Source organism: Prosthecobacter sp., assembly GCF_044222565.1.
Taxonomy (GTDB): domain Bacteria; phylum Verrucomicrobiota; class Verrucomicrobiia; order Verrucomicrobiales; family Verrucomicrobiaceae; genus Prosthecobacter.
Window position 1 is genome coordinate 56,974 of record NZ_JBGANA010000018.1, and the last position, 57,131, is coordinate 114,104.

The 57,131-nt window shown below is 60.8% G+C and carries 47 protein-coding genes and 1 tRNA gene (2 of these 48 only partly in view); 18 read left to right on the top strand and 30 right to left on the bottom strand.

All coding sequences use genetic code 11. The features are described 5' to 3' along the window. A protein-coding gene (locus ACILSR_RS23150) for a glycerate kinase (RefSeq protein WP_395752179.1) crosses the window boundary here: on the bottom strand, window positions 1-183 show its start. It extends 939 nt beyond the left edge of the window; only the first 183 of its 1,122 coding nucleotides appear in the window; its start codon is at window positions 181-183; the stop codon falls past the left edge of the window. 301 nt (window positions 184-484) lie between these two features. On the opposite strand from ACILSR_RS23150, the gene ACILSR_RS23155 reads away from it, so the two are divergent. Beyond that, window positions 485-1,930: a sensor histidine kinase gene (locus ACILSR_RS23155; protein ID WP_395752180.1), complete on the top strand. Its 1,446-nt coding sequence runs from the start codon at window positions 485-487 to the stop codon at window positions 1,928-1,930. A gap of 4 nt (window positions 1,931-1,934) precedes the next feature. Next, on the top strand, window positions 1,935-3,191 hold the full coding sequence (locus ACILSR_RS23160) for a response regulator (protein ID WP_395752181.1): 1,257 nt from the start codon (window positions 1,935-1,937) through the stop codon (window positions 3,189-3,191). A gap of 318 nt (window positions 3,192-3,509) precedes the next feature. Here ACILSR_RS23160 and ACILSR_RS23165 read toward each other — a convergent pair whose 3' ends face one another. From ACILSR_RS23165 to ACILSR_RS23180, 4 genes are all read right to left on the bottom strand, one after another. Next, complete coding sequence (locus ACILSR_RS23165; RefSeq protein ID WP_395752182.1) at window positions 3,510-4,952, bottom strand: Gfo/Idh/MocA family protein; 1,443 nt, start codon at window positions 4,950-4,952, stop codon at window positions 3,510-3,512. Between the two features lie 192 nt (window positions 4,953-5,144). After that, window positions 5,145-6,767, bottom strand: a complete 1,623-nt coding sequence (locus ACILSR_RS23170) for a sulfatase (protein ID WP_395752183.1) — start codon at window positions 6,765-6,767, stop codon at window positions 5,145-5,147. Between the two features lie 297 nt (window positions 6,768-7,064). Continuing rightward, window positions 7,065-7,292: a DUF433 domain-containing protein gene (locus ACILSR_RS23175; RefSeq protein ID WP_395752184.1), complete on the bottom strand. Its 228-nt coding sequence runs from the start codon at window positions 7,290-7,292 to the stop codon at window positions 7,065-7,067. Window positions 7,293-7,717: 425 nt separating this feature from the next. Beyond that, window positions 7,718-9,196, bottom strand: coding sequence for a sulfatase (locus tag ACILSR_RS23180; protein ID WP_395752185.1), 1,479 nt, complete (start codon window positions 9,194-9,196; stop codon window positions 7,718-7,720). 82 nt (window positions 9,197-9,278) lie between these two features. Here ACILSR_RS23180 and ACILSR_RS23185 point away from each other — a divergent pair, with 82 nt between their 5' ends. After that, a complete protein-coding gene (locus ACILSR_RS23185; protein ID WP_395752186.1) occupies window positions 9,279-10,793 on the top strand; it encodes a Gfo/Idh/MocA family protein in 1,515 nt (504 codons plus the stop codon). A 254-nt stretch (window positions 10,794-11,047) separates the two neighbouring features. On the opposite strand, the gene ACILSR_RS23190 is transcribed toward ACILSR_RS23185, so the two are convergent. From ACILSR_RS23190 to thiD, 3 genes are read right to left on the bottom strand one after another with little or no spacing between them, the layout of a single operon-like run. After that, complete coding sequence (locus tag ACILSR_RS23190) at window positions 11,048-11,260, bottom strand: hypothetical protein (protein WP_395752187.1); 213 nt, start codon at window positions 11,258-11,260, stop codon at window positions 11,048-11,050. After that, on the bottom strand, window positions 11,257-12,351 hold the full coding sequence (locus tag ACILSR_RS23195) for a S41 family peptidase (protein WP_395752188.1): 1,095 nt from the start codon (window positions 12,349-12,351) through the stop codon (window positions 11,257-11,259). The genes ACILSR_RS23190 and ACILSR_RS23195 overlap by 4 nt, the downstream gene beginning before the upstream one ends. Beyond that, window positions 12,348-13,160, bottom strand: coding sequence for a bifunctional hydroxymethylpyrimidine kinase/phosphomethylpyrimidine kinase (gene thiD, locus ACILSR_RS23200; RefSeq protein ID WP_395752189.1), 813 nt, complete (start codon window positions 13,158-13,160; stop codon window positions 12,348-12,350). Before thiD ends, ACILSR_RS23195 begins: the two co-directional genes overlap by 4 nt. 82 nt (window positions 13,161-13,242) lie before the next feature. Here thiD and ACILSR_RS23205 point away from each other — a divergent pair, with 82 nt between their 5' ends. Continuing rightward, window positions 13,243-13,623: an ApaG domain gene (locus tag ACILSR_RS23205; RefSeq protein ID WP_395752190.1), complete on the top strand. Its 381-nt coding sequence runs from the start codon at window positions 13,243-13,245 to the stop codon at window positions 13,621-13,623. Between the two features lie 139 nt (window positions 13,624-13,762). On the opposite strand, the gene ACILSR_RS23210 is transcribed toward ACILSR_RS23205, so the two are convergent. Genes ACILSR_RS23210 through ACILSR_RS23220 form a run of 3 tightly spaced genes read right to left on the bottom strand, consistent with a single transcriptional unit; the run spans window position 13,763 to window position 17,195 of the window. After that, entirely contained in the window at window positions 13,763-14,533 is a 771-nt protein-coding gene (locus tag ACILSR_RS23210) for a formylglycine-generating enzyme family protein (protein ID WP_395752191.1), read from the bottom strand. 11 nt (window positions 14,534-14,544) lie between these two features. Beyond that, window positions 14,545-16,566, bottom strand: a complete 2,022-nt coding sequence (locus tag ACILSR_RS23215; protein ID WP_395752192.1) for a prolyl oligopeptidase family serine peptidase — start codon at window positions 16,564-16,566, stop codon at window positions 14,545-14,547. 26 nt (window positions 16,567-16,592) lie between these two features. Next, a complete protein-coding gene (locus ACILSR_RS23220) occupies window positions 16,593-17,195 on the bottom strand; it encodes an MFS transporter (RefSeq protein ID WP_395752193.1) in 603 nt (200 codons plus the stop codon). Between the two features lie 305 nt (window positions 17,196-17,500). On the opposite strand from ACILSR_RS23220, the gene ACILSR_RS23225 reads away from it, so the two are divergent. Then, window positions 17,501-20,473 carry a beta strand repeat-containing protein gene (locus tag ACILSR_RS23225; RefSeq protein WP_395752194.1) on the top strand — a complete coding sequence of 991 codons (2,973 nt, stop codon included), beginning with the start codon at window positions 17,501-17,503 and terminating at the stop codon, window positions 20,471-20,473. Window positions 20,474-20,497: 24 nt separating this feature from the next. Here the strand turns inward: ACILSR_RS23225 and ACILSR_RS23230 are convergent, their stop codons facing one another. From ACILSR_RS23230 to ACILSR_RS23240, 3 genes are all read right to left on the bottom strand, one after another. Then, window positions 20,498-21,718, bottom strand: a complete 1,221-nt coding sequence (locus ACILSR_RS23230) for a nucleoside monophosphate kinase (RefSeq protein ID WP_395752195.1) — start codon at window positions 21,716-21,718, stop codon at window positions 20,498-20,500. Window positions 21,719-22,008: 290 nt separating this feature from the next. After that, window positions 22,009-22,635 (bottom strand): transposase, encoded by a 627-nt coding sequence (locus ACILSR_RS23235; RefSeq protein WP_395752196.1) that lies wholly within the window; start codon window positions 22,633-22,635, stop codon window positions 22,009-22,011. A 159-nt stretch (window positions 22,636-22,794) separates the two neighbouring features. Continuing rightward, on the bottom strand, window positions 22,795-26,883 hold the full coding sequence (locus ACILSR_RS23240) for a PVC-type heme-binding CxxCH protein (RefSeq protein WP_395752197.1): 4,089 nt from the start codon (window positions 26,881-26,883) through the stop codon (window positions 22,795-22,797). A gap of 189 nt (window positions 26,884-27,072) precedes the next feature. On the opposite strand from ACILSR_RS23240, the gene ACILSR_RS23245 reads away from it, so the two are divergent. Then, window positions 27,073-27,906: an AraC family transcriptional regulator gene (locus tag ACILSR_RS23245; RefSeq protein ID WP_395752198.1), complete on the top strand. Its 834-nt coding sequence runs from the start codon at window positions 27,073-27,075 to the stop codon at window positions 27,904-27,906. Window positions 27,907-27,968: 62 nt separating this feature from the next. On the opposite strand, the gene ACILSR_RS23250 is transcribed toward ACILSR_RS23245, so the two are convergent. Continuing rightward, complete coding sequence (locus tag ACILSR_RS23250; protein ID WP_395752199.1) at window positions 27,969-28,574, bottom strand: hypothetical protein; 606 nt, start codon at window positions 28,572-28,574, stop codon at window positions 27,969-27,971. Window positions 28,575-28,756: 182 nt separating this feature from the next. Here ACILSR_RS23250 and ACILSR_RS23255 point away from each other — a divergent pair, with 182 nt between their 5' ends. Further along, on the top strand, window positions 28,757-29,860 hold the full coding sequence (locus tag ACILSR_RS23255; RefSeq protein WP_395752200.1) for a hypothetical protein: 1,104 nt from the start codon (window positions 28,757-28,759) through the stop codon (window positions 29,858-29,860). Between the two features lie 365 nt (window positions 29,861-30,225). Next, complete coding sequence (locus ACILSR_RS23260; RefSeq protein ID WP_395752201.1) at window positions 30,226-31,623, top strand: hypothetical protein; 1,398 nt, start codon at window positions 30,226-30,228, stop codon at window positions 31,621-31,623. 277 nt (window positions 31,624-31,900) lie between these two features. Here ACILSR_RS23260 and ACILSR_RS23265 read toward each other — a convergent pair whose 3' ends face one another. After that, window positions 31,901-32,401: a hypothetical protein gene (locus tag ACILSR_RS23265; RefSeq protein WP_395752202.1), complete on the bottom strand. Its 501-nt coding sequence runs from the start codon at window positions 32,399-32,401 to the stop codon at window positions 31,901-31,903. A 133-nt stretch (window positions 32,402-32,534) separates the two neighbouring features. Here ACILSR_RS23265 and ACILSR_RS23270 point away from each other — a divergent pair, with 133 nt between their 5' ends. After that, on the top strand, window positions 32,535-33,518 hold the full coding sequence (locus ACILSR_RS23270) for an endonuclease/exonuclease/phosphatase family protein (protein WP_395752203.1): 984 nt from the start codon (window positions 32,535-32,537) through the stop codon (window positions 33,516-33,518). Between the two features lie 6 nt (window positions 33,519-33,524). Here the strand turns inward: ACILSR_RS23270 and ACILSR_RS23275 are convergent, their stop codons facing one another. Together ACILSR_RS23275 and ACILSR_RS23280 are read right to left on the bottom strand one after the other, a co-directional pair. After that, on the bottom strand, window positions 33,525-34,925 hold the full coding sequence (locus ACILSR_RS23275) for an MBL fold metallo-hydrolase RNA specificity domain-containing protein (RefSeq protein ID WP_395752204.1): 1,401 nt from the start codon (window positions 34,923-34,925) through the stop codon (window positions 33,525-33,527). A 57-nt stretch (window positions 34,926-34,982) separates the two neighbouring features. Then, window positions 34,983-36,941, bottom strand: coding sequence for a sialate O-acetylesterase (locus tag ACILSR_RS23280; protein ID WP_395752205.1), 1,959 nt, complete (start codon window positions 36,939-36,941; stop codon window positions 34,983-34,985). Window positions 36,942-37,067: 126 nt separating this feature from the next. Between ACILSR_RS23280 and ACILSR_RS23285 the strand changes: the two genes are divergently transcribed. Further along, a complete protein-coding gene (locus ACILSR_RS23285) occupies window positions 37,068-38,141 on the top strand; it encodes a beta-propeller fold lactonase family protein (protein ID WP_395752206.1) in 1,074 nt (357 codons plus the stop codon). 5 nt (window positions 38,142-38,146) lie between these two features. On the opposite strand, the gene glsA is transcribed toward ACILSR_RS23285, so the two are convergent. Further along, on the bottom strand, window positions 38,147-39,967 hold the full coding sequence (gene glsA, locus ACILSR_RS23290; protein ID WP_395752207.1) for a glutaminase A: 1,821 nt from the start codon (window positions 39,965-39,967) through the stop codon (window positions 38,147-38,149). 116 nt (window positions 39,968-40,083) lie between these two features. On the opposite strand from glsA, the gene ACILSR_RS23295 reads away from it, so the two are divergent. Then, window positions 40,084-41,136: a hypothetical protein gene (locus ACILSR_RS23295; protein ID WP_395752208.1), complete on the top strand. Its 1,053-nt coding sequence runs from the start codon at window positions 40,084-40,086 to the stop codon at window positions 41,134-41,136. Between the two features lie 715 nt (window positions 41,137-41,851). Here ACILSR_RS23295 and ACILSR_RS23300 read toward each other — a convergent pair. Then, window positions 41,852-42,442, bottom strand: coding sequence for a TIGR00730 family Rossman fold protein (locus tag ACILSR_RS23300; protein ID WP_395752209.1), 591 nt, complete (start codon window positions 42,440-42,442; stop codon window positions 41,852-41,854). Between the two features lie 90 nt (window positions 42,443-42,532). On the opposite strand from ACILSR_RS23300, the gene ACILSR_RS23305 reads away from it, so the two are divergent. Together ACILSR_RS23305 and ACILSR_RS23310 are read left to right on the top strand one after the other, a co-directional pair. Then, window positions 42,533-43,462 carry an amidohydrolase family protein gene (locus tag ACILSR_RS23305; protein WP_395752210.1) on the top strand — a complete coding sequence of 310 codons (930 nt, stop codon included), beginning with the start codon at window positions 42,533-42,535 and terminating at the stop codon, window positions 43,460-43,462. A gap of 84 nt (window positions 43,463-43,546) precedes the next feature. After that, window positions 43,547-44,266 carry a metallophosphoesterase family protein gene (locus tag ACILSR_RS23310; protein ID WP_395752211.1) on the top strand — a complete coding sequence of 240 codons (720 nt, stop codon included), beginning with the start codon at window positions 43,547-43,549 and terminating at the stop codon, window positions 44,264-44,266. 16 nt (window positions 44,267-44,282) lie between these two features. On the opposite strand, the gene ACILSR_RS23315 is transcribed toward ACILSR_RS23310, so the two are convergent. The 3 genes from ACILSR_RS23315 to ACILSR_RS23325 all read right to left on the bottom strand — a co-directional run bounded on the left by ACILSR_RS23315 (window position 44,283) and on the right by ACILSR_RS23325 (window position 46,883). Beyond that, on the bottom strand, window positions 44,283-46,250 hold the full coding sequence (locus ACILSR_RS23315) for a serine hydrolase (protein ID WP_395752212.1): 1,968 nt from the start codon (window positions 46,248-46,250) through the stop codon (window positions 44,283-44,285). Between the two features lie 133 nt (window positions 46,251-46,383). Further along, window positions 46,384-46,474 (bottom strand) — tRNA-Ser (locus ACILSR_RS23320). Window positions 46,475-46,559: 85 nt separating this feature from the next. Next, window positions 46,560-46,883, bottom strand: a complete 324-nt coding sequence (locus ACILSR_RS23325) for a cation transporter (protein ID WP_395752213.1) — start codon at window positions 46,881-46,883, stop codon at window positions 46,560-46,562. 142 nt (window positions 46,884-47,025) lie between these two features. On the opposite strand from ACILSR_RS23325, the gene ACILSR_RS23330 reads away from it, so the two are divergent. From ACILSR_RS23330 to sucD, 3 genes are all read left to right on the top strand, one after another. Beyond that, the gene (locus tag ACILSR_RS23330) at window positions 47,026-48,057 is read left to right on the top strand and encodes a hypothetical protein (protein WP_395752214.1); all 1,032 of its coding nucleotides are present in this window, start codon (window positions 47,026-47,028) and stop codon (window positions 48,055-48,057) included. Between the two features lie 14 nt (window positions 48,058-48,071). Further along, the gene (locus ACILSR_RS23335) at window positions 48,072-48,440 is read left to right on the top strand and encodes a diacylglycerol kinase family protein (RefSeq protein ID WP_395752215.1); all 369 of its coding nucleotides are present in this window, start codon (window positions 48,072-48,074) and stop codon (window positions 48,438-48,440) included. A gap of 91 nt (window positions 48,441-48,531) precedes the next feature. Next, window positions 48,532-49,437, top strand: coding sequence for a succinate--CoA ligase subunit alpha (sucD, locus tag ACILSR_RS23340; RefSeq protein ID WP_395752216.1), 906 nt, complete (start codon window positions 48,532-48,534; stop codon window positions 49,435-49,437). 63 nt (window positions 49,438-49,500) lie between these two features. Here the strand turns inward: sucD and ACILSR_RS23345 are convergent, their stop codons facing one another. The 7 genes from ACILSR_RS23345 to ACILSR_RS23375 form a co-directional block, all read right to left on the bottom strand. Then, window positions 49,501-49,827: a cupin domain-containing protein gene (locus ACILSR_RS23345; protein ID WP_395752217.1), complete on the bottom strand. Its 327-nt coding sequence runs from the start codon at window positions 49,825-49,827 to the stop codon at window positions 49,501-49,503. Between the two features lie 217 nt (window positions 49,828-50,044). Next, window positions 50,045-50,335, bottom strand: coding sequence for a DUF2442 domain-containing protein (locus ACILSR_RS23350; protein ID WP_395752218.1), 291 nt, complete (start codon window positions 50,333-50,335; stop codon window positions 50,045-50,047). 3 nt (window positions 50,336-50,338) lie between these two features. Beyond that, window positions 50,339-50,593, bottom strand: coding sequence for a DUF4160 domain-containing protein (locus ACILSR_RS23355; RefSeq protein ID WP_395752219.1), 255 nt, complete (start codon window positions 50,591-50,593; stop codon window positions 50,339-50,341). 94 nt (window positions 50,594-50,687) lie between these two features. Further along, the gene (locus tag ACILSR_RS23360; protein WP_395752220.1) at window positions 50,688-51,065 is read right to left on the bottom strand and encodes a hypothetical protein; all 378 of its coding nucleotides are present in this window, start codon (window positions 51,063-51,065) and stop codon (window positions 50,688-50,690) included. A 67-nt stretch (window positions 51,066-51,132) separates the two neighbouring features. Further along, window positions 51,133-51,816, bottom strand: coding sequence for a hypothetical protein (locus ACILSR_RS23365; protein WP_395752221.1), 684 nt, complete (start codon window positions 51,814-51,816; stop codon window positions 51,133-51,135). Between the two features lie 34 nt (window positions 51,817-51,850). Further along, the gene (locus ACILSR_RS23370) at window positions 51,851-53,572 is read right to left on the bottom strand and encodes a putative ABC transporter permease subunit (protein WP_395752222.1); all 1,722 of its coding nucleotides are present in this window, start codon (window positions 53,570-53,572) and stop codon (window positions 51,851-51,853) included. A gap of 15 nt (window positions 53,573-53,587) precedes the next feature. After that, window positions 53,588-54,949: a right-handed parallel beta-helix repeat-containing protein gene (locus ACILSR_RS23375; RefSeq protein ID WP_395752223.1), complete on the bottom strand. Its 1,362-nt coding sequence runs from the start codon at window positions 54,947-54,949 to the stop codon at window positions 53,588-53,590. Between the two features lie 156 nt (window positions 54,950-55,105). Between ACILSR_RS23375 and ACILSR_RS23380 the strand changes: the two genes are divergently transcribed. Both ACILSR_RS23380 and ACILSR_RS23385 read left to right on the top strand, forming a co-directional pair. Continuing rightward, on the top strand, window positions 55,106-56,128 hold the full coding sequence (locus ACILSR_RS23380; protein WP_395752224.1) for a cytochrome-c peroxidase: 1,023 nt from the start codon (window positions 55,106-55,108) through the stop codon (window positions 56,126-56,128). A 261-nt stretch (window positions 56,129-56,389) separates the two neighbouring features. Next, a protein-coding gene (locus ACILSR_RS23385; protein WP_395752225.1) for a hypothetical protein crosses the window boundary here: on the top strand, window positions 56,390-57,131 show its 5' portion. Its footprint extends 1,451 nt past the window's final position; 742 of the gene's 2,193 nt are visible here — the first part of the coding sequence; the start codon lies at window positions 56,390-56,392; its stop codon lies off the right edge, out of view.

The window sequence follows — 57,131 nt, forward strand, 5'->3', positions numbered from 1 at the left end:
GCACCAGCTTCCATTCAGCGCGGCCACCACCGCCTCCGCGGTGCCTTCCCCCCCATCCGCGATCGGGCAGGCATCGCTCTCGGCCTGCGGCACCGCCTTACTGAGAGCTGTCGCGATGGCCTGGGCAGCTACCGTGGCCGGAATGGACCCTTTGAATTTGTCGATGGCGATGAGGATGCGCATGGTTGGAATGGTGTGGCAAGGGGTCAAGGCCGTGTGCGGCGTCAAGCAAAGTCGAGCTGTCTGGCCCCCGGCCATCTTTCTGGCGGGATCTGCTCTCGGGCAGAATCTTGAATGGCCCCGTCTTCGCCCCCTGAAAATCACAACTCAAGGAGACCAACCTCCTCGTTTGCCCCCTCTTGAATCCGCGTCAGGGCTTGAATCCGAGCCCTTTGGGCCTTCGCCCCCTCCTGTCAGAGAATTGTAAAAAACCTTGATTTGACCTTGCTATATCCACGTAATTATTATTAATTTTATAGTAATTATGTCAATCGCAGCCTTGGCAGAGATCAGCTCACCCCTGATCGAATCCACCTCTGACCTCCCTCGCAAGGCGGAGAGCGTTGAATCCGTGCCCGCTCCCAGTCGATTCGAGCAGGAGCAGATGGAGCTCAATCTGCGCAATGCTCGCATGGGGGCTTGGTTTGTCATGGTGCTTGTGCCTCTTTGCAGCTTTCTTGATTGGATGGCCTATCCTGATAGTTACTGGCAGTTTCTGGTTCTGCGTCTTGCCTGTGCGGCCAGCTGTGTGCCGCTGCTGCTGGCGTTGAACGGCTCCCTCGGGCGCAAGTACTGCCGCGCCTACCCCATCATCCTGCCGCTGCTCCCGGCGCTCATGATCTGCTTCATGATCTACCTCAGCGGAGATCCCGGCTCCGGCTATTATGCGGGGCTCACGCTTTGCGTCGTCTCCACGGCGTTCGTCTTTCACTGGACCTTTCGCGAGATCGGCATCACGCTCGGCCTGGTGATTCTGGCCTACTTTGCCGCCACAATTCCCAATCTGGACTTTTCGGGATACTCGCACGAGCTGGGCATTTTCGTCAACAACACCGGCTTCATCCTGCTGAACTGCGTGGTGCTCTATTTTGGCAGCCGTCAGCATCATGCCATCCGCCTGCGTGAATTCGCCAATCGCTGCAAGGTGGAAGATCAGCGCGAGGAACTGGCCGCGCGCAATGAAGAGCTCACCGCCACGCTCAAGCGCCTGCGTGAAACGGAAGCCCAGCTCGACCAAAGCGAAAAGCTCGCCTCCATCGGCCGCCTCAGCGCGGGCATCGTGCATGAGATCAACAATCCGCTGAACTACGTGAAGTCGGCGATCTACCTGCTCAAAAAGAAGGGCAGGGCGCTCCCGCCGGACATCGCCGAGACCTTCACCAGCATCGCCGAGGACATCGGCGAGGGCATTGACCGCGTGGCCGCCATCGTTTCAGACCTGCGCACCTTTGCGCACCCGGAAAACCGCGGCTCCCGTCCGGTGGATCTGCAGGAAACCTCCCGCAAAGCCCTCCGTCTTCTCGCCAAGGAGATCGGGGATCGCGGCGTGCTCATGGTGGACGAGATCCCCGAAGGCATCGTCGCCCAGGGAGATGAAAACTACATCATCCAGATCCTTCTGAATCTCGTGCAGAACAGCCTGGATGCTCTGGCTGGACGCCCCTCCCCGACCATCTGGCTCCGCGCCCGCGCCACCGCAGGCGGCGTCGATCTCGTCGTCATGGACAACGGCTCTGGCATTCCCAAGGAAAACATTTCGAAGATCTTTGACCCCTTTTTCACCACCAAACAGGTGGGGCAGGGCATGGGCCTCGGCCTGAGCATCTGCTTCCGCATGATTCAGAACATGGGCGGCGAGGTCAAGATCGACTCCGTGGAAGGTAGTCACACCCAGTTTACACTGAGCCTCAAAAAACCGGTGAACGCCTGAAGCCATGCCCAGTCCGCTGCTATCTCCCTATCACATCCTTTACGTCGATGACGAGGAGAAGGCGCTGCACTACTTCAAAGAGATCTTCGGGGACGAATACACCATCCACATCGCCAACAACGCGATGGACGGCTACCGCATTCTTCAAAACTACGGCCCCCAGATCGGCCTGCTGCTCACGGACCAGCGCATGCCCGGCCCGAGCGGTGTCGAGCTGATGGAGCACGCCCGCAAGCTCAATCCCAATCTAGTCCGCATCCTCGTCACAGCTTACACGGATTATCAGGCCGCGGTGGATGCGGTGAACTCCGGACGCTGCTTCCGCTACCTGCACAAGCCCTGGGACCCGGACGAGCTCGCCGTGGTCATCCGGCACGCGATGGACTACTACCACGCGCTCATCGAGCGCGAGCGCCTCCTCGTGGAAAAGGCTGAAAGCGTGCGCAACATGCTCTCCGCAGACAAAGTCTCCGGCCTCGGAATCCTGGCGGAAGGCCTGAACCATCATCTGCGCAATGCCCTCACCGTCGTTCGCGCCTTCATTGATCTGGCTCCCATGAAGCTCATGGAGGAAATCGGCGGCGCACACCCGCGTGACCCTTCTTTCTGGATCGATGTGCAAAACCAGGCGCAGTCCCAGCTCGAGCGCATCCAGTCCATGCTCGCACGCCTGGCTGAAGCCTCCCACTCCAAGCGCCTTGAACGCACGGACCCCTGCCATCTCAGCAGCATCCTCGGCGATATGATCGAGCTTTTCTCCCTGCAGATGAAGGAGAAAAAACTGCACATCGAAGTGGATGTGGATCCCGCCCTGCCGCCGGTCATGGTCCACGGCGCACGCTTCCGCCAGATGTGGCGCCTCATTTTCATGGAGGAGCTCACCCACCTGTCTCCCGGAGACAGCATCCAGATCACCGCCCGGCTGCGGCAGGATGCCAAAGGCCAGTCCCACGTGGTCATGATCGTTCGGGACACCGGCATGTGGGAAGGCGCGGACAAGCCCGTGAACCTGTTTGATCCCTTCTACACCCGCAGCCGCAAGCCGGATGATTTCGGCGTGAACATGATGGCCTGCTACGTCACCATGCACCTCCACGGCGGCACCGCCGAAGCCCGCCATCTGGAGCCCCGCGGTCTCGAGCTGGAATTCACCCTCCCGGTGGAAACCAACGTCGAGCCCAAAAAAGAAGAAGACTTCTTCCGCAGCCTGACCACTCACGAACAGCGCTGGAAGCTCCGCGAGGAAATGGTGGCCGCGTAGTCCCTCCAAGGAGCGGCAATAGCCAAGTTCCCCCTCGGGCGTCAAGGAGCGGCACTTGCCAAGTGCCGGCTTGGGCACACAAAGCAGCCTTTCCCAGCGTCAAGGAGCGGCACTTGCCAAGTGCCGGCTCGGGCGCACAAAGCAGCCTTTCCCAGCGCCAAGGAGAGGCACTTGCCAAGTGCCGGCTCGGGCGCACAAACCATCCTTCCCCATCGGAACTTGGCAAGTCCCTCCTCCCTGTTTCAAACCCGCGAATACACCGCCCAGCCCAAGGATGGTTCGTCTTGACCCCTTGACCGCGCAGCGCTTGACCTCACATCACCCCAGCTTCCACCCTTCCCGCGGCACACGGCTCAGAAAGCGATTCGCCGCCTCGTTGTTCGTGATGCGCATGGCCTTCGCATCCCACAGAATCTTGCCTCCGGCCCGATGCGCCACATTGCCCAGGTGATTGGCTTCGGTTAGCGGGCCCGCGTAGCTGAAGGGGCTGCCGGTGGCGGTGCCATTGCGGATGGCCGCCAGGAATTCCGCATGCTGACCGGGAGAGTCCGCGATGAATGGCTTCGGTGCCTGGAAGTCTTTAAACGTGGCTTCGGGAAGCAGGATGTGCTTGCCGTAGTCGGAGAGCAGCATGCCCTTGTCTCCCACGAAAAGCACCCCGCTGCTCCATTTGCTGATCAGCGGATCATTCTTCCACACGTCCGGTTTGTCCGCACCCTGGTGCCAGTGGATCTTGCAGGCCGGCATGTCGCCGCGCGGACCGTATTCATACACCGCATGCATGGAAGCCGGCGCGATCTCCGGATGCGCTGGCGGGCCGAAGGCTTCGATGCTCAGCGGCGCGTCCAGTTTCAGCGCCCAGAAAGGCAGGTCATTCCAGTGGCTGCCCAGGTCGGACATCGTGCCATTGCCAAAGTCCCACCAGCGATACCACTTGGGTCCTGGGAAATACACGCTGTTGTAGGGGCGCATCGGCGCGGGTCCGATCCACAAATCCCAGTCAAGATACGGCGGCGGTGTTTCCGCTACTGTCGGACGCTCCGTCACGTGGACGATGTCTCCGTTCTTCTCCGCGTCCTCCTTGCTCTGCAGACCCCAGGCGCGCGATACGCACACATGGGCCTCGGTCACTTTTCCAATCGCACCGCTTTGAATCAGCTCCACCACGCGGCGGTAGTTGGGCATGCCGTGGATCTGCGTGCCCATCTGCGTCACCACACCCGCCTTCGCCGCCGCTTCGGTGATGAGCCGTGCTTCAGCGACGTTGTGGGAGAGCGGCTTCTCACAATACACCGGCTTTTTCATCAGCAGCGCGGGCAGCGTGGCATAGGCGTGCGTGTGCTCGGTCGTGCTGACCACCACCGCATCGATCTCGTTCGCGCTGAGCGCATCGTACAACTTGCGGAAATCCCGGAACTTCTGCGCCTTTGGAAACGCGGCGCCCGCGCGGTCGAGGTTCTCCCCATTCACATCGCAAAGCGCCACCACGTTTTCGCGTGGCTCCATCGGCGGCGGCGGCACCGCGCCCGCATCCGGCTTGGCATTCGCATTCTTCCCACGCGGAGGTGTGTACACGGCCACTCCCGTAAGTTCCTTGATGTTCGCCGCTCCACGTCCTCCCACCCCGATGAATACCAGGTTCAGTTTTTCATTCGGCGACTTGGAGCTGACGATGGCAGGAAATCCAAAAGCCGCAGCCGCCGTGGCGCTGCGTGCGAGGAACTGACGACGTGACGAGACCGGTGTGTGGCTTGTGCTCATGGTTGTGCCACTAGAACGTACCTCACCGCCCGAGTTTCAGAAGAAATCGTCAGGGGGGAAGGTCAAGAGCTGGTCAAGGAATGGTCAAGGCGTCAAGACCGCCCACCACCCCATCTCCCTCCTCCTTGACCCTTTGACCCCTTGACCCCTTGACCCCTTGACCCCTTGACCCCTTGACCCCTTGACCTCCACCTACTCCCCCTTCTTGTTCTTCTTCGCCGCCCCCGGCTTCCTCGGCTCATTCAGCGGCTTGTCAGGATCATACTTCGGATTGCGCTCCGGGATCTGCGCACCGGTGTCCTTGAGCCAGGCCATCAGCTTGTCCCGCAGTTGCAAAGCACGCACCACGTCAAACGGCGCACGGTTGTCTTCCTCACCGGCGTCGAGTTTCAAATTGTACAACTCCATGTGGTTGTCCTCATGGAAGAGAATGAGCTTGTAGTCACCCTCGCGGATGGCGCTGTAAGGGCGCGCGCTGCCGGGGTGGTAGTGCGGGTAGTGCCAGTAGATGGCCTCGCGCGCCAGCGTGTCCGTCTGCCCCAGCAGCGGCAGCAGGGACTCACCATCAAAGACCTGATCCTTCTTCGGCTGCGTCTGCGTGGCAGCCAGCAGCGTCGGCACGTGGTCATAAGTGATCACCGGCACATCGCAGGTGGTTCCAGGCTTCACCATTCCGGGCCAGGAGACGATGAGTGGGATGTGCACACCGCCTTCATACGCACTGCCTTTGCCCAGTCGTGCCGGGCTGTTGTCCGTTGGGCCGCGGGACCAGCCTTCGGGCCTCACCTGTCCGCTCAGGCCGCCGTTGTCGCTCGTGAAGATGAAAATCGTGTTCTCAGCCAGTTTCAGTTCCTCCAGCTTCGCGCGCAGCTTGCCCACGCTGTCGTCAATGCTTTCCACCAGCGCCGCATACACCGGATTGCTGTGTCCGCCCACTGCCTTCTTGGCCTGATACTTCGCGATCACCTCGGGCTTGCCCATGATCGGCGTGTGCACTCCGTAGTGCGGCAGATACACATAGAACGGCTTGGTCTTGTTCTTCTCGATAAACTTCACCGCTTCATCCGCGAGGCGGTCGCTCAGAAACTCATCCTTCGGCCCATCCGGCAGCGTGGCAATCTTATACGGAGAGAAGTAGCTCGGCGGCGAGCCGATGTGCATGCCGCCGATGTTCACATCAAAGCCCTGCTTGGTCGGGTAAAACTCTTCTTCGCCCAGATGCCATTTGCCGATGCTCGCGGTCGCATAGCCGCGCGTCTTCAGCCGTTCCGCCAAGGTCTCTTCCTCCAGCGGCAGGTGCATCGTCCAGTTGGGAATCAGCAGACGCCCGTTGTCTGGCACATGCCCCGCGATCCAGTCTGTGATGTGCAAACGCGCCGGCGACTTGCCCGTCATCATCGCCGCACGCGTGGGCGAGCAAACCGTGCACGCCGAATACGCCTGCGTAAACCGCATGCCATCCTGCGCCAGTTTGTCGATGTGCGGCGTCTCATAATACTTGGACCCATAGCAGCCCAGATCCGTCCACCCCATGTCGTCAATCAGCATCACGATGATGTTCGGCGGCGCTCCCGCCGGAAGCTGCGGCACCACCGGCACTTTCACCGGCGGCGGAGCGATGACTGGAGCCTGAGCAGGCTCTTTCTCTGCGGTCGGCGCGGCGGAGGCCGCATTCGGAGCTGCTGGGGCTGCCGGCGCGCCCGCAGGAGAAGTCGGATCAGCCGCCGGAGCCGTCGCAGGCACCGGGGCAGGTGCTGAACTCTGCGCAGTCACAAGACCCACGCTGCAAAGGAAGAAGGCAAGAATACGACGCATGAAAAAGATGGTTGAGGTGAAATGAGACGCTGTCTCAGTTTGATCTTTTGACAAGAGCTTATGTGAAACACCCGCGGATTATTACACAAAATGAGGTGGCTGAATCGCAAGAGTCGCAAGAGCAGGAGCAAGCCACCGTCCCTCAAAACGACGCCCCGTCACCCCACCACCACACGCGCTGCACCAAGACGGAAAAGCCCACAATCAGGCGCTCCGCTCATCGCACTTCAACGATCCTTTGGCCTGAGGACAGCCAGCGTGCAAGCGCCGCAGGCAGTTGATTGTCCACCAGGAATTTCACGCCGCTATGGCTAGAATCGTGTGGTCCGTCTGACGTGCTGCATAGGTGAGGGCAGCCTTGATATCCTCAGCCTCCAGAAAATCATAGTCCTGAAGAATTTCTTCGTGGCTGGCTCCCGCAGCGATCAGTTCGAGAATGTCGCTCACGCGAATTCGGTAGCCGCGGATGCAGGGACGTCCGCCACATTTTCCAGATTCGATCGTGATGCGATCCAGCAGGTTCATACCGGAAGTTGGTTCAATTGAACTTCAGAGTCAAGGCCACCATCCGCAAGGACCCGCCTGTCCTACAGAACATAAAACTGCAGGCAGAGAGAATAAACAAAGCTGCACAGAAACGCGAGCATCGAGACCACTTTGAGCGGATGACTAAAGCGCAGCAGCCGCACGCTCGATCCCCAGAAAAAGTGTGAATGGAGAAAGGCGCCGAATGAGATATAGGCCACAGCCATCCAGAATGCGGCCCCATGGTGCAGCTCCACGGAAGAACTGCGCCCCAAGACCGTGGTGCTGCACGCCAGATGCAAACCAGTCCATAGACGACGATGCAGACCGAAATCAAGACGCCCCCGAGCCAGCGGCCCACGCGCCCAACTGAGGGAGCGTGCGCCAGGTCTTCAATGATATCAGAATCAAATGGCATCAGATGTTCACCGAATCTTCGCATCCGGCAGCGCACTCTTCACCCCTTCATCGATGGGCATCTTGTCTGTCTGCGCATCCAGACCGGTCGCTTTGAGGAGCTTCGCCAGCTCTGCCTGCAGCTCTTCGATCTTGCCCACCAGCTCCGGTTTGCCGATGAGATTCTTCGTCTCGCCGGGATCGTTTTTCAGATCGTAAAGCTCCGCCATGTGCTTGTCGGCAGAGCCGTCTCCGTGCGGGTAGTGGATGAACTTCCACTCATCCGTGCGCACGGCGCGCACATTCGGCGTGTAGGGAAACTGTTTCTCATAGTTGTAGTGGTAGAACCAGCTCTTGCGCCATGCGGCGTCTCCGTTCTGCACGAGCTTCACAAACGATTTCCCGTGGATCTCCGGCAGCGCGGGCGCTCCGCACAGCTCCAGCAGGCTCGGGGCCACATCCACCGTCAGCACCTGCTGCGGGATCACCTTCGGCCCCTTGGTAAGCTGGGGCGCACGCACCACCAGCGGGATGCGCAGGCTCGGCTCATGTGCGGTGCGTTTGTCCACCATGCCGTCCTCGCCTTCCAGCAGGCCGTTGTCTCCCATGAAAACGATGATCGTGTTGTCCAGCTGCTTTGTCTCCTCCAGCCAGGCGCGCACGCGGGCCACGCTGTCGTCCACGCTCAGCACCGTGCCCCAGTAGCCGTGCACCATGTTTTCAAAATCCTTCACCGCGGCAGGGCTGTCGTCCGGGAATTTTTTCCGCCACTCAAACAGCGGGCCATAGATGCCGTGCCAGGTGTAGAGGCGCTGTTTGATCCACGCGGGCTTGTCATCCAGCATGAAGGCCGTGGCAGGGTAGGGGACGCGCACATCATCAAACGCATGCTCATACTTCGCCTCCGGCGTGTAGAAACTGTGCGGCGCCTTGTGGCCGATGCACGCGCACCAGGGCTTGTCCCCGCTCTGCTGCTTCAGCCAGTCCATGGCGAGATCCGTCACCACCGTGGTGTAGTAGCCCTTGATCACCTCGCGCTTCTTGCCGTTGAGGTTCCACTCCGTGTCAAAATATTTGCCCTGGCCTTTGTGCGTCACAAAGGTGTCGTAGCCCGCGCGCGGCTCGTCGTTTTCCTCGCCCATGTGGTACTTGCCAAAGTAGGCCGTGGCATAGCCCGCATCATGCAGCACGGAGGGAAAGCTGCGCAGCGTGGACGGGTATTCGGTGAAGTTGTTCGTCACGCCGTGCGCATGCGCATACAGCCCGCTGAGGATGGAAGCTCGGCTCGGCGAGCACAGGGAGGTGGTGCAGAAGGTGTTCGCAAACCGCACGCCCTCGCTGGCCAGGCGGTCGATGTTCGGCGTCTTCACATGCTTGGAGCCGTAGCACCCCAGCGCATCCGGACGCAGGTCGTCGCACAGAATGAAGAGCACATTGGGCCGCTGGGCGGCGAAGGCTGAATGCCAGAGGACAAAGGACGAAAACAGTAGGGCGAAGAGGCGGCTCATGGTTGTGTCCGCTAACGAAGACCCGCGCGCTGCTTTATCAATCACGAAAGGCGGCAGCTTGTGTGGCGTTTTCCTTCACCTCATGACCAACCGCCGCTCTTTCATCAAACAGTCCGCCGCAGCCTCTGCCGGCGTTTTCTACATCGCCAAAACCTCCTGGGCGCAGAAGAGCCCCGGCGACACCATCAACATGGCCGTCATCGGTTTCGGCGGCCGCGGCGGCTCTCACATCAGCGGCTACAACAAGCTCAACAAAGACGGCGATGGCGTGCGCGTCGCCGCCCTCTGCGATGTGGACAGCGCCACCCTCAGCAAAGGCCTGCAGGGTTACGACAAGGAGAAGATCAAAGTCCAGGGTTACTCGGACCTGCGCAAGCTGCTTGAGAACAAGGACATCGACGCCGTGAGCATCGCCACCCCAAACCACTGGCACGCGCTCGCCACCATCTGGGCCGTGCAGGCAGGCAAGGATGTCTATGTGGAAAAACCCGTGTCCCATTGCGTCTGGGAGGGCCGCCAGATGGTCAAGGCCGCGCGCAAATACGGCAAGATGGTGCAGACCGGCACGCAGTCCCGCTCCAGCCGCAAAGGCATCGCCGAAGCGGTCAAATACGTGCAGGAAGGAAATCTCGGCAAGATCCTCGTCTCCCGCGGCCTCTGCTACAAGAGCCGCCCCAGCATCGGCAAAAGCGAAGGCGAGCAGCCCATCCCCGAAACCATCGACTACGATCTCTGGTGCGGCCCCGGCCCCAAAGGCCCCCTCATGCGCAAGAGGCTCAAGTACGACTGGCACTGGACCTGGGCCTACGGCAACGGCGACCTCGGCAACCAGGGCATCCATCAGATGGACATCGCCCGCTGGTTCCTCGGCGAGATGGAGCTTTCCCCCAGCGTGTGGAGCGTCGGCGGCCGCCTCGGCTATGAAGACGATGGCGAAACCGCCAACACCCAGATCATCTACCACGGCTACGAAAAGGCCCCGCTCATCTTTGAAGTCCGCGGCCTGCCCGGTGGCAAAGGCGAGAAGAACATGGACAAGCTCATGCAGACCAGCAAGGGCGTGAAGTTCCAGCCCCTCTCCGGCAAAGACGGCAAGGAAGGCGTGAACGGCGCAGGCGTGGGCGTCATCGTTGAATGTGAAGGCGGCACCGTCGTCGTCCCCAGCTACTCCGCCGCCATTGTCTTCGACAAGGAAGGCAAGGAGATCAAAAAGTTCGAAGGCAGCGAGGATCATTTCAAAAACTTCATCAATGCCTGCCGCAGCCGCCGTGTGGACGATCTCCACGCCGACATCCTCGAAGGCCACCTCTCCAGCGCTCTCTGCCACACCGGCAACATCAGCTACCGCCTCGGCAAAAAACAAAAGCCCGAGGAGATCTTCGAAGAGATCAAGGGCAGCACCCTCGGCACCGAAAGCTTCGGGCGCATGAAGGAGCACCTCGGCAAAAACGAAGTCGATCTCACCAAGGACATGCTCACCCTCGGCCCCGTCCTCAAAATGGATGGCAAAACCGAGCGCTTCATCGACCAGGACGACGCCAACGCGATGCTCAAAGACAAGTACCGCGCCCCCTTCATCGTGCCGGACGAAGTTTGAAGTACGATGGACACTCCTGTCCGTCGATCAGCGCTCTCGCGAGCAGTCCCGTTCTCACCTCACCACAAACCAAGTCGTGGCAGCACCATCCCGCTGCCGCGTTTCGATGTGCGTGTCTGGAAGTACGATGGACACTCCTGTCCGTCGATCAGCGCTCCCGCTAGCAGCCCCGTTCTCACTTCACTCCAAAACCGACCGCAGAAACCTTGAGGTTTCGCCAAGTGTCTTCGATCGACTTCAATCGCTCTTGGCGCTCACACCCCGCCCAGCATCTCCCCATACGAAAAATCACACACGTGCATCCGCACACGCACGCTTGCGCCTTCCTGCAGCGGAAAGTCCGGCAGATGTTTCTGGATGGTGCCGAAAATCTCTTTTCCATTCGGCAGCACCGCATGGCAGGTGCGGGCGCTGAGCACCCGGCGGATCGTGGCCACGGTTTCGATTCGGTCGGCTATTTCCATCACGGTATGGGTATGGCACGGCGTGCCGGAGGTTCTTGGCTGCCGGAGACTTTGCGGTTCCAGTCAATCTTGGCGGCTTGAAACAAAGTGCGTGTGGTGACGAGGTCCACCGCGCGTTGCAGCACCTTGTCCGAAGGCTTGGGAGAATCCTCGGGCAGGGACTGGCCGGCGGATCGCTTGATGTAGGCGTCGAGCTCCGGGTGCTTGTTTGCCACCAGCGCCGCTTCGTTAAAGCGCTGCCGCGGCTTGTCGGTGATCGTGCTTTTCACGTCCTTCTCATCGCTCGCTTCAAAGGCCTGACGCTTGGAGGAGGTCGGCATGGAGATGGCCAGATCCGGCTGCAGGCCTTTTTTAAACACGGAGCTGTCATCCGCCAGCAGCACCTCCGCACGGGCAAACCGCAGCGACCACTCGGCATCCACCGGCACCGTTTCATAGCGCACCGCGCCGCCGCGTGTCGGCGCGCCAAGCAAGAGCGCCTGCTTGCGCAGCCGCAGCACCGCCGCCAGCGTTTCCCCCAGGTTGTTGGTCTCATCATCCACCAGCACCGTCAGCTTCTGCGACCACACCGGTTCCCTCAGGTTCGTCTCAGTCTCGGACACCCTCTGTCCCATCTGCTTCATCTTGAAGAGCACCTCGCTCTTCGGCACAAAGAGGCTCAGCATGTCCGCCGCATCATTGAAATCTCCCGGCGGCGCAGGTGTTCGCAGATCGAGGATGAGGTAGGCCACTTTTGCGGCCACAAATTCGCTCAGATGCTTCTCCATCTCCACCGTCTCACGGTGGGTGTACTCACGCGGGCGCAGGTAGCCGATCTGCGGCGTCAGCTTTTCCGCCTGCACCCCGGTCAGCGCTCCTGACTTGGCCTCGCTTACTCTCGGCACCAGCTCCGCGCCGAAATCCAGCCGTGCCAGCAGGCCGGAGAGCGCAGCGCGGTTCAGCACATCAAAGGTCAGGTCGCTGCTGCGGATGTACTCCTTCTGCAGAATGCGGAACGCCGTCTGGATGCCCGCCTGGCTGATGTCCTTCGTCTCCTTGCCGCTGGCGGCAGTCGCGGCGCCGGCAAAAGTCAGGATGAGGGCGAGTCTTCTCATGCGTCGGTCAGATGGAGATGATTGAGGGCATGTACGGGGCCTGCGCCAGTGTCTTGCCACCCGAAATGCTGCGCGATGGCCTGGCTCACGAACTGTTTCGCATTGCTTACGGCATTATCCAGCCCCATTTCGCCCGCCAGCCCGGTGGCGATTGCGGCGGAAAAAGTACAGCCCGTCCCGTGCGTGCGCACCCCCGGCGTCCTCGGCGCCGTGTGCCAGGAGATCTCGCCCTCATGGCACAGCACATCCGCGGCGTCTCCCTTCAGGTGCCCTCCCTTGACCAGGACTGCCGCATCAAAGCGGGCGCTCAGCTCCCGGGCGCAGGCCTCCATGTCTTCGAGACCCGTCACCTCCCGCTCCCACAGCACCCGGGCTTCGTCCATGTTCGGAGTAATGAGGCTGGCCAGCGGGAGAAGTTCATCGATCAGAGTCCGAACCGCCGCGTCCTCCAGCAGCTTCCCCCCGCTCGTGGCGATCATCACCGGGTCCACCACCAGCGGGATGCGCCCGTGCCCCAGTTCCTTCCAGGTTTCCGCCACCGCATGCACCTGATCCTGCCCGCCCAGCATCCCGGTCTTCGCCGCGGCAATGGGGAATCCGCCGAACAGCACACGCATCTGATCAGCAATGAAGTCCGCATCCAGCAGCCGCACCTGGGAGACCAGCCCCGGCGTCTCCGAGACCACGCTCGTCAGCGCATTCAGCCCATAGCCGCCCAGGGCCGCGATCGCCTTTAAATCCGCCTGCACCCCCGCTCCGCATGAAGAGTCTGAACCTGCAATGGTGAGTACGACGGGGGGGCTGAGCATGGTGGGGGGGACGATGGTACGGCCTCGGTTGCTTTTTGCAAACCCCTCCTTGTGGCATCCGGCGGATGAATTAAACTCTCCTATGAATTTCGATCCGTTGCCAGGACTCACGGTTACGGTGGACAGCATTGCCTACGATCCCACGCGGCCTGCTCCGCCGGACCGCCCGCACCCGTTTGTGTATCACCTCTCCATCCACAACGACTCCCCGGACATCGTCCGCATCTTTGGCCGCAAGTGGATCGTCCGTGACACCGATGGAGACACCATGGTCGTCGAAGGCGACGGCGTCGTCGGCCAGTTCCCCAATCTCTCCCCCGGGGAAACCTTCAGCTACAATTCCTACCACGTCATCAAGACCGAAAGCACCGCCACCGGCTCCTTCTTCGGCACCACCCCGGACGGCCGCCGCGTTTGCACCAAGATCCCCCCCATCGAGATGCATCCGCCCATGATGGTGTGAGTTAGTCAAGGAGCGGCACTTGCCAAGTGCCGAAGTCTGGAGTGCGCAAGGAGCGGCACTTGCCAAGTGCCGCATTCTGGAAAGGACGTTCTTCCAACCCCAATCCGGGACTTGGCATGTCCCGCTCCTTGGGCGTGTCTCACTCCCCCTCACACACCACCCGAAACCCCACGCTGTCCAGGTGCACATTATACGGGTCCGGTCCCCGAAACGAAGCCAGCAGTCGCTTCTCACTGCCCGCTCTGAAAGCTCCACCCCGCACAATCCGCAGCGTGTTGTTTGGCGGATCATACCAGCCGTCCACCCACTCCCACACGTTCCCGGCGAAGTCATAGAGCCCATTGGCATCCGCAGGATAGCTGCCCACCGGTGCGGTGTCGGCGTGGCCATCGTCCACCTCCAGCCATTTGGCGTCGTAGCTGTTGCGATACTTTTTGCCAAAGGCCTCGTCGCAAAAGTTGCCCACATCCTTCGTCAGCGGTCCCGTGCCCCAGTGGTGCACACCTGTGCTCGGCGGCTGCTCCTTCGGCGCGATCTTCGGATCTTCCTTCAGCCCCGCCAGCACGCTCCACTCCTGATCCGTCAGCAGCCGATACTTGCGCCCCTCCTTCTTGCCCAGCCATTCACAAAACGCCTGCGCGTCCGCAAAGCTCACATTGATGGCCGGATGCTCCGGCGTCTGCGGAAAGTCTGGCTTCCTCCACTCCACACCGTTGGCTGCGGCAAACGGCTGGTAGTCCTTCACCCGCGTTTCATACCGGCACACCAGCACCCCGCCGAGGCTGGCCACGCGCACAAAAGGCATCTCCAGGCTGTTCGTAAAAGCCGTTTCAATCTTCGCCCCCTGGCCGCTGGCGCAATGCGTCAGCAGCAGGAAGACAAAGGCAAAAGCGGTGCGCGCGCGGTGCATGAAGTGCTTGCTTACTTCTTCGGGGCAGGGGCGGCCTTCCATTCCCAGGTCTCGCCAAAGAATCCTGCATCGCTGATGCCGCCGGGAGCCTGGCTGGTCTTCGGCTTCGTGAGGTCGATCACCGCCCAGTCCGGCAGCTTGGCCACTTGGCGGGCATTGTTGAGGTAGTCATACTCGCGGTAGGTGAAGCTGCTGTTGATCACCACATACTTCGTGGGGTTCAGCGGATTCGGATAAATGAGCACCGGCGCATTCGTGGCGGCGTCGTAGGTCTTGCCATTGGCCACCAGCTTGTCCTTGCTCCACTGGATCGGCAGCTTGTCCGCGATCTTCGCCAGCACCGCATTGCTCTGCGGATCTCCCCACAGCACCAGGTTGTTTGAGGCGATGTCCGCATCGTTGATGGCGCTGTCATCCTTCGTCGGTGCATCGCCACGGAACTGCCTGCGCCACTCAAACTGTGCACGCTCCAGCTCCGCCTTGGCCCAGGCGTCCACCTTCTCGTTGAATCCCGCCTTCGTCGGCTTCACAAACAGAAACTTGTCCATGAAGGCATCATCGATGGGGCCTTCGAGTCCATGCTTCTTGATTAGCTTGCCCTCGCCCTCATTGTCCAGCGTCTGCGACCACTTGCCATTCTTCATCTCAAAATGCACCAGCCACGAGCGGTCCAGCTTGGGCCGCGTCACTTCGAGAAGCTGGCCGTCAATGCTCACCACCGGCTTAAACAGCAGCGGCATCGGGCAATGGCCGGAAGGCATGTCCAAAGTAAAGGCGCTGATGTTCTGCAGCTTGATCGTGATTTCAGACGGACCCGTGATGCGCGCATGAATGCGGCCGCGCTCCCAGTGCTGCTCCAGCGCATCCACCTGCACCCAGAACATGCGGTTGTAGCGCAGGAACCACGTGGAAAGGTGCACCTCCTTCGGCATGCGGTTGCGTCCCACCGCGGCGATGCTCGCCAGCCGCTTCTCGATCTCAATGAGCGAGTCCGGATGAATCTTATGTCCCGTCTGCGGGCCAATGATGTGCAGCAGGTCCACGTTCTCGCCGCGCAGCGCCTTCTCCATCATGTCCGCCGCCTGCTTCTGTTTGTCGATCTCGCCGCTGTAGGCCACCGTGGGGCAGTTTTCCAGATTCAGCGCATTGTCCGTGGCATTGTACCAGTGCCACAGCTTCTGCTGATACCACGGCGCACCGCTCACATCCTCGTTCTGAAATCCGCCGAGGAACTCTGGCGTCTCGGAGAAGCCCGCTCCCGGATTGGCCGCGCACCACTTGTCCGCATAGTTCACTGCAAACTGCCACGCCGCCGCACCGCCCATGCTGAAGCCGCGCACGATCACGCGATCTTCATCCACCGCGTAAAACTTGCTCGCATGATCGATCGCCTCGATGAGGTCAATCTCACCCGCAAACTTGTTCGCGCAGCAGTAGCGCCCATAGGCATGCAGCACTAGCGCACCCTTCGGCGTGATCTGCCCCACCTGCTTCCGGCGCTGGTCCAGGAACGCCATCTCGCTCAGCGTCTCACCGCGGCCATGGCACCAGATGTCCATGCGCACTGGCGCACCCACGTAGCTCTCAGGAATCACCATGCCATACGGCTGCACCGAGCCATCGATCTTCGACCGATACGCGCGCACCACCAGCCCCTTCTGCTTCGTCCACGGTGCCTGCCCGCCCTTGAACTGCTCCGCGCGCTGCAGGCCTTCAGCAAGGATTTCATCCGCACTCTTCAGCTCACCCAGCTTGTGCACCTCGTTGTAGCGCAGTGCCCAGTCCACCGCTTTGTGGTAGATCTCCATATCCGGCAGCAGATCCGCTAGCTGCGGATTCTTCGCCTGCGCCTTGGCCGCTTCATCGATGGCGGCGCGCAGCTTCTTCAGGCCCTCCGTCAGGCGGGCGCGGTCTGCATCCGGCACCGCCACGCCTGGAGGCGGTACGGGACGCACGTTCTCGGCGGAATTGTCCTTGGGGCCGTCAGCCAGTGCGGCGCTCAGAGCTAGGAAGGGGAGAAAAAGACGCTTCATGGGTTGGAGAAGAAGAGATTGGGCTGCTATTTCTTGCGCTTAGTTTTCGGTTTCTCAGCGCCGACCAGCGGCACGTTATGGATCTCAAAGGGCGCGCTCGTGGCGCTGTCAAATTCAGCGGCGGCCTCCAGCCCCGCGCGTGCGATTTCCTCGGCGGTCTTGCACTCGTCATACGCCCGTTGCATGGCCCCCAGCGCGTAATCACGGCCCGAGCCTGCAGCCCAGAACTTGTGAAACTGCTGCGCGGAGCGGTACGAGTAGATGGCAAAGATCCCATGCGGATTCGCCAGCAGCCCGTAGAACTGCGTGGTCTCATACTCCTCCCCTTTGTCAGGCATGGCGGCCATGAAGTACTCCACCTTCAGCCAGGCATGCGAATGCCGGAAGGTTTCAAAGATTGCCTCACAGGAGGAAAAATCCCGCGGCCTCTCCGGATTCGAAAAGTAACTGTTCATCACCACCAGGCTCGCCGAGGTCCCCGTAAGGCCGATGAAAGTGTCCCCGATCTTGGTGATCTTCGTCTTGTTAACGACATGCTGCGCCTTCTGACGCAACGAGCCAAGACAACTGAGCGTATCCGCGCCGATGCAGGCGACGCCATTCTTTTGAGCAACTACGATGGTGGACATGAGGGCGCATGACTAGCGGCTGCCGTGGGACAGCGCAAGTGGCACACCCCAGGTATGTTGGCCATTCATGTCATGCCTTCCAGACCTAGGACCTCACAAAGCAGGCCAGCCGGGAGCAGGGGGCCTTCCCAGTGTTTGGCGTGCTGGTTTGTAGCGTGGAACACCACCTTTAAGAAGATGCAATTCGATTGACCGTCCTGCGTTTAGTGGTGTCGTCCCGTCTAATTCCACCCTAATGGATTATCCCAGCGTCCTGGCTGTCGCCGTGCCTGGCAGTGCGGCACGCCGTCAAAACATATCCTAGCATGAAAACCATCGTTGCTCTGTTCGCCCTGTTCCTGGCCATGCCTTTGTGCGCCCAGGTGCCTCAGCTGATCAACTATCAGGGCCGCATCGTGGTGGGCACTGCCAACTTCAATGGTTCCGGCCAGTTCAAATTTGCGCTGGTAGATGGCAGTGGCAGCACGACCTACTGGAGCAATGACGGCACGAGCACCTCCGGCAGCCAGCCCACGGCAGCGGTATCCCTCAATGTCTCACAGGGACTCTATTCCGTCCTGCTCGGTGATCAATCACTGCCGAACATGACCTCTATTCCAGTGGGTGTTTTCAACAATGCAGATGTGCGCCTGCGAGTTTGGTTCAATGACGGCGTGAATGGTTTTCAACTGCTCTCTCCAGATCAGCGCATCGCTGCGGTGGGCTATGCTGTCGTCGCTGCGGGAGTGAATTTGCCCGCCACCACCAGCGCCACCTCCGGAGTCATCCTCCAAAATGGCGGCAGCCTCCTGCATACCTTCGGAGTGCACAATCTCTTCGCGGGACCATCGGCTGGTAATTTTACCCTGACCGGCAGCGACAACATCTCCATCGGTTTCGGCACACTGGCTGCGAACACCACCGGCCACAAAAATGTCGCCATAGGAAGCTCAGCGCTCAGCCTGAACACAACTGGGCTGGAAAACACCGCGCTGGGCTTCAATGCGCTCAACCTCACCACCACGGGCAATCAAAACACCGCAAGTGGCACCTATGCACTGGCCGCCAACGGCACCGGCGGTGCCAATACCGCAAGCGGGTATCAGGCTCTTCTGGACAACGTCAGTGGCAGTTCCAACACGGCTTTCGGCTGGCTGGCGCTGACCAACAACACCACCGGTGGAAACAACATTGGTCTGGGCAAACGGGCGGGTGAAAACCTCACCACTGGCAGCAACAACATCGACATTGGCAATTCCGGTGTGGCGGGAGAGTCCGGCAACATACGCATCGGCACCGGCGGCACTCACACGGACACTTATCTCGCTGGGGTGATCCATGGGGATGGATCGGGCCTGACGGGCGTCTCCGGCTCCAATCTGGCTGGCGGCAGCGTGACGGGCACCCAACTGGCCGCAAATTTAACGCTCGGCGGCACCACAGCCCTCTCAGGAGGTCTCAGTCTTCCCACCACCACTTCCAGCGGCACCGTCGGCGTGATCACCCAGAATGGCAGCAGCTTGCTGCAGACCTTTGGCTCCAACAATGTCTTCGCGGGGAAGAATGCCGGAAACTTCACTCTGACCGGCGGAGACAACGTCGCTCTCGGCTACAACACCCTGGCGGCCAACACCACCGGGCGTAAGAATGTGGCCATCGGCAGCGGCGCCCTGGACGCCAACACGACCGGACTGGAAAACACTGCGGAGGGATTTAATGCCATGACCGCCAACACCACGGGCAATCAAAATACATCCAGTGGAGCCTACACTCTCTTCAGCAATGACACCGGTGGTGGCAACACCGCCATGGGATACACGGCACTCCAGCTGAACACCACCGGTTCAAGCAACACCGCGATTGGATGGCAGGCTCTCAACAATAACACGACCGGCGGAAACAACATCGCCATGGGCAGGCGGGCAGGCCAGAACCTGACCACCGGGGACAACAACATTCACATCGGTCATTCAGGCGTGGCCGGAGAGTCAAACATCATCCGACTGGGCGATGGCACCACGCAGACGGACACCTACCTCACCGGCGTCGTTCATGGCAATGGTTCGGCTTTGAGCGGCATTACAGGCGCAAGTCTTGCCAGCGGAGCGGCCGCCTCCAATCTGGCTGCGGACAATCAGAGCGCCGTCGCCAGCGGCGGTGTCGTCATGTCGGCAGATTCGAGTTCAGCCAGCCTGCTCGGTGCCGGTTACACCAAGCTTGGCCAGGCCTCCGTCGCCGTGGCGGAGTCCTGGGCCCCCACGACAACGACGGGTGCCGCTGCCGGGAGAGCGTATCAAAACGCAGTCTGGACCGGCACTCAGATGATTGTCTGGGGCGGCCAGAACGGCAGCGGCGTGCTGAACACGGGAGGACGCTACAATCCGACGACAAACACCTGGACTGCCACCTCAACGACCAACGCGCCTGTGGCACGCTACAAACAACGCGGGGTCTGGACCGGCACCGAGATGATCGTGTGGGGAGGCAACGATGGCGCCTCAACCCACTACAACACCGGCGGCCGATACAATCCCACCACCGATGTCTGGGTGGCCACCTCAACCACCAATGCGCCAAGCGCACGCACCCAAAACTCCGCCGTGTGGACCGGCACCGAAATGATCGTCTGGGGTGGTGTGGCCAACGGCGGCACGCCTTTGGGCAACGGTGCCCGTTACAATCCCACCACCGACACCTGGACCACCATGTCCACGACGGGGGCACCGTCTGCCCGTACACAGCATGTGGCGGTGTGGACTGGCACTGAAATGATTCTGTGGGGAGGGCTGGCACCCGGCGGTAGTTATTTGAATGACGGGTTTCGCTACAATCCCACGACGAACACTTGGACTGCTATTTCCACAACCAATGTGCCAAGCGCCCGTTCCCTTCCCGTGGTCGTGTGGACAGGGACCGAAATGATCTTGTGGGGTGGGTATAGTGGAACCTATTTGGGCGATGGTGCCCGCTACAATTCCACCACCAACACCTGGGTGACTCTGCCTGCCACCAACGCACCCTCGATCCGCGCCAATGGCACAGCTGTGTGGACGGGAGACAGGATGCTCATTTGGGGGGGATTCAGCGGTGGTGGCACCTACCTTTCGAATGGTGCCAGCTATTCACCGACATCCGATGCCTGGGTGGCGTTGTCCAGCTCCGGCCTCGCTGTCAGAGCAGACCACACAGCGGTTTGGTCGGGCACCGAGATGATCATCTGGGGTGGCAACCCAAGCAACTACTCCGACGGAGCACGTTATTCCCCGTCTCGAACGCTCTATCTCTACCAGCGCAATTGAAGGCGGCGTTTTTCGACGGCGGCCTCAAGCCATCACCTGCCCGCGGCGGATTTCGGAGCCTTTGAAGATGATGCGGAACCGGAAGACCTTCTTTTTGCGGCAGAAAATCTGACCCGTCTGCAGATCAAAGCGCTCCGGAATCTCAATCCGGTGCAGATCCGCCGTGGCGTGATAGCCACGCTCGGAGAAGATGTCGATCAGCATTGCCAGCGCTTCCGGATCATGAAAAAGCTTGTCCTCGGTGTTGATGTCCGCGCGGCCCGAGATCGCATGACGCACGATGATGGGCATCATCTTCTCATGGATGAAGGTCACCACCGCCTGCATGAGCTCCGGCTTCTCCACCTTGTAGCCGTCCAGCCGGCGTACCAGATCCTGCCGCGCATGCCGCACGATCTCGCTGGCCAGCGGCAGATCACGCAGCTGGTCAAACGTGCGCGGATCCAGCTCCAGGGAGCTTTGGTATTCCAGCTCGCGGATGATGTTGTCCTGCACCTGAGCCAGCGGGGCCTGTGCATTGATGAAATGGTAGTGGAAGATCTCCTTCAGCGAGACCAGCGCATCGTACGTCTTCTCTTTGAAGACCTTGTAGCGGTTGCGTGCCAGTGCGGGATTGAAGTCCGTATTCCGCTCCTCCCACAGTTCGCCAAGGCCGGAGCTGCGCACTTCCTCATTGTGCTCCAGGACTTCACGTCCGCGCTTCAACTGGCGGGCGATGCTTTCCGCCTCGTCCACAAACAGCACCATGATGTGGAAAATGGGCTGCTTGAAATGTGCGGCGTCGGGTGTTTCCGAAAAATCCCGGCGCAGGCGGATCATTTCATCAAAAAGCATCTTCAGGCACTCCACCTGCACCTTGGTGCGCGGAAAGCCGTCCAAAATCGCGCCGTTCTGCTGCTCAGGCTCCAGCAGCTTGCGGATGAGAATGCCCACCACCTCGCGGTCGCCCACCATGCCGCCCTGGGACTTGAGCTTCTGCGCCTCAGGACTGTCCAGCAGCGCACTGACCACGATCGGTTCCGCCGTGATGCCGCGCACCTGACGGATGAAATCAGTGTTCGTGCCCTTGCCCGCGCCTGGCGCACCGCCCAGCAGGATCAGTTCCTTGGGAAACCGCAGCTTCTCACGGCCGTAGTCAGCCTCCAGCTGTTTCCACACGTGATTGAAGATGAGCTGGGCATCTTTAATTTCCAAATCCGCAGGGGCGACGGTCTTGGGGGCGGGGTCTTGTGGAGCTGGCTGCATGCTCTGCGCTTATCCCAAGGAGCGGGACTTGCCAAGTCCCGGCTTGAGATTTGCCCTGTTTGTATAAACGCGACGCCAAGGAGCGGGACTTGCCAAGTCCCGGCTTGGGATTGCCTTGTTTGTGTGAACACGACGCCAAGGAGCGGGACTTGCCAAGTTTGGGCAAGGAGCGGGACTTGCCAAGTCCCGGCTTGGACTCTGGATAGCCTGGGCGAGAGCGACACGCTGGGTCGTCGGCACTTGGCAAGTGCCGCTCCTTGGGGGCGTTGGGTTGCTTGGCGCTCTGGGTCTCATCCCACCGCCTGGGCCAGTTCGCTTTCCCAAAGCGTGAATTCGCCTTCTTTCAGGTGCGCCTTGGCGGGGTTGCGTCTGATGTAGCGGATCACGTTTCTCAGATGATCGCCATCGCGGATGAGGCGGTCGAAGTAATCATGCTGCCAAAATGGGCCTTCGACGCCGAGTGTCTCGTTGATCACACCCGCTGTCCGGCGCTTCCAAGTGAAAAGCACCTTTTCCAAAGGCCAGTCTGGATGCAGCACAAAAAGCCCGTGAACATGATTGGGCATGAGGACATACGACAGCAACTCATAACGCTGTCCATGGAAGAACTTCAGCGATTCCTCGACAACTGACCGCAGAGAGGGCTGTCCCAGGACACAAGAGCCCAAACCTTCATCGAGCCACTGATCGACCCGGGCGGAAAACAGCCGATGATACTCGGCCTCGCCCTCAGGCGAAAGCGGTGGCGGGTGGAGCAACTGCCACCGCTTTCGGTCAGAGTCGAGTTCACGAAGCATTTCCACCGGCAGTGAATCAGCCATGCGAAAAGTGACGAAGTAGGTGGCACCCGGTTGCTGCCAGTGCGGCAGGTTGTGACGCGTAACACGAATGTCTTCGAACGGATTGAAGAACTTCATGCGCCGATGAGTACGCAAGAAGCGACCGCGATCAAGGAGCGGGACTTGCCAAGTCTGGACAAGGAGCGGGACTTGCCAAGTCCCGGCATGGAGTCTGGATAGCCTGGGCGAGGGCGATGCCCTGGGTGTCGGCACTTGGCAAGTGCCGCTCCTTGGGGCTTAACCCTTCAACGTCATCAGATAAGCCAGCAGATCTGCCACCTGCTGGTCTTGCAGGGCGTCTAGCAACCCCTCAGGCATGAGGGAGCGGCGAATGAATTTGGTGCTGCGAATCTCCTTTTTGTCCAGCCTCCGGTCCGGCAGGCCCGGCTGGCGGATGACGGTGGCGTTCTTGTCCTCGCTGACAAAAAACGCATCGATCAGGTCGCCGTTTTTCATCTCCACACGGTAGATGCGGTAGCCCGGCTCCATCGCTGCGTTCGGCGTCAGGATGTTCCGCAGCACTGCCTCCAGCCCCATCGCTCCCGCACCACTCAGGTTCGGGCCGATCTGGCCGCCGGCATTGCCGATCTGATGGCAGGCCATGCACAGCGCGCTGAGCGCCTTGCCATTGGCCGCATTGCCCTTCGGTGCCAGCGCAGTGAAGCGCTCAAACTTCGCATCCAGCGCCTTAGCCTGTTCTTCGGTCAGCAGCGGAGGTGTGTCGATCGTTTTGGCAAGACGGGCCCCTTTGCCAAAGCCTCCCGTTTTCCAGCGTTCGGCGGAAGAATACACAAGATCACCTTTTGCTGCTGCAGGGACAAGAATGCGGTCAAAAGTGGCACGGAGTTCCTGTGCGGTGCGTTCGCGCTTCCACACGCGAAACTCGGTCATCACGCCCTCGGTTCCCCCCTTGGGGCCGCTCCAGCCGATCCGGCAGTTCTCCCACTTCAGCGGCGCGGGCTTGCTGGCGGTGGCGTCCAGTTCACCGTTTTGGTAAATGCGGCAGATGCCCTTCGCATCGCGCGTTAAGGCGATGTGCGTCCACAGATCTGGCGTCATGGGTTTGGTGGCGACCACGACGTCATGCAGTTCCGGACCGGCGAAGACTCGGAACTTCGACTGGAAGAAATTCATCTCGCAGCCGCCGGGCACGCCGAGGAGGTCGTCCTGGTTGCCAATGCCTGGGGCGAGTCTTATCCAGGCTTCGACCGTGAAGGGGCCGTCGAGGGTGATCTTGGAGTCCACCCATGCTGTCTCCTCGCCATCTAGCAGGAGCACCTCGCGGAACACTCCGCCCAGCTGCTGCTGGAGTTTTTCGAGGGAGGGGTCGTTGCCGAGGACGGTGGCGAGGCGTTCCACTGTGGGGCCGTCGAGGTCGGTCTGGGGCAGGGATTTGGCGAGCAGGGCGGCGACGATGGCTTGGGCGCCGGCTTTGGAGCTGGCGAGGGCGGTGAGGCCGGAGCGGCGCTGGGCGGGCTGGAGGGTGGGGTAGAGGGCGAGGAGTTTGGGGCCGGCATCGGGAGCGCGGGAGGCGGCGAGGGCTTCCAAAGCGGCGTCGCGAATGGTGAGTTGTGTGTCGGATTCGGCAATGGAGGCGAAAAATTCGGTCGCATTGCTGCGGAGGTCGCGAAGCGCATTGAGGGTGGCGACGGAGGGCTCTTTTTTGCCAAGGGCGACCAACTCGGGTTCAAGGGAGGTGAGCTGGAAGCCGCTGATGAGTTGGAGAGCCATGGGGCTTGACTGGCCATGCAGCATTTCTTTCGCGGTCTCGGTGATCAGCGGTGCGATCTGTTTGGCATCGAGCTTGGTGCGCTGGGCCAGCAGTTTCTCCGCGACGGCAGGGCGGGAGAGGAGAGACTTCAAAGCGGTGCTGACTCCGGGTTCGGTGGGGAATTGAGCGAGCCTCAGCAGTTCCTCGTCATTCGGTGCGCGGTCGAGTTGTGGCAGCAGCTGGGCGACACGTGAGGCGCTGGCTTTGGGTTCGAGGGCAAGTGATGCGAGGACGCGGGCTTCGATGGGGAGCTTGGCCGCGGCAGGGGAGTCGAGGAAAGTGGCGACGACGTCGGGATGGCGTTCGAGGAACATGCGAACGAGGAAGCGTTCGAACTCGCGGTCGTAGGCTTCGCGGACGGGGATTTGTTTGGGGCCGCGAGAACTCTGACCGAGAGGGCCGGGGAGACTGGGTTTGGCGAAGGAGAGGAGTTCGCCGATGTTCTCCAAGGTCAGGCTGCGCCCAAGCATGCGAAGCCGGCTGCTCTCTGCAGGGAACGCGTATTCAGAAGCCGCCCAGTGATTGGCGGGAAGCGCCTTTCGATCCACCAGCGTCTGCCAGGCCAGATGCCTTTTTCCGATGGGGCCGTCTTTGAGAGCTGTGCTGAGTTCATCGCTGCCGAGTTTCGTGAAGTCTGCCACCTCGCTTTTCGTGCCTTTCGGTTTCACCCGCCAGATTCTCCCGCGTGTTTTGTCGCGGTCGGGATGGGCGCGGGGGACTTCGTTGTGGGAGATGATCTTGTTGTACCAATCGACGATGTAGATGCAGCCGTCGGGGCCGTTGGTGAGGCCGACGGGACGGAAGAAGGGATCGTCGCAGGTGAGGAGATCCGTGAGTTGTTCAAGCTTCCAGTAGGCACCATCGCGGTGCATGCCGATGGTTTGAACTTTGGAGGTGATGGGATTGGCGACGGCCATGGTGTGGGCTGCCTTTTTGTCGTGCAGTGCTCCATCTTCGATCAAGGCGAGGCCGCTCAGGCCGGTGCCGCCCATGCGGAATTCGGCGGCGGGAGGGAAGTCGGGCTGGTAGCTCTTCTTGAGCGCCTCCATGCCGCCGGGATAGTAGGCGTACTCGTGGAAGGGCATGATGGGGTAGCCGTAGTCGTTGGCTTCCTGGATGAAGGTCTCGCCTTCGCCCGTCATCACGAGGCCCCAGATGTTGTTGGGGCCGACGCTGGTCATTTCAAATTCGCTGCCATCCGGGCGCATGCGGGCCATGCCGCACTTGGGGTAGTCCACGACTACATCGCTGCCGGGCTTGTGGACTTTGCTGTTGTTAAAGAGGCCTTGGGCCATCCAGATCCAGCCGCCGGGGGCGCGGGTGAACTGGTGGGGAAACAGGTGCGAGTCCTGCACGCCGAATCCGGTGAGGATGACTTCACGCTGGTCAGCTTTGCCGTCGTTATTTGTGTCCTTCAGCAGCAGCAGATCGTGGCCGTGGAGCACGTAGCAGGTGTCGCCATTGCCCCAGGGGAGAATGCCCAGCGGAATGGCGAGGCCGTCGGCATAGACGGTGGGGTTGATGAGTCCACCCGCGGGAATCGGCGCATTCACCGACTCCCGCGGATAGACGAGCACCTTGTCCTTGCCCCGGGCCGCATACACGGCCTCGGCGGCAGCAGGGTTTTCATTCGCATCGACCGGATACTCCAGCGCGGTCTGCGTCCACATTCGCCCTCGCTGGTCAAAGTAAACGCTGACGAATTTGCCGACGCCATCGCTTTCCTGCACCACGAGTTCGATCTCATAGCCTTCGGCCACGTGAAACTTTTTCAGCTGCTCCTGCGCGGTGAGCGCCGTGCCCTGCACGTTGTTGTAGCTGATGTCGCGCTTGGGCTTTGCCGCATCGGCCTGAGGCTTCGGCGGCGGAGCCACGAGTTTGCGTGCGGCATCCACGCCACCGAGGGATTCCCAGGTGGGGGCGTTGGGGGTGGCGGGGAGTTCTTCGACGGTGACGTCTTTGACCTGCACCAGGCAAACGCCTCCACTGTGCACCTGCGGTCCAATCAGACCATCCAGCGCGATGTTCTTGTCGGTCTCGGTGTAGTCGATGCACAGAACGCCATTGATCCACGTCTGAATGCGCGGCCCCTCGGCGCGGATGCGGTATTCATTCCAGCCAAAGACATCCACGGCCTTGTCCAGCGCGGCCTGCTGCTCCGGCGTGGGCGCCCAGATGACCTTGTTGCGGCGGAACTCGTCGTAAATCTTGCCAAACCATCCTGCTCCGCAGTCCACCTGGTATCCGGTCATGTGCGCACCACCGGGCACGCGCAGACTGCGGATCTGGATGCCGCTGTTGAGCATGCCGGTCTTCGGATCTCCGCTGACCTTGATCTTGAGCTTCAGCTCAAAGTTGGAGTAGCTCTTCTTCGTGCAGATGAAGTGGTTCTCCTTGATCTTCTCCGTGGTGGAACCGCCGGTGATCATGCCGTCTTCCACGCGCCAGATTTTGGGATCGAAGTCCCAGCCATCGAGGGTCTTGCCATCAAAGAGAGAAACCGGCTCCGCGTGGAGTGCGGTGGCGAGGAGGAGCAGGGAGAGGATGCGCTTCATGGTTGGAAAGTATTACGGGTGGATAATCGCAGGCTAGCAGGATGGCATGCACGGTGTCATGCCTGAAATGCACCTCACTCTTCAAGGAGCGGGACTTGCCAAGTCCCGGCTTGGGTGAAAGCTTTCCGCCCGTGGCACCTGGCAAGTGCCGCTCCTTGCCAAGCCTGCGTGGCACGCTGTAATTCCCGCATGACCTCCGACCTCACTGAAACCACGCTCGACGGCCCGCGCACGCGGCGCTGGGTGGTGGAGGCGCGGGAGTGTGTGGAGATGACGACGCACCGCATCGCACGCTTTGGCCTGGATGAGGCGCTGCCTCCGTACCGGCGCGTGCGGATGAGTCCGCAGGGAAGTTTTGTCATGGCCTGCGTCAGCGGCGAAGGATCGATCCTTCTCGATGGCCGCTGGCAGCGCGTGACGCCCGGCATGGTCTGCCTGGCACCGCCGCGGGTGCTGAATGCCTTTGCCGCCAGCGGGCGCGAGCGCTGGTGCTTCGCCTGGGTGCGCTACGATGAGCCGAGCTTTGTCACGCCCGTGGTCGGCGCGGCCTCACCGGTCATGCCGACGGCACGGGCGGATGAAATTGTGCGCATCATTCATGGCGTGCGCGCCGAATGGGAAGGGGAGCGCGAACCGCGTCTGCTGCATCACTGGCTGGAACTGCTGCATGCCACGATACGCCGCATCGCGCAGCCATGGCGCAGCCGCGAACCACGTGTGGCAAAGCTGTGGGCGGATGTGGAGCGGGATCTGATGCGCGACTGGACGCTGGCCGAACTGGCACACCGCAGCCACTGCAGTCCGGAGCATCTGCGCCGCCTGTGCATGAAGGAGCTGGGCCGCAGCCCCATGCAGCACCTCACCTGCCTGCGCATGGAGCAGGCCCGGCGATTTCTGGAAGCAGGCAACGACAAGCTGGAAGTGGTGGCCGCCCATGTCGGATATGCAAACGCTGCGATTTTCTCGCGGGTCTTCAAGCGCTGGGTCGGCGTGGCACCGGGGGAGTATCGGGGCGGGGCGTGAGACGATTGAGGCAATCAAAGATCGATTGTACCTCAGGATGGCTGGTGTTTACCTTCTAAGGCTCAAGCCAGTTTTGCACCTTCTGGAATGAGGCCTTGGAAAAAAGCTTCTCGATGGGTGCTGCTTCCGAGGTCCATCAAAAAAGGCGCCCACTCCCCTTCCTTGAGAACGGCCATCCACCAGTCTCCTTCGGCTGATTCGCTGAACTGCCAGAGGATGTGGTAGCCGGACTCATTGCTGAATCCTTCCCGGTCTGCTTGAAGGATTGAAGGTGCTGCAGACCAGATGCGGTTTTTGACAGCCCCAAGGATTTCCCAGCCATTTTTATGCTCCGTTCCACTGAGCACCTGGCATGCATAGATGCTGCGCACGCCTTTAAAGTAGTCCAGCAGCCATTGCGCAGCGCTGGCAGGTCTGCCGTCCGCGAGTTCATCGGCAAATTCTTCCAGCTCTTCTGAGGCCACGGAGCCGCTCTCGACCAAGTTGCGCTCGATTGCGGCGATTTCGCGGCCGTCGTCATGGCTCAGAATGAGCTGTTCCCAGTCATTATTCGTGCCGACCGCAAGCGTAAGCCTGGCCTGAAGATTGTTTTCCTCGATGGCGGATGCCAGCTCTGCCAGCGGCACACAGGCAGACGATGTGCTAAGGACGCGAATGTAATATCCCATGATTGATCCAATCATAAGTATATTCACGAATGGCTGGCGAACCAAAAATCTCCTCTTAAAGCACTGCGCTGGTTGGGGCAGCGAGATGCCCATGAATCAATGTGCGCACATTAGGCAGCCAGTCTGTGTGCAGATCCGAGCTTGCCAGTTTTAATTTTGGCTCCTAGTCTGCTTTCTTTATTATGCAAAGCGACCTTGCAGAAAGCATCCGCAGCAACTTGCTCACCCAGGCGCTGATCGTGGTGCTCTGTGTCTCTTTCTCGAGCAGCCGTCATCGGCAGACCAACGACATGGTGGAGCTGGAGAAGCTCTATGTGACACACCGTCTGCTGACGGCGACGACGGGAGATGTGCGGCATGACGACAGCGAGTTTGAAGAATCGGTTTCAGACAAACTCGCGGCGGACATGGAGCGCGGATTCACGATGGGGGCCACGGCTCTGGAGGTGGATTCTCTCGCGGTGTTCTTGTCGAAGACGAAGGCGGACTATGATCCGCCGGTGCACCGTCTGTCACTGCCCAGCGGCGGATGGCTGAGGTTCCGCGCCAGCCATCATTCGTTCAAAGAGCTGGCTCCGCCGCCTGCGGGCAGTGTGGTTCCCCTGTATGAGATCACCCTTCTCGTGGGGGAGAATTCAGACCTGCACCGCAGGAAGCCGTATGCCATCAAGCTGACAAACGCGGAGAAGAGCAGGCACCCCGCGTCTGGCAAGACGGCGTGGGACCTCATGCCGGTGCGTGCGGAGGCAGACCACCATGACGAACCCTTCAGCGCCACGGACATCGAAAACCGCATCCGCCTCAAAGCTCAGGCGTGGACGCAGGCCACGGATTCCGTGGGCAGCCTGTACGCCGCCTGCCGCTACTCTTATGAAAACGAGCAGATCACCATTCCCATGGTGAATGTGAGCCTCTCCGCCAGCCTGGCGCTGGCCGCGCTGGCGCTGGTCTCCACGGCGCTGAGTGCGCACGCCTCCCACGAGTGCCGGAAGGCCCACGCCGGAGAGGGGGCGGAAGAAGGCAGCGGCCTGCTGATCCTGCGGCCCGTCGGCGGGACGGTGCCGCCCGGCTGGTGGCACCATGTGGTGGCGCAGGCGGAGGTCTTCTTTGTGCAGCCTCCTTATTGGGCCGGACTGCTCGCCCCGGTGATCTGCTCCCTGCTGCTCGGCCTCATTCACCGGGATGTGGAGTTCTGGTGGCTGGGCTGGCTGCTGCTGCCCTTTGCTCTGGCGTATTCCATCTTGCTCGGAAAGCGGATCGTCGGCGCTTCATGGAAGCATCATTGATGCGTGCTTAGACTGGAGCTAGGGCCGGAGCGCGGCGTTTAGCGGGGCACCAGGTCTCCGCGGTGGCGGGGCCGGAAGACGCTTCTGGAGGACGGGCTGCGCGAAGTGGATGATGGGTTCGCTTTCCGGATTGCGTTCAAGAACCCAGGGGAGCACTCGCTAACGCTCGGCACCCCTGGGCTGCATGACGGAAGGCCGTTGGCCTTCAAGACAGAGACAGAGACAGAGACGAAGGCGGAGGCGAAGGCGGAGGCGAAGCAGTCAGTCTATGCCGCAAACTTCAATATAAGGTGCGCGCTACAGGTCTTGTCATTGGTTCTTTTCCATCATTGACGCGCCCGCCCGGAATTCATTAGATAGCCGCCATGTGGCGCTCATTCTTTGGCATCGGGATCTTGCTGACTTCAGTCCTTGCCGCAGAGGAGCCCACGGCGCTGCGTCTCGTCGCCGATTTGAATCCAGGTCGTGAAAGCGCGGGCTTCTTTGATTTCTATGTGTGGGGAGGTCAGGTGTGGTTTGTCGCAGGGTATGATCAGGGCGGCAAATCGGTGGCTGGGCTCTATCGTTCCGATGGCAGCACGGGGGGCACGAAGCGCATCAAGGACATTCCGTGGCAGGCGCAAGGCTCGCGCTTCGACAATCCGTTTGTGTTTGAAAACCGGCTCTATTTTCAGGGGCCAAATGCGGGGCTGGGGAAGGGCAGCCGCGTGTGGGTGACGGACGGGACCGAGGCGGGCACACGACCCATCTCCGAAGATGGCAAAGACGTGTGCGATATTTACAAACCTTTTCTCATCGGAGACCGCCTGGTGCTCTCACTGCACGGCGACTACGACGGTCACGGCCTGGTGGCGCTCAATCTTCACACTGGCAAGACCGAGACCCTCGCCGTGCCGTTTTCGGGTTGGGAAGACTATACGGATGGCGCCATGCTCGATGGAGCCATGCTGAAACTGGATCTGGATGGCAAGGCTTTCTGGAGCATCGACGGCACACGCGCTGGAATGAAGAAGCTGGAGATCAAGGGGCTGCCGTCCTTTGAACAGGATGACGGTTTCCATCAGCTTCTTGCCCTTCCCAATGGTGTGCTGATGATCCCGAACGGCAGCAGGCGCCCGGTCGAACTGTGGCATACAGATGGGAAATCTGCGTCCAAGCTGGCCGCATTTGAATGGTCCATGCCGGCGATTCCTTCCCACTGGCTCGGCCGCGTTGGAGACCGTGCCATTTTGCTGGCAGAGGCCGCCACACGGCGCTGTGCCCTGTGGGCCAGCGATGGCACGGCTGCAGGCACCTCAATCATCTGGGACAGCGATCCGTATAAAGACGCCGCTTTCTCCCACACACAAAATCATCGCGCGACACCGGTGCTCGCACGGGACCGGCTCTACTTCACCATGGATGACGGTAAGCATGGCATGGAGCTTTGGGTGAGCGACGGCACCAAGAGCGGCACCCACCTCGTCACGGACATCGCCCTCGGCAATGAAGACGCGGATATCTTCGAGCTCTTCCCTCTGGCCGATGGCCGCGCGCTGGCCCAGCGCAAAAACGGCAGGTCCGGCACCGACCTGTGGATCACAGACGGCACGGACGCCGGCAGCTTGAGGCTGGCCACCTTCAACCGGTCAACCAACGTGGTGGCCGTGCTCGGCGGCATGATTCTCGTGGTGGCTGAAAGCGATGCGTTTGGCCGTGAACTGCACGCGCTGGACGTGCCTGCGCTGTTGCCGGCAGGCGGAAGCGAAGCTCCGGCAAAATGAGCAATGATATTGCCGAGCGTGGAAAACACGTTGGCTCAGAAGCATCCGCAGGATGGCGTTCTCGCCCCGTATAGACCAACTCTCAAAAATCTCGTCACATTGCCCGGGCGGCGGAGCGGCCCCATTGGCTGCGTTAGTCGCTTGCCTGTTATTCTTCAATAACAGGCGGCGCTCCCGCCTTGCCACTGGGGCCGCTGCGCTCGCCGGTTCAATATGACAATCTTTTCGAGAACTGGTCTAAATAGAAAGCACTGCCTGAGCGCGCCAAGAAGCCAATTTATTTCTTCACCAGCTTCATGAGCGTCTCGTGCAGCTCTTTGTCCTCGCCATTGCGGGTCTGAATGTCGAATACAGGTTCGGTGATGGGTGACATCATGATCGGAGCCATCAGAGGCTTGTCTCCCAGCAGGACCAGCACCTGATGTTTGACCGCCCTCCGGCTCATCGCTGTGAAGGCTGCCGCATCTTCATCCAGAAGCGTGATCCGAATTCCTGAGACGCCCTCCAGAAGCTGCTGCCCGCCTGAAACGACGGCAGGCTTCTTGTAAAGTTCGACACGCTTCAACTGGCGGAGAACCAGATCTGCGTCAGGCGAAATGTAGCCATGCTGCCGATGCCCCGGCAGATCCACCCGCTTCCAGCCTTCGACTTCGATGTTGCTCACGATGTGGAAAGTCAGGGCAGGGGAAGTCTCTTTGCCCGTCTCCTCAGCCCATGCGGACATGAGGCAAAGAGCGAATGCCGCACACAGAGCTAGAATGGCGGGAAAGGTTTTCATGGAGGTATTTAGGTTAAAAGGTGTGGGCTGTGATCTTTTTCGTGATTGACATGGATGAATAATTTTAGGCTAATGGCTTATATTTGGTAAATTCAAATATCTTGCGCAGGTTCACACCCACCTACACACCACCATGCACCACGGCACAGTCACACCCGATATCGCAGCAGGACTGCTCGCACTCAAGGAACGAATCAAGGCGGCCAAGATCCCGTCGTCAAAGATTGATGAAACGGCGAATATCGCCGTTTGGAACATTCGCGAGTTCGGCAAGGTGCGCCGCACCGAGCCCGCGATCCATTACATCGCCGAGATCATCGGACAGTTTGACCTCGTGGCGCTGGTGGAACTGCGGGATAATCTGGAAGATCTCGGGCGGGTCATGAAGTACCTGGGAGACACCTGGCGCGTGGTGTATTCCGACTGGATGGAGGACAACGGCGGCAACCACGAGCGCACCGCCTTTCTCTTTGACCGCCGCGCAGTCACGCACAATGGACTGGCCGCCGAGGTGAACGGCACCCGGGTCAAAGAAGGCAAGGAATGGGTGACCCAGCAGTCATTCTGGCGGGCGCCCTACATGTGCTCTTTTCGTTCCGGGAACTTCGACTTCCTGACGATAGCCATGCACGCGCGCTGGGGGGACAGCACCGAGGCGCGCGCGGCTGAACTGCAGATGCTGAGCGACTGGATCGACACACGCTTTGCCTCAAAATTCGTCGACGACCATGACCTGATCGTCATGGGAGATTTCAACACGCCCAAGCTCACGGACAAAATGTTCAAGGCTCTGGTGAGCCATGGCCTCCAAATTCCCAAGCCCCTGGTCAACCTCACCGTCGGCGATCGCGTGATCGGCGGCTCCAATCTCGGCGAGGATGCGCGCTATGACCAGATCCTGCACCTGCCCACGGTGCCCGAAAACTTCACCAATGCAGGCGGGGTGCTGGATTTTTACATTGATGACAAGCACATCGATGAACTCTTCCCGGGCAAAAAATACACGCGGGACAAGTTCACCTACCAGATGTCCGACCACATGCCGGTCTGGATTCAGATCAAAACGGACATCGAGAGCTTCCGGCTCAACCAGATCATTCAGGACAGCGGCAACTAAGGCCGCTCACAGCTCCACCGCCTGGTTCATCACGGCTATCCTGACGCTGCCGTCTCCGCGCTTCTTGTCCAGCGCGGCCTTCAGCGCGGTGGAGCGCTCTGGCTCTCCGTGCACCAGGAAGACGTTCTTTTTCGGTCCGTTGACGCGGTCATACCAGCCGAGAAGTTCGTGATGGTCCGCATGGCCTGAGAAGGAGTCGAGGATCTCAATGCCGGCATGCACCTCGAATTCATCGCCGAGGATGTTCACGTGCTTGTGGCCTTCGCGCAGCTTCCAGCCGAGCGTGTTCTCCGCGCAGTAGCCCACGAAGAGGATGATGTTGTGATCGTTGCCCACGTTGTTGCGCAGGTGGTGCAGGATGCGGCCGGACTCCGCCATGCCGGAGGCGGAGATGATGATGGCGGCGCCTTTGATCTTGTTGAGGTTTTTGGATTCGTTGACGTCGCGCACGAGCTGCAGCCCTTCAAAACCAAAGGGGTCCTGGCGCATGAAGGCGGCCTCATGCACGGAAGGCTTGAGTTCATCGACGTGGAGGCGGAAGATCTCCGTGGCCTTCACCGCCAGCGGGCTGTCCACAAAGGTGGGGATCAGCGGAAAGCAGCCCTCGTGGCGCAGCTGATCCAGCGTGTAGAGGAGCTGCTGCGTGCGCTCCACCGCGAAGGCGGGGATGATGAGCTTGCCCTTCTGCTGCAGGATGCGGCGGATGATATTGCAGATGTGCTCGTTGGAATCCGTGGCCAGCTCATGGGTGCGCCCGCCGTAGGTGCTCTCCATGATGATGTGGTCCACGTTCTCGCAGCCTTCGGGGTCTGCCAGCAGGTCGTTGTCCGGACGGCCGATGTCTCCGGAGAAAAGCAGGCGCGATTTCTTTCCTGTCTCCCGGTCGTCGATGTCCAGCACCACCTGCGCGGAGCCGAGCACATGGCCGGCATCGATGAAGGAAAGGGTCACACCATCGGCGATGATCATGGGCCGGTGGTAGCCCACGGAAACAAACTGGCGCATGCAGCGCTCCGCATCCGCCATGGTGTAGCTGAGCTCCAGCAGAGGCAGGTCATCGTTTTTGCGGTGGCGGTTGAGCCAGTTGATGTCGCTCTCATGAATGTGCGCGGCGTCCGGCAGCATGATGCTGCACAGGTCGCGCGTGGCGGGTGTGGCAAAGATGTTGCCGGTGAAGCCGCGTTTGCACAGATGAGGGAGATTGCCGCTGTGGTCGATGTGCGCGTGGGAAAGCACCACCACATCGATCTCCTCCGGGTTGAAAGGGAAGTCGCGGTTGCGCTCAAACGCCTCGCTGCGCCTTCCTTGATAGAGACCGCAGTCGAGCAGGATGCGCCTGCCATTGACGGTGATGAGATGCTTTGATCCGGTGGTGGTGCCCGCGGCACCGCAAAAAGTCAGTTTCATGGTTGGTTGGGAAAGTAGCCCAGTTGCGCCGCAACTGGATCGGTTGTCAGACGCTCCTCACTTCGTCCGATACGCCTCCACCTCCGTGGTGAACGCAAAAGTGTTGGGGAACTGCCCCGCGAGCTGATCGTAACGATCCACATAGGTGATGCGCAGGTAGCGCGCTTCGGCATCCGGGAAGGTCAGGCCTGCTGTTTCAGCTTTCCCGAGGGTGAAGGTGTGTTTTCCCACTTCGCGGAAGGTCTTGCCATCCGTGCTGACGGAAACGGAGACCGTCTTGGTGGAGCCGACACTCGGCGCACTGACACGCACCAGATTGATCGCTTGCGCCTTCTTCAGATCGATGGTGACGTGCTTCGGAAACTTGGGCGAGTCGCTGGTGGCGTAGCAGTTTGGCGGAACCTCCAGCACGGAGCCGTCGGTCAGTCCGGTGTCCCAGCCGTAGGTGTTTTTGTCGCTGCTTTCCCAGGTGCAGCCACGGGCGAGGTTGTCGCCCATGTCCGGATCGACGGGCCAGTGGGTGTTGAAGGCGGTGGCGGTGAGGCCCTCCTTGTTCATGAGATTGTGAATGGCCACCTTGCTCCAGGCAAAGCGTGCACGGCGCGGCTGCGGCACTGCGGCGGCGGTGAGGACGACGCTGTCTCCCTCAATCCTGGCCTCCGCCGTGTGGAAGGTGCCGTCCTTGCCGGCGATCTCAAAGTGCGTGAGCGGCTTGCCATCGCGGGAGGCGAGACCTCCGCCCGTGTGCTCAAACTTCACGCGGATGGCCGCGCCCTCCACCGCATGACTGGCATACAGCGGGCCGTTGGGATCGATCTCGGTGTGTCCGTAGTCCTTGGCCAGCGCCCACAGGGAAAGACGGCGCGCGACTTCCTTTTTGTGCGCGGGGTGGATGTCTCCCACCTCGCCGATGTCCGAGATGGTGGCCATGCCTGTGTGCGGGATCTTCAGGCACTCGCGCTGCGCCTGCCAGAACTGCGGCAGGATCTCCACGTCCTCCGCGCCATACTGCCATGGGGCGATCTGCACGAAGTAGAACGGCAGGTCCGGCTGCTGAAACACACTGCGCCAGGAGGCCAGCAGCGCCTTCGTTTTGTCCGTGTAGACAAAGCCTTCGTTGTGGTTTGACTCGCCCTGGTACCAGATGGCGCCGCGGAAGGCATAGGGCACCAGCGGATGAATCATGGCATTGTACAGCGAGGTCGGCGTGACCTGGTTGGCTGGCAGCGTCGTCGGTTGTGCAGGCTGCGGTGGCACGGCCTGCTTCTGGGACAGGGCGGTGCGTGCGGTCTTGGACCAGGCTTCGATGTCGCCGAGGTGTTTCTCCTGCGCCGCGCGGTAGGCATCGTTGCCGGGCAGCTTTGAGCGGGTGTCCTTTGCGAACTCGCCCAAAGAAGGAACCGCGTCAAAGCCCTCGATGCTGGTCCATGGCTCGATGCGTGTGCCGCCCCAGGCGCTGAGGATGACGCCCACGGGCACTTTCAGCTCTTCCTGCAAACGCAGGCCAAAGTAGTAGCCGATGGCCGAAAAGGTGGCCACGCTCTCCGGCGTGCAGCGCGCCCACGCCGCAGGCACCTGATCCTGCGGAGTCAGAGCGACTATCTTCGGGATTTCGATGAGGCGCAGATTGGGGTGATCTGCCTTCGGAATGTCCGCCGTGCTGTCCGGCTTCATCCGCATCTCCCACTCCATGTTGGACTGGCCGGAGGCGAGCCACACTTCGCCCACCAGCACGTCCTGGATCGTCACGCCGCCAGCTTTGAGCACCTGCGGCTCGGCATTGGCCTTCAGCGGATCCAGCTTCACCATCCATGTGCCGGCAGCGTCTGCCTTGGTGGATTTTTTCTGCCCGGCAAACTCCACGGTCACCTCCTCACCGGGGGCGGCCTTGCCCCACACCGGCACCGGCAGATCGCGCTGCAGCACCATGTGGTCGGTGAAGACGGAGGGCATTTGGACGGCCGCATGAGCGGCGGTCAGGGCGGTGAGGCAGACGCAGAAAATCAGCGGTTTCATGGTTGATGGGCGAATTCTGGCAGGCTTGCAGAATTGCGCCACTGAAACGGTGGATTGATTGCGTACTCCTTTTTCCAGCTTGGCATTCACGCCGGCTCCCTGCATCCTTTCTGTTTTCCAATCACCATGCGCACCATCCTCGCCCTCGCTCTTTTTCTTCAATCCGCCACCGCAGCCGAGTGGACCATCTCGACCTTCGCCGGAAACGGCACTCAGGGCGGCAGTGGCGATGGCGGTCAGGCCACGGCGGCGCAGATTGACAATCCCTTTGGCGTGGTGCACGGCCCGGACGGCGCCATCTGGTTCTGCGAGTACACCGGCCAGCGCATCCGCCGCGTGGCACCGGACGGCACCATCAGCACCATCGCGGGCACCGGCAAGAAGGGCTACAGCGGCGACGGCGGTCCCGCGCTGCAGGCCACCTTCAACCTGCCTCACGAGCTGCGCTTTGACGCCAATGGAGATCTCTACGTCGTGGACATGACGAACCACGCCGTGCGGAAGATCGACATGAAGACGAAGATCATCACCACCTTTGCCGGAACGGGAGTGGCCGGTTACAGCGGCGATGGCGGCCCGGCGGCAAAGGCGCAGTTCAAGCAGCCTCACAGCATCCAGTTTGGCCCGGACGGCAGCCTTTATGTCTGCGACATCGGCAACAACGTCATCCGCAAGATCGACATGAAGACCGGCACCATCAGCACCTTTGCCGGCACCGGCAAACCCGGCGCGACACCGGATGGCGCCCCCATCGCAGGCACCCCTCTCAAAGGCCCGCGTTCACTCGATTTTGACAAGGACGGCAGCCTCTGGCTCGTGACCCGCGAGGGCAATCAGGTCTTCAAATTTGATCTCAAGGCCGGCAAGATTCACCACGTGGCCGGCACCGGCGCCAAGGGTTTCACCGGCAACGGCGGCCCCGCCAAACTTGCCACTCTCAGCGGCCCCAAAGGCGTGTCCATCGATGCCGCTGGCAACGCCTGGCTGGCCGATACCGAGAGCCACAGCGTGCGCATGATCGATGCGAAAACCGGCAATCTCGAACTCATCGCCGGCACTGGTGAAAAGGGCGACGGCCCCGATGGCGATCCCCTCAAGTGCAAAATGGCACGGCTCCATGGCATCTACTGCGATGCCGACGGCTCCGTCTTCATCGGCGACAGCGAGACGCACCGCGTGCGCGTGCTGAAGAAGAAGTAGTGGCTCTACGCCGAGCGGTGAAAAGCCGAGATCGAGAGGTTCGCCTGCCGCAGGCGGGAGGCGATCTCGTGCGTCATTTCCTGCAGCAGTGTGATCTTCAGGGCCGGATTGCGCTCGTTCAGGCCATCAAACCAGGCTTTGGAAATGACCACGCACTCCACAGGCTCCAGAGCCACGACGTCGGCAGAGCGCGCGGAACCGTCCAGAAAGGCCATCTCTCCCACCGTCATGCCAGCGGTGAGGACGTCGATGCGTTTGCGCGTTTCCTGGTCCACGCGGATCTGCACCTCCACGTTGCCGCTGACCAAGACGAGCATTTCGGCGGCCATGTCTCCTGCGCTGATGATCGTCTGTTCGCTGGCGTATTGGCGGCGTGGAAGCTCCTGCTCCAGGAAGGAAATGTCCGAGCCCGTGCAGTTGCGGAACAGGCTGCATGATTTGAGGCTGAGAGGGGCATGGGGCCGCCACGAGGCACCGGTGACCTCCAGCAGCAGCGAGTCCTCACACTCCTCCAGGGCCGCATCCAAGGTGGTGAAGATTTCTTTTTCGGCGATTCCCACGGTGCGCAGCGCCGCCATCAGCCTGCCGGGGTGGCAGAAGAGCACGTTCACGCCCCGGGTGGCGAGACGCGTGCCCAGATTGGCCAGCAGGATGAGGCTCACCGAATTGGCATTCACGACCGCGCGCAGGTCAAAGATGATGTGCTTGCAGCTCGCCCCGAGTTCCGTCGCATGACGGATCACCGGTTCGATGGTGGTAAAGGTGAGTCCACCCTGAAGTTCCATGACTTGGATCATGTCCCCATTGATGCGCAGCAGCTCGCGCGCTTGCGGGGGGAGTCGGCGGCGGGAGACCACCTCTCCGCCATGGTAGGCCAGCCGCACGGAGGAAAGCGGGGTCGCCGTGGGGTTCAGCATGTGCAGCGCCAGTTCACGGGAGAGATCCATGCAGACCTTGATGCCGCGGTCGCTGTTCCCCTGCTTGTCCAAGGGAGGAGAGAAGATGCCGATGCCAAGCTGCCCGGGCAGCACGGCAAGAATGCCGCCGCCCACGCCGCTTTTGGCCGGCAGGCCCACCCGGTAGATCCATTCGCCGGACCAGTCATACATGCCGCAGGTGGCCATGACCCCCAGCACATTGTCCACATATTCAGAGGGGATGGCGCGCCTGCGTGTGAGCGGCTGTACGCCCTGGTTGGCGAGCGTGGCACCCATCAGGGCCAGATCCCGGCAGGTGACTTCCGCGGAGCACTGCTGGAAGTAGGTCTCCAGCGTTTCGTCCGGATCTTCATCGAGGATGCCGAAGTTCCGCAGCAGCCAGCCGATGGCGCGGTTGCGGTGCCCGGTCCTGCTTTCACTCTGATAGACCTCCTGATTGATTGCCAGGTTCCTGCCGGCAAACCCGCTGAGGTATTCCATGATCCGCTCGATGCGGTTTCTGCCGTCCTTTTTTAAAATCTGGCCGGCTGTCGCGATGGCGCCGGCATTGATCATGGGATTGAAGGGAGCGCCGCTGCCTTCCCGGAGGCTGATGGCATTGAAAGCTTCTCCCGAAGGCTCCACGCCGATGCGGGAAAGCACGTGCTCCTCCCCCCGGTCTTCCAGAGCAAGACCATAGACCAGCGCTTTGGAGATGGACTGGATGGTGAAGGTCTGCCGTGTGTCTCCCACCTCATACACATGGCCGTCACGTGTGGCGATGCAGATGCCGAACCAGCGCGGGTCTGCCTTGGAGAGTTCAGGGATGTAATCGGCCACATGGCCTTCGTTGCTGGACGCGTAGCGAGAGTGCAGTTGTTCGACGTACTCTTGGATGGGAGAGAGCATCCCATGTGCTAAAGCATTCCGCGTGCCGACTGAGTAATATTCTGAAAATACACTCGCGGGTTCACACGAAATCCCGTTTAAAACGACCTTCTCATTCAGTATTGTCCTGCACCATCATGATCTCTCTCCGCTCCTGCCTCCTCGCCCTTTGCCTGCCATTCGCCGCTCATGCGGATCAAATCGTGCTCGTCGCCGGCGGCGGTACGCAGGATGCCGTGGACATCGCCGCCACGGAAGCCAGGCTCAAAGAACCCTTCGGCACCGCCTTTGATTCCGGCGGCCACCTGTGGATCGTGGAAATGGTCTCCGGCAACCGTCTGCTGCAGGTGGACGGCGGCGGCACCATCCAGCATGTGGCAGGTCAGCTGCAGCCTGGAGACAGCGGCGATGGAGGCCCGGCTATCCGCGCCCAGTTCAATGGCCCGCACAATCTCGCCATGCTGCCCGATGACAAGGTGCTGATCGGGGACACCTGGAACGGCCGCGTGCGGGTGGTGGATGTGAAGGCCCGGATTGTCTCCACCCTGGAAGGCTGGCGTGCGCCCGAAGGCAAGGCCAAGGGCAACGGCCCCTACTGCATCACCCTGAACTTCAACGGGACGAAGCTCTACATCGCCGATCTGCTCCAGGTCCATGAACTCGACCTGGCCACTCATAAGAGCCGTGTCGTTGCTGGCAATGGCAAGAAAGGCAGGCCTGAAGACGGTGCCGTGGCTGTGGAAGCCCCGCTTTCAGACCCCCGCGCCGTGGCTCCCGACCGCCAGGGGAACATCTACATCCTTGAGCGCGGCGGCAACGCCCTCCGCGTGGTGGACAAGACCGGCCACATCCGCACGGTCGTCAATGCCAGCGGCAAGAAGGGCGGAGAAGGGGACGGCGGCCCGGCTCTGGAAGCCACCATGAACGGCCCCAAGCACCTCTGCGTGGACGTGGACGACAGCGTCATCATTGCCGACGCCGAGGCCCATCTGGTGCGCCGTTATGTCCCCAAGACGGGAAAGATCGAACGCATCGCCGGTACCGGCAAGTCCGGCAGCGCCGGCGTCAACGGAGATCCCCTCCAGTGCCAGCTCTCCCGCCCCCATGGCGTGACCATCAAGCCGGATACGGGCGAGCTGTATATCACTGACAGCTACAACAACCGGGTGCTCAAGATCGTAAAGCAGTGACCCCGGGGAATAGTGGCTTTGAGGGCATAGGTGCTTTTCTAATTCGACGAAAAATCAGGCTGAATGAGGCACGTGGCGAAAATTCTCCACAAGTCCTGTGAACAAATGGAGGCCGTTCATCACCCTTTCCCCCTCATGCCGGGTTAAACTGCGTCTAAATTTGCGATTTTGAGAGTGGCGGACAAAACTCTGTGCAGGCGAAATGACCGTCGCCTTTAAGCAAATTGCGCATGGCGCGGAGTTCCCGGAGGCAAATTTTTTGGAAAACGAAATTTATGGGGTGTTCGAGGCAGGAAACCTATGGCAGTCAAGAGATAACATGGCTTTGTTTATGTTGTTTCCAAGGTTAAATAGTTGTGTAAAACTTTGAAAATAAACAATTTAAACGCGTTGCGAGAGGGGCTTGGAAAAAATGTTCTCCGATCGCACGCCTGGTGAGAACCGTGACGAAAACGTTGATTTCAGAAAGGGTTCAGGCTGTTCCACGATTCAAAAACAAGGGTTCCACGACGGCGGGCGGAGCTGCTGGGCGCATCGCTCCGCCTGCTCCTCTTCTTTAGCCGCTTATTTAGCGTTCCCCAGAAATGAGAACTCCGAATTCACTGTGAACAACCTGTCAAGAAGTGCTCTCCGCGCAGGAGAAAAGTGCGAACAAATGGTTTGTACTTCGGCGCAACTAAAAAGTCCTTTTTTACAGTCCGGGTTGTGTGGGCGGCTAGCGCCCCTCCGCAGCCAGTTTTTCGATCCACTTGCCTAAATCTGGCGGGCGGAACTCCTCCATGCGGGCCAGCAGAGTTTCGGCTGTGGGGGCCACCAGCAGGCTGGCGGCATGCTCAGCCCGGATGAATCCGCTCCGGGTCATGTGGCCGATGAAGTCGATGAGGCCGTCAAAGAAGCCGCCCACATTGAGCAGGCCCACCGGCTTGTCGTGGAAGGAGAGCTGCAGCCAGGTGAGGGTCTCAAACAGCTCGTCCAGCGTGCCGAAGCCGCCCGGCAGCGCGATGAAGCCCTCGCTGAGGTCCACCATGAGCTGCTTGCGCTCGTGCATGCTTTTGACGACGTGCAGCTCCGTGACGCTGCCGTGGCCCAGTTCCTTCTCCATGAGGGACTGCGGGATCACGCCGATCACCTCTCCCTTCTCTGACAGCGCCCCGTCCGCCACGGCTCCCATCAGCCCGACGTGGCCGCCGCCATAGACGAGGCCGATGCCGTTCCGCGCCAGAAACGCGCCCAGCGCATGGGCGGCGGAGCGGTGCAGGGGATCATTGCCAGAGGAGGAACCACAATAGACACAGATTCGGCGCATTCGGGACATACGCATGACCATGAATGCTTTCCGCTGCTGGTGCAAAGGCTTGCGCAACAGGCACGCTGCCCGCTACGATATAGTCCGCCCATGAAACAGACCCGCCGCTCCTTCCTCGCCTCTTCTGCCGCCGCCCTGACTGGATGCTCCCTGCTGCCAGGTTCCAGAGGGGGAAACTGGATCGACGCCCATGTGCATGTCTGGACGCCTGATGTGGAAAAGTATCCGCTCGCGCGGGGCTACGCCGTCAGCGACATGCGGCCGCCGAGTTTCACGCCGGAGCAGCTGTTTGCCCACTGCAGGCCGGAGGGTGTGAACCGCGTCGTGCTCATCCAGATGAGCTACTACCAGACGGACAACAGCTACATGCTGGACATGATGCGCGCCCACGCCGGCGTCTTCAGCGGGGTGGCCATCGTGGACGAAAACGCGGAAGGTGTGGCCGAAACGATGCGTGGCCTCGTCAAACAGGGCGTGCGTGGTTTTCGCATCAATGCCGGCAAAGAGAAAAACCTCTCGGCCTGGCTGGGCTCTCCGGGCATGGCCACGCTGTGGAAGACGGCGGCTGAGCTGAAAGTCAGCGTCTGCCCGCTGATCAATCCCGACACCCTGCCGTTGCTCGACAAGATGTGCGAATGGTACCCGGACACCAGCGTGGTGGTGGATCACTTTGCCCGTCTCGGCATGGCAGGCCCGGCCAAGCCTGCGGAGGTGCAGAGTCTGCTGCGCCTGGCCCGGCATGCGAAGACTCACGTCAAAGCTTCCGCCTTCTATGCCCTGGGGGCCAAAAAAGCTCCCTACCTCGACATGGGCCCGCTGATCCGCCAGGTGCGTGACGCCTTCGGACCCCAGCGTGTGATGTGGGCCAGCGACTGCCCGTTCCAGGTCGAGCACGGCCATGACTACCACCACGCCATCGCTATCATCCGTGACCGCCTTGATTTCCTCAGCGCCGAGGACAAGGCCTGGATGCTGCGCGGCACGGCGGAAAAGGTGTTTTTCTCTGCAGCAGCCGTCTGAGGACTGCGGCTGGAGCCCTACCGCAGAATAGGAGCAGAAAAGGTGGCTGCATGGTGAGCCTGGCGGCGCTAATGGAGAGAGCCTATGACCTCGGACATTGCTCTCATCAGCGACATTCACGGCAACCTGCAGGCGCTGGAGGCTGTGGTGGCAGACATTCGCGACCAAGGAATCTCTGAATGCATCTGTCTGGGAGACATTGTCGGGTATGGCGGCAACCCTGCGGAGTGCATCGACCTTGTGGGGAATTTTTGTTCGGCCAGCCTGCTGGGAAATCACGACGAATACACCCTGAGCGGCAGGGGCATTGGAGAGGTGAGCCACGAAGTGCGGCAGGCCATCGAGTGGACGCGCGAGCAGCTCACAGATGCCCAGCGCACCTGGCTGCGCTCGTGCTCCTACCATTATGACGGTGGAGATTTCGAGGCGGTGCACGCCGCGCTGCATGACTCCGAGACATGGCCCTACATTTTGCAGGGAGGCGATGCGGCCCTGCACTTCAGGCATCAGGTCAGGCCGGTGTGCTTTGTCGGGCATACGCATCAGCCCAAGTTATGGGTGGAAGGGGAGGACCGGGCCGTGATCACCACCAGTCTCGAAAACCTCCGCGCCGGAGTGAAGCAGGTCATCAATGTGGGCTCCGTGGGCCAGCCGCGAGACCGGGACGAGCGCGCCTGCTATCTCATCTACCGCCGCAGTCACAACGACATCTGGTGGCGGCGCGTCTCCTATGACATCGCAGGCGCCCAGCGGGCGATCCACGCGGCGGGACTTCCGGGCAAATTTGCGGCGCGGCTCGCGTAACGAAGCATTGGTTCATCTAAGGCTGCATTTCCACGACACAGCGGAAGCCATCGCAGCGCCAGCGGCGGGTGGAGGGCTGATTGCCACGAAAGGAAGTCAGCAGCGGCACCGGGGCGCTGCTGCCCCAGGAGGCACCGCGCAGCACATGGTCTTTTTTGTCGGCGTTGAACCAGTCCTCGCACCACTCCCACACATTGCCTCCGAGATCATGGATGCCGAGCGCGTTGGGCGGGAAGCTCATCACAGGAGAGGTCAGGGCAAAGCCGTCCGTGTAGCCTGCGATGATCTTCTCCGCCGGGATCTGCTTCCGGCATTCGGCGTCAGCGTAGTTTCCTGCACCTTGGGCGGGAGGCCAGGTGTCTCCCCAGGGATAAACATGCTTGAGCTGGCCGCTCAGTTTTTCCGGCGTGGCATTGGAGTCGGTTTCTTGTGCGCCGAGGCCTGCCGCAAGACTCCATTCTCGATCCGTTGGCAGCCGGTAGGTGCGGCCTTCTTTTTGGCTGAGCCACGCGCAAAACGCCTTCGCATCGTCCCAGCTCACATTCACCACCGGGTGATCCGCAGCCACGGTGGCGGAGAGGCTGCCGAGCCTGGGATCTTTCCATGAGGCATCCGCTTCAGGGTGCGCCGCTGCATACGTGGCATAGTCGGCGCGGCGTGTCTCATGCGCACACATGAGGATGTGCGTGCCCGGAACGGGGACAAACTTCATGCCCAGGCTGTTGCTGAAAGGGGCTGCCTCCTGAGTGCCGGCATGCGCTGGCAGTGCCCCGGGCACGTTTTTAAAATCAAATCCCTGCACGGCTTCCGCGGCCAGCGTGGAGATGCGGTGGTGCATACGATACACACCGGGGCGCGTGTCTGGCGCTCCCTCCACGTAGCGGTTGCATAAAAAAATCACGAAGGTGCGGGAGAAGGGATCAATCCACAGCATCTGCCCGGTCCAGCCGGTATGGCCATATCCGCCGATGGGGAACAACGCCCCGCGATGCAGCGTGTAGTCATGCGGCGGAGTGCGGTACGGCGTGTCGATGTCCCAGCCGAGGCCGCGGCGCACGGGCAGGTTTTTGGCATCGGGACTGGTCAGATCCGCCGGGCTTTGCACGCTGGTCATCTGCGTTACGGTCTCGGGTTTGAACACGCGGATGCCATCGAGCACCCCGAGGTTCAGCATCATGCGGGCAAAGCGGGCGAGGTCCGCTGTGGTGGTAAAGAGAGAGGCATGGGCCGCGACGTTGCCAGAGAGCCGCGCCACTGTGTCATCCACCAGCCCGCGCTGCGGCGCGCTGCTGGGCGCGACCCGCTGCAGCTTCTCGCCGCCGGGGCGGAACACGCTGTCATTCATGCGCAGCGGCTTGAAGATTTCCGCGGTGCAAAACTCGTCAAACTTCCTCCCAGTCAGGCGCTCGACCACCCCGCCCAGCAGCATGGTTCCCACACTGCTGTAGGAAAAGTGGGCGCCTGGCTCAAACCGCAGCCGGGTGTGGAAGATCTGCGCGATGGCTTCGTCATGCGTGGCGAACGGCTGTGTGCGTGGGTCCAGATTCACCGGCAGGCCGGAAGAATGCAGCAGCAGGTGCCGGAGGGTGACTTTTTCTCGCCCTTCGCCGGTAAACTCTGGCAGGTGCCTGGACACGGGGTCATCCAGCTGGAACAAGCCGCGCTCCAGGCACAGCATTGCCGCGCTGGCACCTGCCACGACTTTGGTGATGGAGGCCACGTCAAAGATCGTGTCTTCGGTCATGGGTTCCGTGACTGGCTTGAGCGAGCGCTGTCCATACGCCTTGTGGTAGGACACGCCATCGTGCTCCACCCATAGCGCCCCGCCCACAATCATCGAACTTTGGATGGCCTGTTCGATGGTGGCATCCAGCGCGGCGAGTTTTTCAGCGCGAAAGGTGAACTGCGTCGTTCCGGGAAGTTCATCCGCGATCCCTCCGAGGGTGGTCAGGAGGAGGACAACGAGCGTCCAGAGGTGTTTCATGGCAAGAAGAGGTGGTGCCAGAGTCATACGGTCACCGGAAACTCTTCCGTACTGCACGGTGCCTTTTGATGCCGGCCTTGGTGCTTCGTTCACAGTTGCCGAGATTTCTTCATTCTTCTTCGTCTTTGAAGAATGGCGGACAGGGAGGGATTCGAACCCTCGGTAGCTGTTTAGGCTACACACGCTTTCCAGGCGTGCTCATTAGACCACTCTGACACCTGTCCAAATTTCTTGCTCCGGCAAAAGGAGAGCGCGGAGTGTGGCGCAGTCACGCTTTCTGGCAAGCGATTTTGACCTTTGATTTTAAACTCAGTTCGCCGGCTGGTCAGACTTCTTCCAGGCGTGCACGATGTAGGTGGACGCAGAGGCTCCCAGAGAGGCGACGGCCTGCTCCTTGGTCAGGGTGGAGGAAGTGGAGGTCACCGTCACTTTCTGCGTGCCGGGCTTCTCGCCAGGAACGATCTGGACCTTGGAGACGCCCTCCATTTTGGTGAAAGAGGCGGTCACATGATCCTTGCAGCCGGCGCAGACCATGCCGGTCATTTCAGCGACGTAGTTCACCGGAGCATCTCCCGCAGAGACGGGAATGGTGAAAAGGGCCACAAGGGCAAAGAGAAAAGCAGAGCGTGTCATAAAGGGGGGACACAAATAACCGATGACTTTGTTCAGCCAAGTCCAAGTTTGTAGCGGTCTGGGACGTTGGGTGGAAAGATTTTCGCGGACGAAGATTTTTAGTGCTCCCATCCGCGATATGCCGTGTTTATTGCCTCCGACCATGAAACCAACCCACCTTCTGCCTCTGCTCGCCGCCCTGCTGGTCTCTCCTGCCATCGCCCAAACTCCTGCGGCACCTGAAACGGAGCCCACCACGAAAGTGATCCTGACTCCGGCGCAAACGGAGCACATTCTCAAGGAGCTGGACAAAGTGGAGGCGCAGATCAGCAAGGGCAGGGGGTCTGTGTTCACGGCTGCGATGGCCAAGTTTCGTGAAGGAATGGCCAGCCCGGCCGCGGCACTCGGCCTCTATATGGACTGCTACAAGCTGGAGCACTTTGACCGCAAGAACCTGAAGGCGGTGGATTTCAAGGACTGGTCCAGCCGGAACGAGGCCAAGCTGAAGGACGAAGACTTCAAAAAGGCGCTGTGGCTGCAGCTGGAATATCTTGTGCTCACGATCCAGGCCCAGGATGCGGACGAGCCCAAGAAGATGGCGCCCATTGTGAACTCCCTGCAGGCTTTCATGGGCAAAGCCATTTCCGCCATTCAGGGTACGACCACCCATTCCGCCTCCGGCGCGGTGACGGACAAGGATTCCAAAGGCGGGCGCAAAGGCGGCGGCAATGTGCCTGCCGGAGACATCCTGGGCACCCTGCGCCAATCCGTGGCGGATTCTGACTTTGCCAAGGCCTATTCGCTGGAAGACTTCCTCAAGCGTGAGGAATGGGAGTACCAGCCGCTGAACGTGAAGGGCATCTACTCCAATGTCATCTTCCCCTATTTCCTGGCGGAGAAGCCGACGGAGCTCCCTGCGCAGTGGGACAACCGCATCGCGGCGGACGTGGCGATCCGCAAGGCGCTCATGAGCGAAAACGAATACGGTGAATGGAGCAAGGACGCCGGCCCGCGCATGCAGTGGGAGAAGAACAGCTACCTCGTGTCCAATGACGTGAACCCGGTCATCGCGCTGGCAGACATGCTCAAGATCATCCAGAACTACCCAAGCCATCCCGATGCTTCGAAGTGGCTGAAGGACTTCCGCGCCCTGGTGGAAAAAGTGTCTGAGCCGGTTGTGGTGGACAAGAAATAGCCGCAGAGTGGTGAATGTACCGCTGGCTCGCCTCAGTCATTCGCAGCTTTGGTCCGGCGCTGGCGGGGCTGGCATACGCGCTGAAAACTCAGCGCAATCTGCAGTTCCATGCCTTCGCCACGCTGCTGGTGGTCGCATTTGGCCTGGGATTGCGCATTGAGACATGGGAGTGGTGCGTGGTGCTGCTGGCCATCGGCCTGGTCTGCGCCGCGGAGCTGCTGAACACGGCGCTCGAAATCCTGGCGGACCGTGTGAGCAAGGAGTGGGAGGAGCCCATCCGTCGTGCGAAGGACACCGCCGCCGCTGCGGTGCTGATGGCGGCGCTGGCGGCTCTAGGCGTGGGTGTGCTGGTCTTCGTGCCCAGACTGTGGCGTCTGCTCTGAGATTATTCCGCCGCCGCCTTGACGCAGCGGAGCACTCTCCTATGATGCGGCGCTTTCACGCCCCCCAAAATCCTCACCCAGACACATTCCGATGGCCATTCTTGTTGAAACCGACACCCGCATTCTTGTTCAAGGCATCACCGGCGATTTCGGTTCGCGCCATGCCAAGGCTTCCATCGAATACGGCACCCAGCTTGTGGCGGGTGTGACCCCGGGCAAAGGCGGCCAGTTTTTTGAGCACGCTGGCAAAAAGGTGCCGGTGTTTGACACCGTGGCCGAAGCTGCGCGTGAGACCGGTGCGACTGTGAGCGTGATCTTTGTGCCGCCTCCTTTCGCGGCAGATGCCATCCTTGAGAGCGTGGATGCTGACCTTGATCTGGCCGTGGCGATCACCGAAGGCATTCCCGTCAATGACATGATCAAGGTCAAGGCCGCCATGAAGGGACGCAAGACGCGCCTCATCGGCCCGAACTGCCCGGGTCTTGTGACTCCCGGACACGGCGAGAAATCCCATGGCGGCTGCCGCATCGGAATCGCCCCGGGTTACATTCACAAGCGTGGCAACGTGGGCGTCGTCAGCCGTTCCGGCACCCTCACGTATGAGGCTGTCTGGCAGCTCACCACCCGTGGCTACGGCCAGAGCACCTGCGTCGGCATCGGCGGAGATCCGGTGAACGGCACCAACCACCTCGACGTCCTCAAGATGTTCAACGATGACCCCGAGACCGAGGCCATCATCATGATCGGCGAAATCGGCGGCAACGCCGAAGTCGAGGCCGGACGCTGGGCCAAGGACAATTGCAAGAAGCCCATCGCCGCCTTCATCGCCGGAGCCACCGCTCCAGCCGGACGCCGCATGGGCCACGCCGGCGCCATCATCGGCGGCGCGGACGACACAGCCGCTGCCAAGAAGAAGATCCTCGCCGAGTGCGGCATCGCCGTTTCCGACTCTCCCGCTGACATGGCCGCCACACTGCTCAAGCGCTGGGGCAAGTAAGCGCGCAGGACGCATCGATTGATTTGCGAGCGGCAGGCCTTCGTGTCTGTCGCTCGTTTTTTTTCAGGCCGGGTCGTCGGTCGGGTAAGCCGGTGGTCCGTACACTGTGAAGGCGAATGCCGTCTGGCGGCCTTCATTGATGAACCGATGCTTCACGCCGGCAGGGATGGTCACGCAATCGTTTGCATGCATGGCGTGGCGCTCGTCGCCGATCTCCGCCACGACCTCGCCTTCCAGAATCAGCACCACCTGATCGCTGTGAGGATGCGTGTTGGGTTCGTCTGATGTGGCCGCGCCGCTGACGAGCGTCATGGTGGCGGTCTGGCTGCGGCCTGTTGTGACCAGGAGGTGAAATTCCTCCGTTGATTCCCGGATGTTTGAGATATTCATGGGCTGATTCCTCGATGGTTGCCCGCAGTAATGCGGCGCCAAAGAATTCGTGCGAGCCCGTTGGGTTGGTCTCAGGCAGAGAGACGCTAAGCCGGAAATCATTGTGCTTCATACGGAACTCGTTTCTTGAACGTTTGCGGGCCGCTCGCTGATCAAGTGAGTGGTATTCCGCAAGTCACATGATGATGGGCACGCGCGTGCTGAGGTCCGACGACGACTATTTGACGTAACCTTGACTAGCCCAGGTGTGGAGTGTCACCGGATCAATGTTGTAGCCATTGGGCCAGGTGACAGTGCCGTCCTCAATGGTGGCTGTGGCGAAGTAAGCCGGATCTCGCAGAGGCTCGGCCATCGGTCCGTGGTCGGTCTGCACGTCGTCTCCAAAGTCCAGTTCGGCCACAAGACCATCGCGAAACCGCACGGCGAGGAGGTGGTCTCCATTGACGCGCAGAGTGGTGACTCTGCATTCCTGAAGCGAGGGCAAGGTGTCCAGGGTGGTGGTGCTCATGATTTAGTCGATAGTGGTGAAATTGCGGCCGGATTGCGCCAGCTCCCAGCGCTCTGCCAAAGCAGCCTGATGGAGGCGAGCCCATTCGGCGGCAATGCGCTCCTGTGCCGAAGGCAGGCTGCCGACGAGTACCGTGCCGTTGAAGAGCATTGCCATCTCATGGCCCTTGTAGGAAGCATGAAAGTGTGGCGGATTGTGCTCGCGGAAGTTCATGGTGAACTTGATTCCGGCGACGGGCTGGCGGGTAAGCTTCGGCACAGCTGGACATTACTCTGCGCGGCCGAGGTGTGGAAGCGGAAATACAACGATTCCACGCAGTTCTCCCGCCGAACAAAAGTGATAACTGACAGCCTCAGCCCCAAAAGTGAAACCACTGGTTCAGCCAGCCGACGACGGCGGCGATGGAGCCAAGGACCAGCAGGCCCTCCGTGGCCATGCGCAGATGCTGACTGCGGCGTGCGCGCTGTTTCGCGATCGGCACCCGGCGTTTGCGCGGGGACGGGGTGGCTTCCATGGGCGGCACAATGTTCACATTTGCCAGGCGCTGACGGCGCTCAATCTCGGGCGCTGCGGTGATGAAGCATTCCAGGCGGTGAATCTTGCTGTTGAGCTCATCCGAGCGCTTCGCCAGATGGCGTGAGTTCCGCTGCAGCGCAGGTTCCTTCTTCAAATCCTGGGCGGATTTGGGACGGCGGGAGCGAACTTTGCGATTGCCAGAAAACAGAGCCATAAAGTGGAGAGGTGAAGGGATTCGCGAACTCAGAACAATCGAACTCAGACAAAGCTGACGACGGGGATCAGAACATCAGGCGTATGAGCACGATGGCCACCAGCACCGTGCCCATCAGCGGAAGCGTGAAGGCAAAGCCGCGGCGCATCCAGGTTTTCAGGTCATCGGTGTTGGAAAGGAATGAAGGAGCCATGGGGGAGTCCACTTCATCAGCGCTGCCGCTGACGGCGGCGGATCCTTCCTGCGGGCCCATGGCATGCAGGCGGCGGATGCCTTTGGCGTAGTCGCCTTCGGCGTCTTCGATGGCGGCCAGGGCGCTGTCGAGCTCTTCGCTCACCTGGGAGCGGTGCCACTTCTCAGGCTGCAGGGATTTCAGGATTTCCAGATGACGGCGGAATTCATCGTGCGTGAGGGCAAACTCCTCCACACGCTTCTGCGCGTCATAAAGCTCCCGTTCCACCAGGCTGGCGGAGCGGCTGATTTTTTCCACGAGGTCACGCTTGCCCGCGACGAAGCGCTCCTGCTTCACGCGCAGGGCTTCGAGATGCTGTTTCTGGCGCTCGATTTCCTCCTGCTGGCGGCGGAGCTCCAGGAGCTGCTCCTGGGCGGCCTTCACCTTGGAATCGACATTCTCCAGCGAGTTTGCCACTGCGTGTCCGTCCATGAATTCAGGGGCGTCTTCAAAGACAAGGAGATTGTCATCCTGGGGACCAGATGCCGTGGCGAGAGCGGGAGCTTTGCGAGTGATCATGGGAGTGCTGGAAATTATTTCCAATTCCCAAATACTACAGATGTCTTAAGTATTCCAGATTTTTCGTCTGCCGCTTTGCAAAAAAATAGGGAATGCCTCCAAATACCACGGTTAGCACAGCCAGTCCACCGAGCGCCATGAGCTCCATCCGGCCATTGGAGACGGCCATGACCACGGCAGTCTGGCTCAGATTTTGCCAGGAGGGAATCAGCAGCAGCACCATGCCACAGACTATATAGACAAAGCTGGCGATGAGGCAGACCGTGCCGCCGAAGCCGGAGACAATGCGCGCGGGATTCGCCTCTTTAAAGTTGGGCACCAGCGCCCCGAGAGACAGTGCCAGGGAGGTGAGCCCGTAGCTCAGCATGAGGATGGAGGCGCTGAAAAACAGGATGCGCTGCCACGGCAGCGCCAGGGAGACGCCCGAGACCACCACCAGCGTGACCATGATGAGGGCCAGCACGCTGGCGCTGAGCCGGAGCTTGAGCGCCAGAACGCGGTGCAGGGGCAGGGGAGACAGGCCCAGGATCCACAGGCGCTGGCCTTCCAGGCTGAACTGCGGGTAGATGAAGCGGGTGGTCAGCGTGGAGAGCGCCAGGCAGCACACCAGCAGGTTCAGATGACTGACCACGGTGATCCAAAACGGACTCTGCAGGTCGTAGCCCAGCTTGCGCAGATTCATGGAATACAGCAGCAGCAGGCTGAAAATGATGGCGGTCTGCCCCCACTGCACCGGCTCGCGCAAAAAGGTGCGGACCTCCTTCAGCAGCAGCGCATAGGAGGCGCGGTCCAGCGCCAGGATGCGCCGCCGCCAGCGGCCTTTGCGCTCGGGTGCGACCTGCGGTTCTGCGGACCTGGGCTTGCGGCTTCCGCCCGGTGCCGCACTCATGATGCGGTTCCACGCCGGATAATAGAACGCACTGGCGATCTTTGACGTGATCAGAATGCACATGGCCGCATTGGCCAGCAGCACCAGATTGAGAAACACGGCGCGCTCAAAGGTTCCGCGTCCGGCGGCCTGAATCGTTTCCGCCACCCAGGAGCTGGGCAGCAGCGGGTGCATGCAGATTTCCGTGTGGCGAAGGATTTGATTCAAACTCGCGCCCATGTCCCCCGTGTTCAGCGTCTCCACACCCGCATTCCAGACGGGCAGGGTCTGGATCAGCAGCAGCACCGCGCCCGCGGCCACGGGCTTCCACATCCAGCGGCGTGCCCAGCGCACCAGGGCGATGAGCAGCCAGGTGGAGACGTTTGCAGCGATGGTCACCAGAGCCAGCAGCGCGGGCAGCACCGCCAGCATGAATCTCAGGTCCGCCTTGTAGGTCTGGGCCAGCGCCAGCAGGATGGGCGTGCTGAGCATGAGCAGGCCCCAGCTGGCCAGCAGCATGCCTTCCAGCGTCTTCCACAGCACCAGGCTGCGCGGTGGCAGCGGCAGCGCGATCTGCCACTCCATGTCCTTCCGCCTGAAGAGACTCATGCCGGTGATGGTGGCATTGGAGATGACGAGCATGACCAGGAAGAAAAAGAACAGCAGAAACACCAGCCGCTCCGTCAGCAGCGGGCCGATCAGCGGCAGCTTCACCATGAACTCCAGCCCGCGCCCCACCAGCAGGTAGGCGGCCAGACTGTACAGTCCGAGAAAGGTGCCCACCGTCAGGCTCAGCAGCTTGTTTTCACGCATGCCATGGCGCAGCTTGTGGCGCAGCATGCGGCCGTGGGTTCTGGCCAGCAGCCATGTGGCGGATGCAGTCGTCATGCCTCGCTGCGCGTCCTATTTGTTGCCCAGCACATTCTGCTCGATCACGTTGTCCTTGCCGCCGGAGATGACGAGGGAGGGCTCCTTGCTGCGCGCCGCCTCCTCGCGGTCATCCCGGAGGATGTTGCCTGTGACGATGCTGTTCGTCACCTGCTCCAGCCGCAGGGCTGCGCCGTCGGAGTCCAGCACGCTGTTGTGGGAGATCTGCATGCGGTTGCAGGATTCCACATCCACCGCCGCGCGCTGCTTCCACACGCCGCTAATCACGTTGCTGTTCAGCGTGCTGTCCGTGCAGCGCTGAAAGAGGATGCCGTTCTTTTCGGCGTTGTCGTTGCCATTCACCAGATAGCGCGGATTGCGGTCGAAGTTGTTGCCCGTCACCACCACGTGGTCGCTGTCTGTCACCACGAGGTCATGCTGAAAGCCCTCCCAGAAGGTGTTCCCGGTGATGGTGACACCGCGTGAGTGCTGCACCTCCACATTGACCTGCACATCGCTGAACACATTGGCGGAAATCGTCACATTGCCTTCACGCGTGGTATCACGTCCGGCACGGCGCAGCAGTGACTCGTCCGTGCCGGAGCCGATGATGCGGATGTTGGCTGAATCCGGTGACTTGTTGGTGTGCTGCAGCGTGCAGCCGGTGATGGCCACCTCGCCGATGGAGCCGCCGCGTGAGTCCAGCATCACATTCGCGCTCGGGGGGCCGTCCTTGGCGTGATTGCCCTCGATGTCGCAGGTGCCGATGTGGAGATTGCGCACGTTCCCGCCGATGGACACCACGCCGCCGCCGCCATTGTAGCTGATGTGGCTGCCCACGATGTTTGACTGGTGCAGGTTCACATTGTCATAAAACACACCGATGCCCGTGTTGTGGTAGAAATGGCAGGCGGAGATCAGCACGTTGCGGTTGCGCACGGAAAGATGCACCGCATGCCGGCACTCGCGGATGACCACGCGGCTCAGCGTGATCTGCATGGTGCCGGTGGCTTCAATGCCGTCCGCTTCATCATCCGCGCCCACGATTTCAATGCCATCCACCATCGGCGTGCGCTGGCTTTCCCACACTTCGGGCTTGAAGGAACTCGGCGCCGCCGAGCCTTCATGCGTGCCCACGAAGTGCAGCGCAGGTCCTTCGCCTGCCATGATCAGCCGCACCGTGCCATCGCCGCTCAGCGCGGCGAAGCCGGTCTTGCTCAGATCTATTTTCACCGTCTGCGTCAGCAGGTAGGTGCCTTTCGGCAGCTTCACACTGCCCACGGTGTCGAAGAGGTGCTGGAGGGCGGCGGTGTCATCGGTCTTGCCATCGCCCACCGGTTGCTGCGCCACGGCCATGCCCGCTGCGGCCAGCAGCAGAAGAAAGGTTTTTGTGATCATTTGTGCAGCCTATCTGCGCGCCGGGGATTTCGTCAATTTGAAGCTGACACGGATGCTGAGAAAACGTCTCATCGTACAGCCGCCTGCAATCACTTGAAACCCACGACATCCACGCGACGTATGCCACCACTGACCGCATTTTCTTCCTCCACACTCATGAAACCAACCGCCCCTCTCCTTGTTCTTGTCCTTGGATTGAGCGTCTCCTCCGCATTTGCGCAGGCCGATCTCTCAGATGCCTTTCTGCCAATGTTCATGCCGCTTCCTGCCGAAGCTCCTTCTCCTGGAAACGAACTGACGGAGGCAAAGATCAATCTCGGACGTCAGCTGTACTTTGAGAACCGCATCTCCAAAGGGGGGAAGATGTCCTGCAACTCCTGCCACATCCTCGACAAGTACGGCAATGACAACCTGCCCTTTTCCCCCGGCCATGAGGGCAAGCTCGGCGGCCGCAGCTCGCCATCGGTGTACAATGCCGCGCTGCACGTGGCCCAGTTCTGGGATGGTCGCGCTCCGAGTGTGGAAGAGCAGGCCAAGGGCCCGGTGCTCAACCCCGTGGAAATGGGTGCGCCCGACGCCAATTTCGTGGTGAAGGTGCTCAAGAGCATGCCCGGCTACGTGGAGGCCTTCAAAGCCGCCTTCCCCGGCGAAGCGGACCCGGTGACCTATGACAACTTCGGCAAGGCTGTGGGCGCGTTTGAGCGCAAGCTTCTCACGCCTTCCAAGTGGGACCAGTACCTCAAAGGCAACAAGGACGCCCTGTCCGCTGAAGAGAAGAAAGGCTTCTCCACCTTTGCCAAGACTGGCTGCGTCACCTGCCACAATGGTGTGGCCGTCGGTGGCATGATGTATCAGAAGCTGGGTCTCCTGAAGGCCTGGCCGGATCTCACGGACAACGGTCGTTCGGACATCACCAAAAGCGACAGCGAGAAGTTCTTCTTCAAAGTCCCCAGCCTGCGCAACATCACCGAAACCGGTCCTTACCTGCACAACGGCTCCGTCAAGACCCTGGACGAGATGGTCCGCAAGATGGCCGAGTACCAGCTGGGCAAGACTCTCAGCGATGAGGAAGTGAACTCCATCGTCGCCTTCCTCAAGGCCTTGAAGGGCGATCTTCCCGCCGACTACATCAAGGCGCCGAAGCTTCCCGAAAGCACTCCCGAGACCCCCAAGGCATAAAGGAACTGTTTAGCCTTATTTCTCATCAGCCGGGCCGCGAGGTCCGGCTGATTTGTTTTTGGATCAGGTGCGGCGGCTTGACTCCGGAGTCGGTTCCAGAATAAAAATGGCAAAACTGCGCTTCTGGCAGCGTTCCAGAGCCACGGTTTCCCATCCCGCAACCATCCCGCCAACCCACACGGAGGAACGCCTATGCATGCAAAGATCACCCCTCGGCATCTGGTCACCAAGATATGCGGCGCGTGTTTGTCGCTCTCTCTCATGGCATGGCAGCCAGCCTCTCACGCACAGGCACAGGCGCCTGCTGCCGCGGATGCCGAAGTCACGCAGGTGACCCAGGAGAACGTGGACTATGCCACGCAGGTGGCGCTGGCGCAGGGCGTCATGAAGCTGAAGAAGTTTGCCACGGAAGATCCGCAGGGCTGGATCATTCCGCCCATTCAGAAGGTCACCCTCACCGGCTACAAGGACGTGCCGCTGAAGTATCGTCTCATCGAGCGGGACATCCCCATCTATGAATACACCGACCTCGTCGTGCTGACGCCGGGACCGTCACCGGGAGATCCACCGGTGAAGCGCATCGTGCAGCAGCCGACCAAGCAGATCGGCACGCGCAAAGAAACGCACATCCGCTATGACCCCAATGGCCCGCTCGAGCGCATCTACAAGCAGCCCATTTATGAGCATGTGGGAGACACCTCCTGGAGCTACAGCCTCATTGGCGACTCCGCCATGGCGCTCACCGCGCTGCGTTCCGCCGGCGTGCCGGAGAATGATCCGGTGGTGTATCACATGGTGGAAAATCTGCTGCTCTATCTCGACACTTACGGACCGCCGGATCAAACCTGGAACCTCGCCTGGCTGACCGTGGCGATGGCGCAGACGGATGACAGCATGGCCGCGGACTGGACGGAAAAGCTTGCGTCACGTCTGCTCGACGGCCAGATCACCGACGGTGCCGCGCGCGGCCTGTGGGGGCCGATGTGCTTCCACCCGCGGCTGA

Excerpts from the sequence above, each read along its gene's own strand:
- ACILSR_RS23155 (WP_395752180.1), top strand. The coding sequence starts at position 485 with ATGTCAATCGCAGCCTTGGCAGAGATCAGCTCACCCCTGATCGAATCC.
- ACILSR_RS23160 (WP_395752181.1), top strand. The coding sequence starts at position 1,935 with ATGCCCAGTCCGCTGCTATCTCCCTATCACATCCTTTACGTCGATGAC.
- ACILSR_RS23165 (WP_395752182.1), bottom strand. The coding sequence starts at position 4,952 with ATGAGCACAAGCCACACACCGGTCTCGTCACGTCGTCAGTTCCTCGCA.
- ACILSR_RS23170 (WP_395752183.1), bottom strand. The coding sequence starts at position 6,767 with ATGCGTCGTATTCTTGCCTTCTTCCTTTGCAGCGTGGGTCTTGTGACT.
- ACILSR_RS23175 (WP_395752184.1), bottom strand. The coding sequence starts at position 7,292 with ATGAACCTGCTGGATCGCATCACGATCGAATCTGGAAAATGTGGCGGA.
- ACILSR_RS23180 (WP_395752185.1), bottom strand. The coding sequence starts at position 9,196 with ATGAGCCGCCTCTTCGCCCTACTGTTTTCGTCCTTTGTCCTCTGGCAT.
- ACILSR_RS23185 (WP_395752186.1), top strand. The coding sequence starts at position 9,279 with ATGACCAACCGCCGCTCTTTCATCAAACAGTCCGCCGCAGCCTCTGCC.
- ACILSR_RS23195 (WP_395752188.1), bottom strand. The coding sequence starts at position 12,351 with ATGAGAAGACTCGCCCTCATCCTGACTTTTGCCGGCGCCGCGACTGCC.
- thiD (WP_395752189.1), bottom strand. The coding sequence starts at position 13,160 with ATGCTCAGCCCCCCCGTCGTACTCACCATTGCAGGTTCAGACTCTTCA.
- ACILSR_RS23205 (WP_395752190.1), top strand. The coding sequence starts at position 13,243 with ATGAATTTCGATCCGTTGCCAGGACTCACGGTTACGGTGGACAGCATT.
- ACILSR_RS23210 (WP_395752191.1), bottom strand. The coding sequence starts at position 14,533 with ATGCACCGCGCGCGCACCGCTTTTGCCTTTGTCTTCCTGCTGCTGACG.
- ACILSR_RS23215 (WP_395752192.1), bottom strand. The coding sequence starts at position 16,566 with ATGAAGCGTCTTTTTCTCCCCTTCCTAGCTCTGAGCGCCGCACTGGCT.
- ACILSR_RS23220 (WP_395752193.1), bottom strand. The coding sequence starts at position 17,195 with ATGTCCACCATCGTAGTTGCTCAAAAGAATGGCGTCGCCTGCATCGGC.
- ACILSR_RS23225 (WP_395752194.1), top strand. The coding sequence starts at position 17,501 with ATGAAAACCATCGTTGCTCTGTTCGCCCTGTTCCTGGCCATGCCTTTG.
- ACILSR_RS23230 (WP_395752195.1), bottom strand. The coding sequence starts at position 21,718 with ATGCAGCCAGCTCCACAAGACCCCGCCCCCAAGACCGTCGCCCCTGCG.
- ACILSR_RS23235 (WP_395752196.1), bottom strand. The coding sequence starts at position 22,635 with ATGAAGTTCTTCAATCCGTTCGAAGACATTCGTGTTACGCGTCACAAC.
- ACILSR_RS23240 (WP_395752197.1), bottom strand. The coding sequence starts at position 26,883 with ATGAAGCGCATCCTCTCCCTGCTCCTCCTCGCCACCGCACTCCACGCG.
- ACILSR_RS23245 (WP_395752198.1), top strand. The coding sequence starts at position 27,073 with ATGACCTCCGACCTCACTGAAACCACGCTCGACGGCCCGCGCACGCGG.
- ACILSR_RS23250 (WP_395752199.1), bottom strand. The coding sequence starts at position 28,574 with ATGGGATATTACATTCGCGTCCTTAGCACATCGTCTGCCTGTGTGCCG.
- ACILSR_RS23255 (WP_395752200.1), top strand. The coding sequence starts at position 28,757 with ATGCAAAGCGACCTTGCAGAAAGCATCCGCAGCAACTTGCTCACCCAG.
- ACILSR_RS23260 (WP_395752201.1), top strand. The coding sequence starts at position 30,226 with ATGTGGCGCTCATTCTTTGGCATCGGGATCTTGCTGACTTCAGTCCTT.
- ACILSR_RS23265 (WP_395752202.1), bottom strand. The coding sequence starts at position 32,401 with ATGAAAACCTTTCCCGCCATTCTAGCTCTGTGTGCGGCATTCGCTCTT.
- ACILSR_RS23270 (WP_395752203.1), top strand. The coding sequence starts at position 32,535 with ATGCACCACGGCACAGTCACACCCGATATCGCAGCAGGACTGCTCGCA.
- ACILSR_RS23275 (WP_395752204.1), bottom strand. The coding sequence starts at position 34,925 with ATGAAACTGACTTTTTGCGGTGCCGCGGGCACCACCACCGGATCAAAG.
- ACILSR_RS23280 (WP_395752205.1), bottom strand. The coding sequence starts at position 36,941 with ATGAAACCGCTGATTTTCTGCGTCTGCCTCACCGCCCTGACCGCCGCT.
- ACILSR_RS23285 (WP_395752206.1), top strand. The coding sequence starts at position 37,068 with ATGCGCACCATCCTCGCCCTCGCTCTTTTTCTTCAATCCGCCACCGCA.
- glsA (WP_395752207.1), bottom strand. The coding sequence starts at position 39,967 with ATGCTCTCTCCCATCCAAGAGTACGTCGAACAACTGCACTCTCGCTAC.
- ACILSR_RS23295 (WP_395752208.1), top strand. The coding sequence starts at position 40,084 with ATGATCTCTCTCCGCTCCTGCCTCCTCGCCCTTTGCCTGCCATTCGCC.
- ACILSR_RS23300 (WP_395752209.1), bottom strand. The coding sequence starts at position 42,442 with ATGCGCCGAATCTGTGTCTATTGTGGTTCCTCCTCTGGCAATGATCCC.
- ACILSR_RS23305 (WP_395752210.1), top strand. The coding sequence starts at position 42,533 with ATGAAACAGACCCGCCGCTCCTTCCTCGCCTCTTCTGCCGCCGCCCTG.
- ACILSR_RS23310 (WP_395752211.1), top strand. The coding sequence starts at position 43,547 with ATGACCTCGGACATTGCTCTCATCAGCGACATTCACGGCAACCTGCAG.
- ACILSR_RS23315 (WP_395752212.1), bottom strand. The coding sequence starts at position 46,250 with ATGAAACACCTCTGGACGCTCGTTGTCCTCCTCCTGACCACCCTCGGA.
- ACILSR_RS23325 (WP_395752213.1), bottom strand. The coding sequence starts at position 46,883 with ATGACACGCTCTGCTTTTCTCTTTGCCCTTGTGGCCCTTTTCACCATT.
- ACILSR_RS23330 (WP_395752214.1), top strand. The coding sequence starts at position 47,026 with ATGAAACCAACCCACCTTCTGCCTCTGCTCGCCGCCCTGCTGGTCTCT.
- ACILSR_RS23335 (WP_395752215.1), top strand. The coding sequence starts at position 48,072 with ATGTACCGCTGGCTCGCCTCAGTCATTCGCAGCTTTGGTCCGGCGCTG.
- sucD (WP_395752216.1), top strand. The coding sequence starts at position 48,532 with ATGGCCATTCTTGTTGAAACCGACACCCGCATTCTTGTTCAAGGCATC.
- ACILSR_RS23345 (WP_395752217.1), bottom strand. The coding sequence starts at position 49,827 with ATGAATATCTCAAACATCCGGGAATCAACGGAGGAATTTCACCTCCTG.
- ACILSR_RS23350 (WP_395752218.1), bottom strand. The coding sequence starts at position 50,335 with ATGAGCACCACCACCCTGGACACCTTGCCCTCGCTTCAGGAATGCAGA.
- ACILSR_RS23360 (WP_395752220.1), bottom strand. The coding sequence starts at position 51,065 with ATGGCTCTGTTTTCTGGCAATCGCAAAGTTCGCTCCCGCCGTCCCAAA.
- ACILSR_RS23365 (WP_395752221.1), bottom strand. The coding sequence starts at position 51,816 with ATGATCACTCGCAAAGCTCCCGCTCTCGCCACGGCATCTGGTCCCCAG.
- ACILSR_RS23370 (WP_395752222.1), bottom strand. The coding sequence starts at position 53,572 with ATGACGACTGCATCCGCCACATGGCTGCTGGCCAGAACCCACGGCCGC.
- ACILSR_RS23375 (WP_395752223.1), bottom strand. The coding sequence starts at position 54,949 with ATGATCACAAAAACCTTTCTTCTGCTGCTGGCCGCAGCGGGCATGGCC.
- ACILSR_RS23380 (WP_395752224.1), top strand. The coding sequence starts at position 55,106 with ATGAAACCAACCGCCCCTCTCCTTGTTCTTGTCCTTGGATTGAGCGTC.